This window comes from Novipirellula aureliae (genome assembly GCF_007860185.1).
Taxonomy (GTDB): Bacteria; Planctomycetota; Planctomycetia; order Pirellulales; family Pirellulaceae; genus Novipirellula_A; species Novipirellula_A aureliae.
Genome location: NZ_SJPY01000014.1, coordinates 1 through 47,747 on the forward strand (window position 1 = coordinate 1; position 47,747 = coordinate 47,747).

Genomic DNA, 47,747 nt, shown 5'->3' on the forward strand with positions numbered 1-47,747 from the left:
CATGACGCCACCCACTCGGTCGAATCCCAATGGAAGGCGTTGGTTTCCATCGGATCGACGATCGAATCATCCGCTTCATAGTCGAAGATGCGGCGTGGCGAGAATGGATCGTGAACAACAACGTTAGCGTCGTACGCATCAAGCCAAGATTCGGGATCGGACGCCGGGAAGTCGTGCGTATAGTCAACCTCGGCATCGAGTCGCACGGGGACGGTCGGGCCGACGTTGTACCGCAGTCGTCCATAGGTCGCTCCGTTTTGGGCCAAGATAAACATAACGGCCCAATCCGGGGCCGAGAACGAGCGGTCGAAGGTGTCTTCATCCGTCCCACTTGGCAGCGCAGAGCAACCAGGATGGGTGTGAATCCAGATCCGGGCAAACTGGTCCGGCGACCGTCCTTCGTCGACCTGTCGATCGAAGAAGTCGGCAACCGATTCGTCATCGAACTCGACGGTCACCGCGGTGCAGCGTTGTCGTACGAGTTCGACGTCGATGATCAACAGTGGGTCGTCGGCATCGCTGATACCGAATCCACCGACTTCGCTTGGCCCCGCATCACGCAAGCAGAGCAGCTTTGACCAGGCATACGGGCTAAACCGTAACCTCGGGCGTACTCGCCTCTGCCGACGTTTCGGCTTCTTGTTTTTCAATGCAATCATCGCAAAGGTTCTCCGAGTTAAGACAATTTTCACAAAAAGAATCGCCACAAGCCGAGCACTCGCCCAGGCAGTAGGCACAAAGGGTTTCGTCGCAGCTGCTACAAGATTTCGAGCAGTCGTCGCACAACGTTTCGCTGCATTGGCTACAACTGCTGGCACAGTCGTTACACAGTTCGCATTCACAGCGGTCGCATTGGCGCCGCGAATCACCAGAGATGACATCGCCACATTCGCTGCACTCCACGCCGTCCCAGGCGTCCAATGAGATATAGGCACTGTCGGCGTTGTAGGTTTGCAGAATTTGGCAAACGATCGCAAAGAAGTCGTACAAACGACCTTGTGCCAAGGCCATTTTGATTGCCGCCTGCCCCTCGCCCTCACACAAACGTTCGTCCATGACATGTGGATGAGTGTTACCGTCACACATTTGCGCCGGGTTTGGATCACGTGCAATGATTCGGTAGGGACAGCTTTCCGTTAAGCGCTTCAATTCAAGTCGAATCTCAAAGGCTCCCAGGTAGGTGTCTTCGAGTTCGATCGCCTGGGTTTCCACGGAAATGGTTTTCGTTTTGCGTTCGATTCGAAGTGTGTCGTATTCCACCGCCATAGCATTCAAATCAGCGATGATGTCGTGGATTGAGCTAATCGGTCCACACGTCGACGTCGTATCCAAGTCGATCGCGAACGACTCGGCCTGAAAAGCCAGAGCACGATACGCCTGAGCCAAACGCTGCTGGATCGTTCGCCGTGCCGATGGCCAACCTCGTTGATCGGCGATCCGATATAGACGCCGTAGCCGCTCAATACGCGACAAAAGTGTCGAGTCGATTGCCGCCGGTTCGGCGGGCTTTGGCGTGCGATGTAGTCGGCGGTGGACCGCCATGGCTGCACGGCATCGCTCCTGCAACTCTTTACGGGTTGGCTTTACCTTAGTTCGGCACATCGTTATGCCGCTCCTTCGATCTTGATTGGCGTGATCGAGATGCGGTCGCCCTCGCAAAGCTGCTGGTCCGCTGCCGAGGGTAATCGGTTAACTCGGATCAAATAGTTGTGTTCTTTGCCAGAGCCGACACGCTCGTTAAACAGTTCACTGACGGTCGTGTTGTCAGCGACTTCGACATAGTTGGCGAAACCGGCACCGTCGTTGTTGATAAGAAGAATCTTCATGCTATTTATCCTTAGAGTGAATGGTCGTGTGAGGGTTTGTTTGGCGACGACCACGAAAGCGAAGTCGTCGTCGGCCACGACGCGGTTGATGGTGCTGGGACCACCCGCCGCGTCGTGGAAGTTGTTTACCGATGTGGTGATGTGGCGGCTTAACCAAGCACGAATTCCGCATCGGTGTTTTCATTGCGATTTGCATCGAGTTCGTCCCAATCGATGACGTGGGGTCCGAGGTCTTCAGCTTCCGAATCGCTGATCGGCTGCGAGGGATCGGCGATTAGAAAGCCGAGTCGTTTGATGGTGGCAACCGATTCGCCGGTCGCACGGGAAACGCTACGGTAGAGGTCTGCTTGAAGCATCGATTGAATCTCCAAAGTGAAGGGAACAGAAACGAAAAAATCCCTCGTCGGATCGGCACTGTGCCGGTCCCCCGAGGGCTTAGGTGATTGGTAAAACCGAAAGCTTGGCTTAGCTGCTATCAGCAGTCAGCCAATGCGCGCCAAGCCAGTCAAGTTCGGCAGCGAGTGCCTCACTACGGTTGCCGAACGGTCCCAACTTGGGACCGTCAACGGGTGAAAGATCGGCCGTCCATTGGCCGTGATCGGTGGGTTCAACATGTGAGCCACGGCGGATCGACAGCGAGCCAAGCTGGTTCAAGTCGATCGCTTCGCTGTATACACAGCGACCCGTGCCACTGGGCAAGAAAATGATTTCCATTGCTGAGCCTACTTCGCGCGCCGGATCAGGCTGCGGCGAGGCCGATCCACCAGCAGTCCGTCGAGAGACGATTGCACACCTGACAGCTTACCGGCGATCTCTTGGCGAAATGCTGCGTCCCCGCGAAGCTGATCCGGTTTCACGCCCCTCATCACCGCACGGGCACGGTCCACCAATTGATCGAGCTCGCCACTCGAAGAAATGTTTAATCGTTGGAACCGTTCAAAGAACATGGTCAAGTTCTCGATTGCCGAATCGCGAAACACTTTTGGCTTGCCGTCGTCGCTACCGGCAATCCGCTCGGACAAGTGGTCGACCAGTTTGGACAATTCATCGAGGAATGCCCCCTCGGCCAACTGAACCGCCTCGTCGAACCGATTGCGCATTCGATCGCACTCTTGTTGATAAAGCTGCGGGTTGAGCCGACGCAGGTACTCGGGCGGCTCGACACTCGGGAAATCCCAGGCAATCTCGAATAAGCCGGACATGGTGTCGGGGTAATCCGCATCGCAATATAAGTCGCCAAGTCGCTCGCGGGCTTCATACTTCAGTTGCGAGAACTGCTGATCGAGTTCGGTGACCGCTTGCTGCAGTTCGTTATGAAACGACTGCATCGTGATCGAAATATCATCAAGTGATCCCTGCGGAACCAAACGGATTCCAGACTCGGGATACGGTAAACTGACGCCCTTAAAATAGGCGACCGCACGGCTGCGGATACTGGTCACGGCACGAAACGCTGGAGCGCCCGTGTCGATCAGTTTCTTGCCTGCGGAAATGAATTTGCCTTCTGCATGAAATGTATCAGCTGCTTGACTTTTCTGCTGAGGCGATAGCGTCTTGCGGGTGCCGAACCAAGTAAAGCTAAGCCGCATCGCGGCCATGCTGGTCCGTAGCCTTTCGGATGCGGTTTCGCTGGCTTGATCCAGCGATTCATCCAGAATACTGCTCATGGAATTTCTCCTTTGTGAGAGAGTGAGATAGGGTTTGTGAACTGAAACGCCGCGATTTGGCAGACGCGGTTTAATTGTTGGAAGGCCGTGACCGAGCAAGCCGTCGTTTGCCGTTGCTGGTCTTAGGCGAACTGGCTGTGTACACGCCTGGCCGATCTGCATCGAGACAGCGCCCCGATGCCCACTGACGCAGTGCATCGACTGATTCGGACGACGTCACCGCTACTGGCACGACGTTCTGGGCGGACTGAACAACCGGCATGTCCAACAGGGCAGCCAAGCGGCAGCAGGCCCGGATTTCAGCACCGGACCAATCGTTGTCGTCGGGTAGCCGCTGAGTCGCATCCAACTCGAACAGGGCCAAATACATTGCCCAGATGGAGTCTTTGGCTTCACGCGATGGCAAGTCGACAAAAAACACACCATCGAAGCGTTCCGAACGAGAGAATTCCGGCGGCAGTTGCCGGATATTGTTCGATGTGCAAACCACGAAAACGTCGGTTTCGTGGTCATTAAGCCAGCCAAGGAACGAGCCGAGCATCCGAGACGAAACACCGCCGTCGTTTTGGCCGCCATTACTGCTGCCCGCAAACGCTTTTTCGACTTCATCCACCATCAAAATCGCCGGAGCCATCGCGTCCGCAATCGCTAGCGCCAGGCGAGTCCGTTCTTCGGTCGATCCAACGAGCGAACCCATCAAGCAACCAACGTCAAGCTGCAAGACCGGGCGGCCGGTCTCTTTGCCAAGAGCCTTACAAAACGCACTCTTTCCGCAGCCAGGGGGCGACAACAGCATCACGCCGCGAGGCCGCCTGAGTGGATTGCTACGGCATGGCTGTAGCAGTGCCCGTTTGGTAAACCGTTTAAGCGAATCGAGTCCACCGAGCTGTGAAAAATCGTCAGTACCCCGATAGAGTTTCAGCAAACCCGATTTGGTGAGCATTTGCGATTTCTGCTGCCAAAGCGTTTCGGGTGCAAGGCAAGACTCACGGATCAGCGACAAGCTAAAAGCATTTTCGGCCTCGATACGAGTCAACCCCACGGCGGCATCAAGTACACGCTCAAGCTCCGCTGCGTCCGGTAGTTCTCCCGGTTCGACAGCGATTTCTTCAGCGATCTTTTTTAGCTGTTGGCGATCGGGCAATTCGTGATCAACCACCACCATCAATTTTTCAAGTTCGACCGGGATCTGGACGACCGGAGCCAAGACAATCAGAATCGTCCGGGACTGTTTCCCAGCGAGTACCTGCTTAGCCATCGCCTGCACGATTTCGGCCGATTGCAAGAACCGATGAAAGTTTTCCAAGATCAAGATTTTGGTCTGATCTTCGCTTCCGATCGCGTCAGCAGCACGCAGCGCCGCCAGTGGATCGGTAGCATCTTGCGGCACATCTTGACCACCGACAGCCAGTCCGCTTGCCACATTCCAACTAGCACACTGCCACTGCTCTTGTCGGCAGAGGTTCGCGATTTCGGTAATCGCCTCGTGAGGTTCGTGCGTCGTGACCCAGATACCCGTGAAGCACGCGCGCACGAGTTCATCCAATCGCTTGGTAAGCGACATCATTCTATCCTTTCATCTTGCGGTAAATAAAGACCACGCAGACCAAGCCACGTGGTATTGAAAAGAAAATCGCCGCTACTGACGCGTCGATTGTTGTTGCGAACTAGTCGCTTGATGAAACTCAGGCTTTAACGTTTCGCTTGTTGCCTTGCCCAAAGCCGATTCGACAAACCGGCTAGCCTCCCGGCATGTTTGGCCAGAAAACCCAAACGTCTCGGCACGAGTTTTTCCATCCGGTGCAACGATGATTTCGATCGTTTTCATGATGCACCTCCTGCGACGTTGACGGTCAGCTTCACGCTCCCATCGGCAAGGGGCTGCTCAACTACCGAGTGCCCTTGCCTACGAGCTTCGATCAAGGTTTTTTCAACAGCGTAGCGCTGCAAGAATGCATCAAGTCGCGATCGTTCGCCCCAGTGGCCTTCGTAATTATCGAAATCGACTTGGCCGCTGTTGCAATCACAAACCACCGGATACCGCCAACCCGAAAGTTGGACGATCCAGCCTTCTCGAAGCCCACTAAAAAGCTTAGCCGAGCCAAAGAGTGGCTCCGGTAATTGCAGTCGCGAGCAAGCAGCCCGTATCGCAACCGGATCACGCACCTGAGCTTCGATTTGCACAATATGTGACATGTGAAACCCTCCCAAAAGAGAGAAATCGGGCGGCCAAACAAGAGATTTGGCCACGGTCGATAGCAGCACGCTTCCGACCAAGTTATATGCCACGTTTTTGGGCTAGGTTAAGCACTTGGAGACGTCGTCCGGAAAACTAAAAACAAGAAATTTTCGATACCGCGATACTACAACCTTACTACCGCCTTAATCCCGCGATCAGTCATTAGAATTCGCTGCAACAACGAACATTCCATCACAAAACGGAGCAAACAAAATGGCGATCGACCTGCAGAACAGTCTTACTTTTCGGCAGCTTGCAACCCGACTGTCAAGTTGTTCAGACGCCACGCCTGTGCACCCGAGCACGGTCCATCGCTGGCGGCTGCGCGGCATCGATGGAACGCGACTGGAAGCTGTGAAGATCGGCGGCCGCTGGTACACAAGCTGGCCGGCACTCGAGTCTTTTGCTGCCACGCTAACGGCGAAAAAGAATGATCCGACGCGAGTTTCATCACAAGCGGCGGCGGATGCACAGGTGCAATTGGAAAATAGCAAATGGTAATTACAGAACGAAGCAAAATGAAAACCGAATCTGCGACTAACGATAATCGATGCCTCCATCTAGGGAAGGTTGGCTGGCGAGAATGCCTCTTAAACGATCGAAGGGTCGGACCAACCGAGCATGTGAGCGTGGCGGCCGAGCAGGCTGGAATGCTACATGGAATTATGATCGATTTGGACCTGAATATTTTTGACCCTGGTGCGTTCAACGCGAAAGCTCCGCAGTCTCCGACGGAGTTCTTCGACGATCACGTCGCTCGGTGGCTCGATAGATCCACCCTGTTGCGAAAGGCGGAAGCGAGGTGCTCAGGCAACGGGATTCACGTACTGCTCTGGCTCGATCCACCCATCCCGCTAATATCGGCGTCAGATCGAAAACTATGGGATGCGTGTATCCGTATCGTCCAGACTAGTCTGCCATCAGATCCCGACGCTCCTGGCCTAACCTCGCTCACGAGACCGATCGGCAGCATAAACGAAAAATCCAATCTCGAGGTCAAATTATTGAGAGAAGGTCAACCGGTGACGCAAGACGAGATCATTACGTTTCGCAACGAAATGATCTCCGCGCCATTCAAGACCGTTCACCGAATCTTGGCAGGAGATGAACATCAATCCCCATGCCCGATCTGCCGAAAGGATGGTACGACGCTCACAGCGATGGATCGAACAGGGATGTGTTACGGATCGTGTGGCAAGGTCAAACCAGAACGTCTGCTCGACGTATTCCTTCGGCCGAGACGCTCTGAAGGGAGGACAAAATAATGCGAAACAATACCTCGTCCCGAGGCCAGGCTCTTATGAGCCGGTTCTCTAGGGCCGTTCGAGCCGTCCAACACGCCTTGCCCACCGACACACCGATGATTCCACGGTTACAAGGTGTAACGACACAGGGGCATTTCCTGCTTCCGATCGAGAGCGTGCTCGAATCAGCCTCACAGCTGATAGTTGCAAGCGAGCGAGTCTTTTGCTTCGGCAAGGATTTGGTCTTTGAGTCGCGAGGTGGGGAGAATTTTGCTTTGGCAACCCTCGCGTGTGACGGTAGGGCCGAAGCTACGGCAGGGGGACATCTCGGAAATTTGTTTATTTGCGAAAAGAGTTCTGGTGACCCGGAAGCTCCTCCACTCGAGTTCACGCCTCCACTCACGCTAGTTACGACGATCGCGACTAACGAGCACGTTCGAAGCCAAATCCCGAGGATCGTTGTCTACGCTCGGCGACCGGTCTTCGATCCTGCCTTCGACTACTGCGGTGCAGGCTGGCATCCGGATATCCAATATCTCATCCATTCCCAACCCGTCATTCCTGATCCACTCACCATCCGAGGCGAGTCTCACCCGGAGCAGCTACCAAACTACCTCGGCCAACTCCTGCAGACTTTCTTATTTCGATCCGATGCTGATCGTATCAACGCAGTAGCCGTTCTTTTGACGGGGATTCTCGCCAACCACCTCGTGGATTGCGGGAAACCGATGGTGGCTATAGACGGGAGCCGCCCGGGTTTAGGCAAAACATACCTTGCGAGATGTATTGGTTTGATTTTAGACGGTAGCGAAAGCGGCCTCCTCGATTTCACCCGAGACGATGAGGAACTGCGCAAAAGACTATGTGCTTCGTTTCGCGATGAATATGGATCCGTCGTTACGATGGACAATGCAAAATCGGGTTCTGGAGCACCAATCAGCAGCCCGGTGTTGGAATCAATCATCACATCCCCCACGATTTCGTTCCGGATACTAAAGACGAGCACAAACTTCACACGTCGAAACGACGTCGTCTTTATCATCACCATGAATCAAACGCTGCTGAGCAGCGATCTCGTTGATCGCGCGATCCCCATTCGCTTTGATTGTGAGGGTGACCCACGACAAATCCTCCACGGACGGATGGACCCGATTCAGTTCGTGAGGGAGCATCGGACCGAAATCCTCGCGGAGCTGTTCGGCATGGTCGAGGTGTGGACATCCCATAGCCGCCCTCGGAGCAACCATGTCCATCGATTCGCAGAGTGGGCCGGCTTGATCGGTGGCATACTGCATGCAAACGGGATAAGCGGCTTTTTAGAGAACCTTTCCGAAGCAGCATCGGATTTCGACTTTGAACTCAATGATGTAGCCAGTCTGGCAGAGGCCGCCGTGAAACTCGAGTGTCACGATATGCTAGATACCGAGCTTCGGCCCTCGGGGAATGGGTTACCTGCTGGCAACGAGCTTGTTCAACGGGTATTTTTCGAGGCTCGCGTCATCACCGAAAAACTTGGACCTGACAAAAGCCCAAGGAGCAAATCGTCGTCGATCGGCGCCTTCTTGCGAAAACATATTGATCGCGAAGTCGTCATCGAGGGGGCAAACGGCCAACAAGCTAGGGCAATACTCGAGTCGATTCCGGCGCGGGCAGGGCAAACCCTATATCGGTTTCGCATCCGTGCGATTGCCCCCGAGGATAACGCCGAAGTGAGCATGCTCCACAGCGGAGGTGGAGTTATCCAATCGCAGTCCATTGCCGGTCAAGCCGCACTGCCCCCAGCTGCATCACAAAACGGGGGCAACGGTGAACTGTGGTGAACGTCGGGTGAACCGTGTTTTTCTCAAGGTTCACCATCGTAAAGCTATACCGACCAGACAGTTGTATCAACGAGGTTAACTTAATGAACCTCACCTACTTATTGTGTCTCACGTGTGCGCGTATACGTGAACTAGTCGTTCCAAAAGAAATCAGGTTAACCAAGTTAACCAGGTTAATCATTCGATACAGGATAGACAAATGAACATAGAATTTAAAAATAAAAGCTTTGCTTTTCGCCCATGGCGATCGGAGGACGGTTGCGTGCTACGCAGTCCCTTTGCGTTCGATTCTGAGACGACCTTGCTTGACGAAACTCGGCCACAGCACGTGCCGACTTTCGTCGTGGGCGCCGCGTTTGATGGAAACGCCGGCTACTTTGTGCATCATAGCCAACTCGAATCGTTTTGGAATCACCATTCCACACAAGACGTTATTTTTCACCATGCCTGCTTCGACTTGGGCGTTATCAAAAAAGCGTGCGCTAGGTTCGATCCCTACGCCGCAGTCGATGAGGATCGCGTCTGGGATACTCGCATTTTGTTTCGCCTATGGCAACTTGCAACCCTCGGCGAGACCGCCCGCGGCCGCTCGTCACTGATCAAATGTGCTGCCGCACTTCTAGGTTTGGAAATGGACAAGGAAGTCGAAGATTCCCATGGACGGCGCGTACGCACTAGCTTTGGAAAGTACCTGGGATGTCTACCGAACGAGCTCCCACCGGAGTACCTGCAGTATCTTGCCACTGATACGATCGCGACATTTCAGCTTCACGACGCTCTTCTAACTCAGATTTCTGCGTCGTTACGGGCTGCTGGCGATGCGTTTGGGTATCGGGAAAATATAGTGGCAAATACTGCATCGCGTTTTGGGCCGTTAAGCCACCACATTCAACTTCGCGGTTCCATTGTGCTCGACGCGGTTCGACGCAACGGAATGGCGATCGATCAGGCACGCGTGGAGTCACTACTAGAACAGCTCTCTGTAAGGCAGAATGAACTGCGGCTGCAACTTTTGTCCCGCGGATATTCGCCTGGCCAGCCTGGCTGCAACAAGTCGTTGCAGCGGATTTTTCGCGACATCGATACTACGAGTACGAACTTGACGCTGCCTCGGAAGGCGTCCGGGCAGTACAGCACGCGGAGCGATGACCTTTCCGGACTTGCGCACGAGGATGGTTTTCTATCGGCGCTGTTTGAGTTTCGGGAAAACGAGACGCTGATGTCAACGTTCCTCGCAAAACTCAATGCGGGCCGTGTCCATCCGTCGTTTGATGTCTTGGTCCGTAGTGGTAGGACGAGTTCTTTTGGTGCTTTGAGTGCGCAAAACCTGCCATGTGATGATGCTGTTCGCGGTTGTATTATACCTTCCGAGGGGTATGTTTTTATCGACGCGGATTATGCTGCGATCGAATTGGCCACGCTAGCGCAAGTTTGTTTGTCGCAGTTCGGTGTTTGTTCTGGGATGGCTGAGGCGATCAATGCGGGAATCGATCTTCATCGGCATGTTGCAGCAAACATGCTAACCAAAGCTCCAGAGCTTGTCACAAAAGAGGAGCGGCAGGCTGCAAAAGCGGTCAACTTTGGTCGGCCAGGTGGCTTAAGCGATAGAGGACTGCAGCGGTACGCAAAAGCAGCGTTTGGGGTTGAACTCTCCGATGCCCAGGTTGCTACCTTAACTGCGGCTTGGTTCACGGCGTTTCCGGAAATGAGGGTTTATCTCGACGATAATAAAAATGTTGGCGTAGCGATCTCGCGATTCCTTGATTTGACGCCACTGTCGTTTGCTGCCGAGACTGGTGAGGATTGGGTGTTACGAACGCATCAACATGAAATAGTTGGAATGCTAGGTTGGATGGCTCGAAAGGTATTCGCAGCGGTGGAGCCCACGAATAGCAACGGTCGGCTTTATCCGCAATCGTGGATCGACTATTTCTGGCGGACACTTGACCAGAAGAGTGACAGTTTCACGGACGCATTTGCGGCTGACATTCGGGCAAGAAATCCTTCTCGGGAATTGGCTGCCGTTGTTTGTAATTTAGCCTGCCGGAGTTCATGTGTAACCCTGACCGGTCGTTTGCGAGCCAATACCATTTATTGCCAGTCACGAAATACTTTGTTCCAAGGCCTTGCAGCGGATGGTGCCAAGCTTGCTCTTTGGACTTTGTGGAGGGCTGGTTATCGAATCGTAAACTTCATCCACGACGAGTTATTAATCGAAGTATCGGAGGATTCTGACCTGCTGGCCAATGCCGAGGCAATCCGATCGCATATGGTTGCGGGCATGCGGCAGGTTGTTCCTGACGTGAGAATAGACGTCCAATATACCTGCATGAGGCGCTGGCTAAAAACAGCCGAGCTGGTAATCCAAGATGGTCGACTGATCCCCTGGGAGGACTCCGTGCCTAGTGAGGATCCGCTCGCCCATGTGTAATCTGCTTTTGTATCGGCTTTGGTAAGTTTTGGTTTTTATTCTCCTTGCGAGGGGTTAAAAAAAAAAAACGCCTCATCAGCCGATACTTCGCCTCCAGAGCAGTGTTTAGTTCGCGTTTGGTTCTTTAGTACCGTTTTGGTTTGTAGTCGTTAACCGTGAAGGATGTGATATGAAAGCTGTGGACCTCAAAGTGCTGCGTAATAGACTGTTGCTGGCCAATCCAATTGAGCCAAGCTCTCGCTCGGTGCCGGCGTGGGTTTGCTGGTTGAGCAAAGCAGCAAACTTAAAAGGGAAGTCATCGGTTCGAGTGACGCTGATGCTACTCAAGCTTGCCCTGCGAGTTGGCCGGCACCAGAATCTTTTGATTTCAAGGTCGCTGCTTGAGTGTGAATCGATCAATCGAGTCACAGCCTATCAAGCTCTAGAAGACTTGCAGCAGGCAGGGTTGGTCGAAGTACAACGGCGACCATCGCGAGCACCGTTGGTTGCTATTGTCGGCGTTTTCGATCCGGTTGTACCAGAATCTCAAACAAGAGTTCGTGACGCTTGTAGCGACACAAAATAGTGCTTTTGCGTTTGTATTCCTGATTGGACGCATCAATGTAAATTTGATGGGTCGGGTTGGGATTTTGATTGTTTCCTTTTCGTTTAGAGGTTGAAGATTATGTGGTCTTGCAAATTTTGTAGAGATGGTTTCGTGCTTTCGAATGCTATGGTCAGGTTCCCACTTTCCGCATTAGAGATGCGGCAGTTTTACGCTTCTCTTGAGCTGATGGTAGGTGCGATCAGTCTGGGGGAATATCAGGAGGTCCTTTGCGGGAAAGGGCCTGATTCCGCTCCTCCTCAGCAGGCTAATCCCGATATTATTCTTGAGGATCCGGAAAAGCCGGGGGGATATGTCCTGCGGTTGTGGCGCAGCGATCCCATATCAAATACTTGGCAGCGATTCGAGCTCACGCTTTCCGAGGAAGATGTAAACGGTTTGCTGGCGACCAGAGGCATGCTCGAGGATCAGTTTAACGATCCGGACGACAGCGACGACGATGAAGACAACGCGAATTGGGTCGATGGTAGTGGCCGTTTCAAGGCGATGACTTTTTAAACCTTGGCCTGGTAACGATCCTACCTGACGCTTGTCAACGAGCTTCGGGCAATGTCTCCAAAACATCATCTCTTTGGTCGTTTTTGGCGGTGTTGCCCTGGGTGGACTTGCAGCTCGATGGTATAATTTGAATGTTATGATTGAACACGCTCTTGCGATGTATTCGCATGAAGAGGGTCGGGTTGGGTTGCACGCTGCCCCGTTTCGTCACGCATCGATAGTTTAATAATTTCTGGTCGTAGAAAGTTGGGATAGCAGGCAGACTGATTCGTGTTTGTGGTCACAGCTACGGAGTTTCAAAATGCTGCCATCGGAAGGCTTACGGTTAACAGACTATCGGTTGCTTGGAGAGATCTGTTATCTCAGCGACGCTTTTTCAGACTGCCCCAGTCCTGCGTACGCGGCAGCTAAGTTGCTTGCCGGACGGGATCTTGGCTTAAAGCCTATCGAGGCGATGCTTGGTTTGTCTTTTGTCGCCGGGCGTTTGGTAATCAACGTCTCGTCGCTGTCAGCGGTCGTTGCTCGGAGCAGGCACTATGCGTTTTGTATCACCCAACAAGCCGACAACGAAATCGGTCTCGAATTTACAAAAAATGGTGAGGTCGTTGGAATTTCCACGGCATCAAACGCAGACCTGATCGGTGTCTCGACACCATGCCAAAATATTAGTGGCCCTGACTCGAGGGCGTTGCTTTCGCTTGCCTTGGCTCGAGGTGTCCGAGCTTGTTGCCCGGATCTCATCGGCGTTGACTTTTGTGTCGAGGGGGAGCTGGCTCATTCCGACCGCGATGCTTGGGACGAGGATATCATTGATGTTGATTTCGAGATTTGTCGTGATTAGAAATACGGAGATAAGCTAATGCGAAATGAAGCGGATTTAGCAGATCAATCGGCCGACGAGGGAGAACCCTGGCGAGATCGACCACCCACGGAAGCAGAGACCAATCGCTTTCTTGCCGAAAGTGTTCGGGATCGAAGTGCGGCGAGCTATCTATTTGCGGTGACCCGCAGAGTTCTCGGCGAGCCGTTTTCAGCCGAGGTAATGAGAGTTTACGTCGACAGCACATTGGCCGATGCAAAAGTAAGCGATGATCCGCTTGAGCGGATGCTTTTGGAGCAAGCCGTTCTTGCAAATCATCAGCTTGGAAGGCTGTACGCCGAAGCGGCGACGGCTACGAAAGTTGAAGAAATCGAATTATACAACGCCGCAGCAACACGGCTGTTGGCTGAATTTCGGCGGCTTGCATTAGCAATCAAGCAATATCGGGAGCCTAGCCTCGCGAGAAACTTCCAATTCGTTAAGCAACAAAACGTTGCGCAAAACCAACAGATTGCGTACGTCGACGGCCAACCGTATTCTGCGGAAAAGAACAATACGACCGGCCCCAAAAAAAAGAGGGCTGACAGCGAACAAGGCAGTAACCCACTCGGGATTGAGAATGTACGAGAAAAATCAGCCTTCGCCGAATCCAAGGCGAGTCGCAGCAGGGAAGGTAAACCGGAGGAAGCGAGGGCCTTTGTCTGAGGAAGGGCGTGAGCGACTTCGCCAAGCTGCGTTAGCAAACAAACCTTGGCTCCGTGCGACAGGTCCTCGTACACCCGAAGGTAAAGAACGGTCGGCTGCAAACAGCCAGCGGCAAAAGAAAGGTGCAAAGTCGGTGCGCGAGCGACGTGCAGCAATTGCGGATATCAACGCATTACTGATGACACTGAGAGAGTGCCGAATCGCCGCAGTAGAGAAACAGCCAGGCGATATTACACGTAGCGGGTTCGGTTGAGCAAACCAAGGCGTTCGCAAACTCGCTGGGACTAAGTAAGGGCGTGACCGGCTACACCTTCCACACCGTTCCCGTCGCGATCCACGCTTGGCTATCCCCTCCGAAGGATTTTCGGCAGACAGTCACTACCATAATCCGGTGTGGAAGCGACGCGGACACAACGGCCGCGATCGTCGGGGGGATTGCTGTAGCGGGCGTCGGCAGCGAAGGGATCCCTGACGAATGGATTGTCGGAATCTGCGAATAGCCGCGGAGCAATGCGTGGATGCGAACACTCGGTGAAGCACTTGCAGACTCCATCGGAGACGACCAAACGATCAAAGCCCCGACCATCAATCCGCTAGCCGTTCTCGCTCGCAATTTGCTGTTCCTATTCGTCGTCCTCTTTCACGGTTTTCGCCGACTTGCCCCCCCCCCCCCGTACTCATGAACCCCGACCGCGAACTAATCGAAGCGAACCTTCGCCTGCACGTCGATCGACGTGCCGGGTTAATTGGTCCTCGCACTCCCAAAAATATCAAAGACCATCGAGGCAACGATCGGTTACATCGAAGGCCAGTGGTCCGAGATGGGCTATTCCGATGCCCGTGAATGCTACGACGCACTCGGTGACGAAGCTACGAATCTGATTGTCGAGCAACCGGGAACCATCCAACCCTACGGAGCCAGCCAGGCAACAGAGCAAGATGACATTCTAAACATCGGCGGATTCAGTGACGCCGTGTTCAATGTCGTCAACTCGTTTCTTTCAGACGACAAGAGCCGATTCATCCGCGAAGTCGAGTCCGTCGAACTGTAAGCCAAAACGCGAACTAAAACTAACATGCCTCTCGCAGAGCATTTGGCAGGGGGGCAGTTCTTCTTGCTTCGGATGTGTTTGGCTTACGTGATCGTTCGGGTTGGTTCAGTGGCAGAACGCCCAGCCGTTGCCGACATACTGGTTGATCCAGTGAGCCTCAGGCAGGACGGGGTCTTAGACTACAGCAGTCGTAATCTCTTGGTTGTGGTCGGTGGCGTTGTGCAAACGAATCTCAAATCATGAAGAAGGCGCGATCGTCGGAGCTTCATTTCAGCGATGGCGACTGAGAGCAACATTGAATTGCAGTAGATTAGCCATATTTCCAACACCGTGCCTGTTGTATTAGAGAAGATTCGTCCACTTCTTTTGGTGTCGACGGTTAATGAATCAGCTGTGCTTACTTTTCGCTCGACATGATCTCGGACCACGCGGAATGCCCACCACGCTAACTTGACCAGTTGGGGATAAGTCGCACGACGTAGCGATAATCGTTAAGGCACCCTCGTGAGCCGACTTTTAACGCGATATACTGTTTGCGTTCGCGGCGGTTGCTGATTTCTCGCTGCCGCATTCCAGACAATCCAATGAAAACGTGGTCTCGATGGCATCGCTTGTTCAAAATCCAACGGAAAACCCCCGTGTCGGGATGATGGCGATCGTGCGGAAACGCCGTGCCGTGATCAGCGAAGTGCGTCCGTTCGATGGCGATGATGGCGTCTTGCACCTAGTCCGATTGGAATACAAGGACAGTGAGTCGCCCGAGACCGAACAACTGCTTTGGGAACGTGAACCGCATCGCGAATTGCTCAGCCCCGCTGCGGTCCCGCTTGCCACTGATCCGCCGATGCCGCCGGACGATTTTGATGCAGTGGTGCGTGCCAGTCGCTGGTCGGCGCTGTCGCCCTATCTTGACCCTGACGGCGATGGTCCACTGGATCGGATGCCGATCTGCTCGCCTTTTCACGGTGCCGTGCAGGTCGAAGACTACCAATTGGTGCCGCTGCTGAAAGCACTTCGCATGCCACGCATCAATATGATGATCGCCGATGATGTTGGTCTGGGAAAAACGATCGAAGCTGGGCTGGTCCTCCGCGAATTGCTGATCCGTCGGCGGATTCGTCGTGTGCTTGTGCTGACGCCGGCGTCGCTGCGGGTGCAATGGCGAGATGAAATGTGGGACAAGTTCTCACTACCGATGGATGTCATCGACCGAGACGCGACGCAAAAGCTGAAACGAACCATTGGAATCGACGCGAACCCTTGGCGATCGAGTGCCCGCGCAATCACGTCTTATCATTATCTCAAACAACCCGACGTTCTTGAGCAGTTTCATAGTGCCTGCCGAGTTGGCGAAGATTCACCTCACTTGCCTTGGGATTTGTTGATCGTTGACGAGGTTCACAACCTAATGCCCTCAGCGTTGGGCGAAGACAGCGATCTTTGCAAGATGCTGCGTCTCGTTGCTCCTTACTTTGAGCATCGCTTATTCCTTACCGCGACGCCGCATAACGGACGAACGAGATCATTTTCCGGTTTGCTGGAAATGCTTGATCCCGTTCGCTTCAGCCAAACCGACGAGTTGAAGCCCGCCGAGCGAAAGCGAATCGAACAGGTTGTCGTCCGACGATTGAAACGTGATATCAACAAACGCACCGATCCACCGAAATTTTCTGACAGAGAAGAACCGCAAGCGATTCCTTTGACGTTCGCCAAGAAAGAACTTCACCTGATCACCGCGGTCGACGCCTTCCGAAATGAAGTACGTCGGATCGTATCGGAGTCACGTGGTCGTCGACGGATGTCGGGGACGTTTGCAATAGAGATTTTGGGCAAACGATTGCTCAGCGGTCCCGCAACGTTCGCGGAAAGCTGGTACCGCTGCAAACTCGGGTTGATGGAGCAAGACGAAGCCGACGATGGCGAGATGGCAGCCGCCAGCCGAAGCGTTGCCGAAGATACAGCCGACGATACTGAATCGCAACAACGCGAAGCATCGGCAACAACCGTCATCGGTGCATGGCTGAATAATTTTTCTGATGAACTCTCGGGCGAAATCGCCGCGATTGACGAAGCTGTCGAAGCTCTTGGCTTTCCTCTGCCAACATCGCCCGACGACTCGGCCGAGGCGATCGCCCGGCATCAAATCAACCCCAAGGCAGACGCTCGGTTCGATGTTCTAATCGAATTGATCGAAACTCAGCTTCATGATGAAAACGGCTGGGATGACGAAGAACGTCTGGTCGTATTCACCGAGTACAAGACCACGCTCGACTATCTGTTGCGACGAGTCCGTGAAAAATTCCCTAACCAGCAAGACAACTTTCTGTCACTGTACGGTGGAATGGACGATAAGCAGCGTGAACAAATCAAAGAACAGTTCAATGACCCTGACTCTCACGTTCGCGTTCTAATTGCCACTGATGCGGCTTCCGAAGGTTTGAACCTGCAAGAGACCGCTCGGCACTTGTTGCACTTCGATTGTCCATGGAACCCGGCCCGGATCGAGCAACGTAATGGTCGACTCGACCGCCACGGCCAAGCACGCGACGTGTTTACCTATCATTTCATCAGTCAAGAGAACGCTGATCTGCGGTTCATGTCCAAACTGATCCACAAGGTCGATCAAATGCGAGAAGACCTCGGCTCCGTCGGCGAGATACTTGATGAAGCGATGCACCGTCAAATGATCAAAGGGGAGACCGTCGATCAACAGCAGCTCGAACTCAAGCTCGAGGCCGCAAAGGGGCAAGCGGAATTTGAAGGTGACGACCGAGCATCCACAGACGAGATGGATGAAAAGCAAGCCGGCATCGACCGGCTCGAAGCCCTTGCGGCCGAACTCGATTTCGATGGTGATGCTCAATACGAATTACTGGATGTCGCGATGGGCATGGGGGCGTCACGTCCTCAGCTCGGACAACCCGACCCCAAGGGACGGTGCCGAATCCTGAATCCATCGTTGCCGATGTGGAGCGACACGATTGACCAATCCATTCGTCGAGGCAGCACCGGAGGGGTCCTCGGGGCGCTACCGTACCTCGCGTTCACGGCCGAGCCATGCTTGCAACAAATCGGCAACAGGCTTGTCTTCCGCCCTCCTGGCAATCTGCAAATGATGCACATGGGGCATCCCTTGGTTGCCAAGGCCATCGGGGCGCTCAGCCGACGACGCTACCCTGGTCCGTCAGCCGTCAGCCGCTGGACCGTCCGCGTCGGTGACGTACCCGCCGGAGCGGATGCGTTGGTACTGCTTCACTTGGAAGAGCTCGCGGTCAATGGGCTTCGTGAAACATTTCATCACTGGATTCGCACAGTCACTTTCACTGCCACCGCTGGAGAACTCTCGGCGGCGCTACCCCATGTTCCCGCTCGCGAGCTTCGTGGAGCCGCTTCGACAACGGACGAGACGCTTAAAGATAAAGCTGCTGAAATCTTTGCCGACATCGAACTCGATCTTCTTGACGCAATCGCTGAAATGAAAGCTAAACTCACCAAAGAGTTGACTGAGCAACTCGCCATCGACGGCAAGAACGCCATCGACGAAGAGAACAAGAGCTTTCAAAGTCGCCAGGGCGAGGTGTCGACGCTGATCGCCGACAACACCCTCGCAAAGATCGAGAAGGAAATCAAAGCACTCAAATTACAACGCCAGGAAGGACGCCTGTTCGACAGCGAAGACACGCTCGACGAGATCGAGCGTGATATCGCTAAAAAGAACGAAGAAGTCCAGCGTCGAACGCGGCACTACGAAGAAGTTCGCCGCCAACTTGCCAACGAGCGAGAACGCGTCGTCGGTCGACTTCTACCAAAACGCTATAGCATCGACGGCGATGCATCGGTCTTTCCGCTTGCCGTCGAGATACGGGTGGGGGCTGGGGGCTAGTGGTTGGTGGTTAGTGGTTGGTGGTTGGTAGTTGGTAGTTGGTAGTTGGTAGTTGGTTTGGGAGAAAGTTTGATGGTTCGTAGTTATCGAGAATTGGAAGTTTGGCAGAAAGGAATGGATTTGGTTGTTGCGATTTACGCCGCTACGAAAGAATTCCCGGCTGATGAACGTTTCGGACTGTGTTCGCAGGTGCAACGTGCCGCTGTCTCAGTTCCCTCAAATATTGCTGAAGGTCAATCCAGAACCTCCACGAAAGAATTTCTGCACCACTTGTCGATTGCGCGTGGTTCACTAGCTGAGATTGAAACGCAAATCGAAATCGCCGCAAGGTTAGGTTACGTCCCAACTCCTACAGACAGGCAATTAGCAACCGACGCAGCGACCGTTGGCCGATTGCTTTCAGGTTTGATCAGATCGCTGCGACGCAAATTGGAGGCTGGTGGTTAGTGATTTGGGGTTAGTGATTGGGGGTTGAAAAAAACACCCCGCACTAGCAGCCAGCCACCATTCATGCCACTGACCAACCACACGCCACCAACCACACGCCACCAACCACACGCCACCAACCACACGCCACCAACCACACGCCACCAATCACTAATCACCAATATGCCCGCCACCAATCACCAACCACCAATCACCAGCCCCCAATCACCAATCACCACCCTCGACTGGTGGAACGCACTTCGCCACGGCGGCATGCTCGTCGATCCCACTCGGCTCACCGAGCTGATCTCCGATCCACCGCCACCGCTCAGCTCGTTTGAAACCGATCGACTTCGGCGGCGCATCGTCTCGTTCGAGCAAGACGAAAACGCCGGTCGCGGGAAGTTCGTCAGCTATGTGTTCGATTCGATATGTGGTTTTGCCAGTGCAGGCACTTGGGATCGTGGCACTTCGGTCGATCCATCGCGCTGGACTCGCCGCACCATTGCCGGCGACGATGTCAAGCCAAACCACCTATGGCGTGGGCCGCACGACGCCATCCTGCCCGTCTTCGTTGATTCCGAAAAGCGAGTCGGTGTCGGGCGAGGAAAGCGTGCCGTCACCGCGGCGATCCAGTGGCTTCGAGGCGGCGATGAAAAGCTGGCCGTCGTCACCAACGGGCGTCAATGGCGACTCGTCATGGCTGGCCTCGATTACGAAGCGTTTTGCGAGTGGGAGATCGACCGCTGGCTTGAAGGCGGCCAGACTTCGGCTGAGCTGTTTGGACTTCGTTCGCTTCTAAATCCACCGATCTGGACGCCACCGGCGAGCGATGACGCTACTCCGCCAAGCAGTCCGCTGGTCGAAGCAATCGCCGACAGTCGCAAGGGACAAGCCGATTTGTCGGCCGTCCTGGGTGAACGTGTTCGACAAGCTGTCGAAATATTGATCCAGGCGCACGGGCCGGTGCTTGGTGATTGGGGGTTGGTGGCTAGGAAAGGGGTGAATGGTGATTGGGGGTTGGAGGCTGGAAAAGACCAATCACCAAACACCAGCCCCCGACCACCATCCACCACCAGCCACCAACCACCAGCCCCCAGCAACCAAGAAATCTATCGAGCAGGGGTTCGGCTGATCATGCGTCTCGTCGTGGGTCTATTCGCGGAATCTCGCGAAGGCTTGCTGCCCAAAGACAACCCGATCTTCCACGAGTGTTACTCCCTGTCGGGTTTACGTGACCAACTTGAACGGGTGTCCCCATCGCGCCGCGCTGGCAGCTACTCAGCCTACCCTCGCGTGATCTCGCTGTTTCGCTTGATTCACGACGGCAGTTCCCACGAAGCGCTCACCGTTCCCAGCTACGGCGGCAGCCTGTTCGCGCCCGGTGATGCAGACAGCAGTGACGGTGTCAGCCGAGCACTTCACGTGCTTGAACAAGGATGCTATCAGCAAGAAGTCATCAGCGATGCCAAAATCTATGCCATCCTGGATTTGCTCTCTCGAACAAAGGTCAAGATTCGCCAAGGCCGCGGCGGCACATGGGTTCCTTCGCCCGTCGACTTCTCGTCGCTCGACAGCGAATACATTGGCATTCTTTACGAAGGCTTGCTGGACTTTGAATTGCGAGTCGCCAGCGATGATGGTCCCGTCATTTTCTTGGCCGTCGGCAATCAGCCTGCGTTGCCGCTTTCGACCCTGGAAGCAATGGACGACAAGGCGCTCAAGAACCTGCTGGAGAAAATGAAAGACACGTCGTCCGGTGACGAGGAGGAAGAAGAGAGCGACGACGAATCATCCGACGAAGATTCAAACGAAACGGAGTCGGAGGGCGACGAAAACGAAAATGGAGACGAGGACTCGGACGACGACGCAGATGAAGAATCCGCTGACGACATCCGCCATACCGCCCGCACCGCCGCTGAAGCCTGGGCAAAACGAGCCATCAGCGTTGGCAAGCTTGTTCGTCCACCGCGTGCTCCCCTGACTCCTGAAAAGCAACTCGCTCACCAAGCAGCCGTCGACCGAAAAGCCAAGCAAATCATTACCAAGGTCGTCTTGCCTGGCGAACGCTATCTCGTCCGTTGGGGTGGAACGCGAAAAGGCAGTGGCACGTTCTACACACGTCCGCAACTCGCCATCCCCACCGTCCACCGAACGCTCCGGCCGTTGGCCTATGTGGTGGATGGTGGCTCGGGTGTGGTGGCTGGTGAGGTGATGGCTGGTGAAGTCCAATCACCAACCACTAACCACCAGCAACCAACAACCATCCCCAAACCACCAGAAGAAATCCTTGCCCTCAAAGTCTGCGATCCTGCTTGCGGCAGCGGTTCTTTCCCGCTCGCAGCATTGCGATTTCTCACCGATGCGCTCTACCACTCCCTCGTGCATCACGATCGTTTCACCGGCTACGACGACCGCACCGTCATCGACCTGATCCGCGATACCGACAACGAAACCACGCTGGCCGACGAAACGTTGCCGTGCCGGCCCGATGACGCCGAGTTTGAAGCTCGCACCAAGGCCGTGCTCAGGCGTTATATCGTCGAACGCTGCATCTACGGCGTTGACCTCGATCCGCTCGCCGTTGAGTTGTGTCGACTTAGCTTGTGGATCGAAACGCTCGACCGTAGGCTGCCGTTCACGTTCCTCGATCACAAGATCAAGTGCGGCAACTCGCTCGTCGGAACGTGGTTCGACCAATTCATGCACTACCCAGCGATGGCGTGGATGCGCGAGGGCGGCGACAAAAACCACTCCGGAGGTGTTCACTTCAAGAAAGAAGGCTGGACGAAGGCGATCAGCGGCAAAGTCAAAAACATCAAGAACGAATTGATCGACTACATCGACGGTGCGCTCTACATGTTCACCGACGAAGACCTCGATACCATTAAGACCGTCCATGATGAAGCTGAACAGGCATTGAACGCGATACACCGGCTAGGCATCCATGAAGCCCAGCAGCGCGCCCAGATGTACAACGAACTGCAAACTCGCCAATCCGTCATCGACGCACGATTCTCTCTCGACCTGTGGTGCTCGATGTGGTTTTGGCCGCCGGACCAGATCGACGACTGTCCCTTGCCATCCGAATTCTATGAAGGCAAATTGTCCGACGATGCCAAGCAGATCGTTCGACAGGTTGCCGACGCCCAGCGATTCTTTCACTGGGAACTTGAATTCCCCGATGCTTTCAATACACACAGTGAAGGCTTCGATGCTGTCATCGGCAACCCGCCCTGGGACATCGCCAAACCGAACAGCAAAGAGTTTTTCTCGGCGCTCGATCCGCTTTATCGGAGCTACGGAAAACAAGAAGCACTCAAAGTTCAAAAGACCCTCTTTGACGCGACTGAAACGGTCGAGCATGATTGGTTGCAATACAACGCCAGCTTTCGCGCCCAGTCGAATTGGCTCAAGAGTTCCGGCTACCCCTACGGCGATCGAGTCACAACCACCTCAGCCGGTAAACAGTCCCACGACATTCCACTCGGTGGTGGAGGCAAGGGATCGTGGGATCGGTCCGTGCATCGCTACGAAAAATGGCGTGACAACCGCGAAGCTCAGACGGGATACTCACAAGAGTTGGAAGCGACGCGAGGATTCCGACATCAAGGCGGTGGCGACATCAATCTTTACAAGATGTTTCTGGAACAAGCTCACAAGATCGCCCGCGGATCGGGCCGGTTAGGATTGATCGTACCGTCAGGCATCTATTCCGATCACGGCACACGCAACTTGCGAGAACTGTTCCTGGACCAATGCCAATGGGAATGGCTATTCGGGTTTGAGAATCGAGAAGGCATTTTTGACATTCACCGTTCGTTCAAATTCAACCCGTTAATTATCACCAAGGGTGGCCGCACCGAGTCAATCAAGACAGCGTTCATGCGTCGCGACATCGAGGATTGGGAATCAGGCGAGCGACACGCGACCGAGTATCCGCGAGAGCGAGTGATTCAGTTCTCACCACGCAGCAAAGCGATTTTGGAAATCCAATCGCGACGTGACTTGGATGTTCTCGAAAAGATTTACTCGGGCAGCGTGCTGCTGGGTGACGACGGCCCCGATGGCTGGGGAATCAAGTACGCTACTGAATTCCACATGACCAACGACAGCAAGTTGTTTCCACCGCGAACGTGGTGGGAGGAACGCGGCTACATTCCAGACGAATACAGCCGCTGGATCAAAGGCAAGTGGCAACCCCGCACCGCCAGCAGCCCCGCCCCACCAGACTGCCGGCGAACCCAAATCCCAGCTGGCATCTTCCTCAGCCGCGACGGTGAGCAATATATTTACGAAGAAGACATCGACGAAGATAAATTCACGGGGTTTGTTCGCGAAGGTACGAAGAAGAAAAATGTCGTGTTGGCTGGACCTGCAGTAACACTTCCTCTTTGCGAGGGACGAACGATAGGTCAATTCGATTTTTCAACGAAGGGCTGGGTATCTGGGAAAGGGCGATCAGCAGTATGGGACGATGTGGGCTGGAGCGACAAAAAAGTTGATCCTCAATTCTTAATGGGCCGAGCGGTATTTGAAGCAAACCTAGCCAATGACCATGCGAACGAGCTTAGAAAACACGTGGGCGATGAAGCGGCGGCAAATTTTCTTCAGCGAGTTGCTGAACCAAAAGTTTTTGATGCATGGAATGTTCCAAATCATTTTCGTCTTGCGTTCATGGACGTGTCTTCGGCAACGAATACACGAACAATGATCTCTTCCTTAATCGGTTTCACTCCAAGCGGAAATAAGACTCCGCTGTTGACAACCTCACCGCAGTACACACCTGCTCTGGCTGCTTCGCTCAATAGTTTGGCGTTCGACTACCAATTTAGGAATCGCTTAGTAGGAACAACGCTCAATTTCTTTATTGTTGCTGAAGCGGCTATACCGCGTGCCTGTCTACACAGCTCAGAGATTCATGCATTAGACACAATCACTCGACGCCTCAACTGCGCGAGCGAACTGCACGCTCATTGGTGGATTACCGGAGGATTTAGCTCTGAGGTCGCATGGCGACATCAATGGGGCGTTTCGATACACGAGCGAATGCGATTGCGATGCTTAGTTGAGGCATTGTCCGCTTCCGCGTACGAATTGAACTTGGAGGATATGAAAATCGCCTTGTTAGAAGCCGACTATCCCGAAGATCGTCTTATGCGAGACGGTTTTTCATCCTCTCTATTCCCCAAGGGACTTTGGCGAGTGGACAAAACCGTTCCACCCGAGCGTCGGCTGACAGTTCTTGGTTTCGTAGCGTTCGCTGATCTCTGCAAATGTATTGCGAAAGCAGATGGAAATCGTGTCACTGGAGTTGCCGCCTTTCTGGCCCAGAACGACGGTGAAGGTTGGCAGCTACCTGAGACGCTGCGATTATCGGATTATGGATTGGGTCATGACGATCGGGCGAAGCAGGCTCAACCGGTGCGGGAGTGTTTCGGGCCTCGGTTTTACGATTGGCAGCTCGCTCAAACCCCCGAAGAATCCTGGGCCGAATGCCACCTCCACGCCCGAAACCTCCTCGGCGAAGCGGCGTACGAACGACTGGTGGCTGGTGATTCGGGGTTGGTGGTTGGGGGTGCGGTGGATGGTGGCTCGGGGTTGGTGGTTGGGGAAGAAGCATCGGCATACCAATCACCAAGCACTAGCAAAAAGCCACCAGAAGAACCCTTCCAGCTAACGGGCGAACCTAAGAAGTCAAAGAAACGAAAATAGACCTTTTTTTGTAAGAGTAACAAAGACAATCGATGAAAATGACGCACGATCAAATCGTCTTCCGATTCTTGTTGGAATCGGTAGTTGGGGCATGTCCTGATGCGAAGGTCTATATCGCGGGCTCGGTGAATGACGATGCTGTCTGGAGCGAAGTTGCAGCTTACCTCGCCGAGACACTTGATTGCATCACCTTGTCCGATGGAGAGCCATTCCTCGATGAATTGCTTGGCTCGATCAAGCAGGATTCGGTTTCTCACTGCGTTATTATCCCACCCTTTGCTCCATGGAAGAGCCTCTCGGATAGCTTGCGGCATCAACACCACCGTCTGAACTTGGAACAGATTGTTCTCCAAGAAGCTGCGAACGGATTACCAGCGGGTGGAATGTTGACGTGTTGTCTGCCTGCGTCTTTTCTTTCAATGGAAAGTGCTAGGAAGTACCGTGATCGCTTGACGGAAATGCACGCGCCATCGCTGGTCGTATCCCTGGAAGAAAGACGCGGTGGAATTACAAGTCGCGTTCACGAAGCCTTCCGCTTTGCGTTACTGACGATCACGGCACACAAAGGTGCCCCTCAGCCGCTGAAGTTTTTTAAGCCGCCGCATGTAAGCACTGACGAGCAGCTTGAACGTGTGAAGGCAGACTTTCTTCGGCTACAACAAATCCAAGGCGGCAGCACGGAAATGGGTTACGTGGTTCGCGATGGAATCGCGGGCGGTTCCCCGTTGCTTCACAAATTGTACGATCCGAAGTTCTTGCATGACCAGAAATCGATGGAAGCGATCGGCGAGTTGAAACGGATGGACGAACTATTCGATTTCCTGCCGATCCTGCATCCATTGGTCGATAAAAAGCATTTGTTTTCTGAACGTGCTGCCGGACTCGCCGCGGTCATTGAAGGTAGACAGATCACACGTGATGGAGATGTAAAGCATGATGAGATTCGTCATTGGACAGATAAAACAGAGGGACGACTGTTGCAAGCGGGCGATATTTGTCTGCGCAAGATTGGGAATTTCGAGAGGGGTGATTTGGTGCTTTGCCAAATTTGGGAAAAGGATCTTCCCGCTGTCGCAGCCGAATCGGTCATCGCATTGAGACCAAAGGAAACGCTTGATTCTGCGGGTTGCGAGATGTTGTACTCGTTGATGCGGTCCGAGCGATTTGCCGACTTCTTGGCAGCTCGATGCGGTGGCTCTATGCATATCCATCGCTCTTGGTTCGGAGAAATGCAATTGCCGGTTCCCGATGAGGCATTGCGGTTAGCAGTTCGTGATATCAACGCGGCAATAGGCCATTTTGAGCATTGGAAGCAGCAAGCGATCCGGTCGCGGAATGTTCTATTCGAATTGTCATCGCCAAAAGAAATGCGAAACGAGATGCTGGCGGCTGGACGCGTGAGCCGATTACGAAGTGCAGCGGCGAGTGCCATCGACGATATCAGTCATCGCATTCGATCTCTATATCCCCACCCAGTTGCCATCCGATGGCGTGCGGCGGAGGTGAGCAGGCACGACTTGGAAGGCTACGTCGAGCTGTTAGAGGCTGCCGAGGTGCTGACGTTCTATTTGGCGTGCATGGCCATTGTTCAAGCCGATGTGGTCGACGGAATGAAGGTTTCTTGGGTGGGGCAGATTTCTAAACGACTCGCAAAGGGAGGTGAAAAGTCAGTGGGTACCAGCATGGGCGATTGGTTGGCGATCATACGCGAGGTGACTGAATCGAAGCAGTGGAAGAAGCGGATTGACGAAGCCCCATTTCCCGAGGCATTGACATTTATCAAAGATGATCCCGAGGCGAACGAGGCACTTCAACGTGTTAGCGACGCACGCAACGACCAAGCTCACGGACGTGGGCCCAAGGGCGCGGCGATCGGCGAAAAGTTTGATGAGGTCTATCCTGATGTGGAGTACTTATTTTCAGCGACCGAGTTCTTATCAGACTACCCGCTGCGAGTGATCGAGCAGACCAATCGCGATTCGATGCGGAAAATTACCCGATACACCTACCGCGATCTGATGGGCGATCATCCATTAACGCCGTTGCAAACCGAAGAGAGCGAAGATTCCGAATTAGAAGCTGGCAGTCTGTACTTTGTTGGCCGCAGCGGAACGCTCCATCGTATCCGCCCCTACATCACGCGGCGGGAATGCCCGGAATGCGGATGCCTATCGCTGATGTACCTCGATCGCTTCAACGCCAATACTAACGAATGCATCCTAAAAGGCCTGGACCACGCCCACACCGCCACCGACGCCAACATCACCAACGATTTCCGCTATGTTGGTTTTTTGCCGGTAGTTGAAAGCTGAGTTGGATGCGGAAGTTAACTGGCGGTTTGGCCTGCTTGCCGCGTCAGATTTAGTTAGATTTCGCAGATTCCTATTATAAACCGCAGCATCGCATAGTCATGAATGACACATTCATCGAATTTATCACGTCACAACTGACCGAATCCGTACCGAAACTGGCCAGTCTGTATGGCACTTGGGCGACGGCTCAACGGTTGAAACGAGCCGAAGACCTATTTGAAAGGCTGCGTCGTTATCGTGGTTTGACCTTTTCTGACTTTGCGACAAGCGACGCGGGGTTTCATTTGCTGGAAAAAGTTGTTGAACGAGTTAAGGCTGAACACTGCGAAGCAAAGCGAGAGCATTTTGCGAACTTGCTGGTGTCGACTTGGATCGACAACGGGCCGCACCAAGCGGTTTTTGATGAGGCCGATTTGTTTCTACGTGCGATCGATAGGTTCACCGATGTCCATCTTTACTTGTTGGCGATTCTGCATGAAGCCGATGTGAAGGCATCCATTCCGTTTCGCAAGTTACAAGAATCGGTAGAGGACGCCACGGCGGATTGTGACCGTCGCGGGATTACTTTGGTCGCCCTTAATGATCTTTGCGCGGTTTTCGCAATGGTCAACCGATCGTGGGACTTGAATCGAAAGAAAGAGAGTCGGCCAATGTTTTCTGGTTCGCTCAGCCCCGAAAACATTTCTCGCAAGTGTTACCACGCGATCACACAACGAGGCATACGTTTTGTTGATCGCGTCGTTCGTGAACCGATAGTTGCTGCAGGAGGCCACCCGTCATGACGAGTCGGCTCACCAACCCAGACTACCTGCGCAAATTAACACGCTCCGACGACCCACGCCGGTTTTCTGAGGTGAGCAACGGTACGAATTCACTGCTGCCCCAACTTGCCGAAGAATTCGAGCGGCGGATCTACCTACCATCGCCTCTGAAGATGGTTGATGGTGGTCGACGTATTCTTCATTCCGCGTCCACCTACGCGGACGTGCTCTTCTTGCGTCATAGTTGCAGGATGTTGAGGCGAAAACGCGGTGTCCGGTCATTGAACCGAAAACAAATTGCAACCCAGATCGTAAAAATCCTGGAGGCCGATGTGTCTCATCACATTTTGCGGACCGACATCAGTGACTTCTTTGGGGCGATACCGGTCTACGATGCGGTGAGTCTGGAATCGGTTCAAGCCTGCTTTCCTGCTGTCGAGTACGGCTGGTGCATGAAGATTCTGTCCGCCGATCCGTACTCGGGCAACAAATTGCCACGAGGATTGTCGATCAGCGGCGAATTGGCGGAACACTTCATGGTTGCGTTCGATCGTAGTGTGATCAGTCACGAAGGAGTCGTCTTCTACGGTCGTTTTGTCGATGACATCATCATCGTCACCGCGTCGGACGATTTGGATGAACTGAAAGAGGCTGTCAGCGGTTACTTGCCGGAATGCCTGTCCTTCAATCCGGAAAAAACGCAAACGTGCCGGTGGGGTGACAACGGTCAGGCCGCTAAAGGATTCGACTATCTCGGATTTTCATTCTGTCGCACGCAAAACATCGCGAGCAAGAAGCGTTCCGAGGTACACGTGGGAATCGCGACCAGCAAGATGCTCCGGTACAAAAAGAGAGTGAAATTGGCATTCAACGACTTCATTGAGAATAAAGATTTTCGCCTTCTACTGGATCGGATTCGATACCTAACGGGTGGCTGCTCGGTTTACAGCAGTTTCCAGCGACGACGGATCACCTTGGGACTATCTGCGTCTCATCGGGACATCACCGATGACGCGGCGTTGCAGGCATTGGATGCTTACCTTGGCAATTGGATCCGCAAAGCGCCGCTAGATGGTGCGCGGTCATGTCTGACGAAAAGCCAAAAGGCAAGTCTACGAAGGCTATCATTCACAGCGAGCTACGCCAACAACATTCGCCATCGCTTCACAGGCAAGCGTCTTTGGGAAATCCGAGGTCTTTTCAAGCATGTCTAAAATGCAATCCATCGACACTTCGGATCGGGATCGCGTGTTGCTAAGCGAGATCTTGCCTCACGAAGTTCCGCCACGATTTTCCCTCCGATCGGTTTACCGTCGGATGCGTGGACCGTCGTTGACCTCGCTCGATGACGCCCTGTTTCAACATCAAAACGACGCCAGCGGTCCGCCGGAGACGGTCCCCTACACATTCTCGCTTTCAAGGGGACGGAAAACGCCTCGCGACATTCATGTGATGCATCCGTTTCACTATCGCGAAGTGGTGAACTTTTACGAAACGTACGCAACCCAAATTCTGTCAAACTGTTTGAAGAGCCAATGGACGTTGAGATCGCCATCGGGAATTGCCCGTCGAGCGAAGGATATCGGCTACCAGAACCAGCAGCCCGGCATTCAAAGCGAATCCGAATCCGACGAAAGCCCTGTCTGCTACTTCGCCTACGGCCCGTTCAATTTGCTATACGCCTTTTACGGATCACGTGATTACGAGCGACTGGAATCGAAGTTTCGCTTTGTTCGGGCAATCGACGTGCAGTCTTGCTTTGGCAACATCTACACGCATTCGATCGCATGGGCTATTCGCGGCAAGGCAAACGCGAAACGAAGGGGCGACCGGTCCGCTTACTTCACATTTGATGCCAGATTTGACTCCTTGATGCGATCTATGAATCACGGTGAAACGCACGGTATTCTGGTCGGCCCGGAGATGTCGCGTATCTTTGCAGAGCTGATTTTGCAAACCGTTGATACTGCGGTTTTGGGTACCCTGGCGGATCGAATCGAATTCGGAAAACAATGCGAGGTTCGCCGATATTTGGATGATTTCTTTATCTTCTTCAATGAAGCCAGCATCGCCGACCAAGTTGAGCAAACCATCCGTGGGGAGTTGAAAAATTGCAAGCTCTACATCAATGACGCAAAAACGCTGGAGACCGAATCGCCTTTCATGTCGAACTTGAGTGCCCTGAAGCATGAACTAAGCCATTTGGTTGACGACCTGCACGAGTCGTTTCTTCGTGCCCGCCAGGAAAAGCGTCCGATTCCCAAGAGCGTGTGCCGAGTTGCGTTTCGGAAAATCAAAACCAAGGTGGCACAGTCAGGTTGCCACTATGAATCCTGCATCAGCTACGTGCTCTCGATCTTGCAGCGAAAAGTGACTGAAGCGAACAGCAGTCTCTGCTGCCAGTTTATCGAAGGCGGGATGGTGTCTCTTCTGAGCAAACTGCTGGAACTTGACTTTCGTTATCAGGTCGCCATCAAGGTTGCCACGATTTATCAGTTGATATCCGACAAGGTTCACGCTGATTTCGACTTGGAGCCGTCAGTGGTTGAAGATCTGAATGAACGAATTGCCGATGAAGTCACTCACTTAGCGATGAATGCGATGTCACGAGAGGCTCCGCCTTGTTTGCCCTTGTTGGTTGTACTGATCCCGATTGCAAAGTTGGATCTAGTTCATAACGTCAATCCAAGCTTGGCTGAAACCATCTGGAAACACTCACAGGTTCAGTCGCGGCCCGCCGAAGTCGACTATTTTACGGTCGTCAGTTTGCTCTATTTCTGTGGTGATCGTCGCGCCTATGTGCGGCTTGTTCGAGAGATTGTGAAAGCGGCAAAACGATTCCTTCGGGAGTCGAAGGACAAGGGATTGCGAGCTGACTGTCTCATGCTGGCCGCAGATCTTGCCTGTTGCCCACTTCTTAAAGAGGACGTGAGAAAAGTAATGCTACGTCAGGTTTTTGGTTGGGTGAATATGCCGAAAGATGTGGCCGGGGCACTACAGGAGCTCGCTGGCAAAAGCATGTTTTTCGATTGGGACACGACCGTTTCCACGACGACCTACCTACTTGAGAAGCAGATTCCTCGATGTTACGCTTAAAGCACACAGGTGGAACTCCGCTCGTGACTGGATCAAAGTTTACTCTGGTCCGACATCGAGTGCGGCCGAATGGCGAAGAGGTGAGGTCACTTGCACGTGACCGATCCTCAGCCCCTCGGGGCACACACACTTTCCACTTGGGCTCATCAGGGACTATGTGCCTGATGAGTTTTTTTATTCAGTGATCCGTAGTTCGGGCATACTGCTGGCTACAGCAATTGCCCGATTCGGATTTCAATGTAGTCGCGTCCTTCATCGGTGTTGATACAAGTCGACCGCAACCTAGCTTCGTTTTTTTCCCAGAACAGTTCGACGGCCTCTTCTTGTGAGAGACCGACACACTTCGATTTGAACGCACCAATGATGCCAGACAGTCTATTGCGAAATGCGTCGTCGCTGCTGAGGTACTCTCGTTCAAAAGCTGCTCTCAGCTCGTTGACCGAAAGTTGGTTTCCATGTTCTTTCGGCAATAGTTGAACGAACAAAGTTGACGAGCCAAAGAAGGGGTTCTCAAGTACCGACGCGACGACGGTTTGGTTCTCATTGTGATCCGCCCGAAACGCATTTGGACTGACGTTCTGCGCTTCCTGCCGCAGTTCAAACGCGGTCTCCTCGGACATTCGGAGAGTCCTCGACCATTGCCAACGAATATCGGCGCCAGAAAACGCGACAACTGAGGCATTGAGTAACCCCAGTTCCTCAGTGAGGTTGCAGACTCTCACGGCAGCGGCCAATTCAGAGACCCTGGCACGCTTTGCCAGTCGCTTCAACGCGCCAGCGACGACGGGAAGTTGCCCTGCGTCCTTACGGACTTCCGCCAATGGCAACAACAAACAGGAGGCGACATCGTTGACGCGTCTCTCTTCGTCGCTGTCCGATGACAACATGTCCTCGAACGATTCGCCAAACATAGAGGGAATGCCAAGGATCAAATGCCCGAGTTCGTGTGCGAGCGTAAACCTTCTCTGCGCTTTGGTCAGTTCGCCGTTGAGTCGGATAATGGTTCGATCATCGTAATGAAGGCACCATCCATCGCAGCCTGGGGTATCTGATGTGCGGACTTCGATGCCAAAGTCGTTGACGAGCTTTTCCGGCGCTGCTGGAAAATGTTCCGCAGCATACGACTCAACTTCATCGAGAGAAATCATCAAACGGTCTCAGCCCTTGATGCCGAGAAGGTCATTCATGTCGGCCAGCAGAACACGTTTGGCATCATCGCTGAATTGACTTAGGTCTTGATTCTTGAACTTCACTCGCAGCTTCTTGTGCAGAGCGAGCAGCCGAACAATGTGACGATCAAGTTGCGAGTCGGCTTTTACGTCTCTTAAGTTATCGACATCGTCACGTCGATACGAATCCGCCTGTCTTCGGCCACCTGATACAGGTGCGAAGTCATCGTTAGTCTGCTGTTTTCTCGGTGAATGTCTCATATTGGATAGCCCTCAGAATCGAGCCAGGAACGGGCTGCGGAGGTTGGGATTTCAAAGTCAAGGATCCCGTCTTCATCCTCCAGGATAACCTGAAATCCCCGGGCAAGATAGAAGTCATGCGTTTTTTGGTTAGGTAGAGATGTGAGCCAAACACGGCCGCCAAGGCCCAAGAGATAGCTATGCCGGACGACAGACAGCAACAAACAGTAGCCGACACCCCTAAAACAAGGAGGTTCGCAAAGCCACGGGCGATTCCGAGGAGCTGTAGCGATCCGGTCGAGATTGACGGCCCCTTCCCCCTCCTCCAGTCTGCTCAGGGAATCAATGAAATAGGTTGCCGCGCCCTGCACCTCTTGATCTGGCGTCTGAACGGCAATCGCCTGATACGCCAAGTTGGTCCTTTGCTCACCAATCACCTTAAGCCATTGCCAGTGATGGTCCTCTTCATGGGAACGTGTGGTTCGCCCGGCTTTGATCTTCCACCATTGGCCATCAATTTTACTTTTCGCTAATTTACGATTTAGCTCGACAATTTCTGCCTCAACCAGTTGTCCCGTGTTGGCATCAGTCAGGTTGACCGAGTAGGGTAGTTCGAACATGGATTGGAAAACGTCCGTGAAGGAAACCCGACAACCACCTGATCCCGGGACAAAAAAGCTAGGCTAATACTTTAGCGATTTTTAGATCAATGAAAACCACGGTTGTTTAGACCATCGATGACATCGAAAAGAATGCACGCTTTGCAATATCATTCGTCCGAGGTCGGACCTCAATTATCCTGGGGTAAAGCCAGAGATCTCAAAATCCCTTATGATAGTGCCCATTTGACTTCCAGGCCACGTCACCATCAAAGCAGTTTGCTAAAGGGCACCGATGCCACTGAATCCGATTGTCTATACCGAAAAGGTCGTTCGTAGCTTTCTTCGCTACCAATTGACCAGTTATGCTCTGGCTGATCCTCGTTTGTACGACCAAATGCGTGATCAATTGCGGCTCGAGACGGTGCGCAGGTCACCGCTGTTGCGAGGTCCCTATGTCAGTTTGTCGCGAGGATTTCGTCAGGGAGCTTCTGTCGAGCAACTGATTGAGGATGGCGTGTTTCACCCGCACATGAAACGGATCGTGCCAAAAGATTTTACCGCTGCATACGGGCACCAAGATAGAGCGTTTCGTTCCATCACTGATGGCAGTCCAACGTTGATCAGTACGGGGACAGGCTCGGGAAAGACGGAGTGTTTCTTGTATCCGATCATCAGCCGCTGTTTGCAACTGCGCGACGAGAACGCACCGGCTGGCATAGCAGCGGTGATCGTTTATCCGATGAATGCGTTGGCGGAAGACCAACTTGATCGGATGCGGGGCCTGCTTGCCGGCAGCGGCATCACATTCGGCATGTATGTCGGCAAGACGCCGGAGCATGAACGAGAGGTTCACGGCCACCGGATGGAGGTTGGAGAGAGCCGGGCGGATTACGAGTTTCGTATTCGTGAGACTCGCGAGGCAGGACAGAGCGATTCAGTTCATCCAGCCGAGGAGATCTGCTCACGTGAAAGAATGAGGACCGATGGTTCTCAACCACGTATTCTGCTGACGAACATCAAGCAGCTTGAATTACTGTTGACTCGCCAGCGTGACGTCGAGCTTTTCGAGAGCGCCCTGCTTGAATTCTTGGTGTTCGATGAAGCTCACACGTTTACTGGAATCCAAGGTGCCGAGACGGCTTGCTTGATCCGGCGACTTCGAGCGTTCTGCGGCAAAGACGCTTCGTACACGACTTGCATCGCTACCTCGGCGACAATCGTGGACGAAAGAGATCCTGATGCCGCCCGCAAGTTCGCTTCTCGCTTCTTTGGTGTCGATGCCCAGTCTGTTGCCACCGTGAACGAGGAGTATCAGAACGACGAGTGGGCTGCGCAAAGCTATCGGCCTGAGCGTCCCCGCGATTTGAACAAACTGTTGGCGGACACACTCCTAGCGGTCGAATCACTGAACCCCGAAGAACAAGTCACATCGGTCTATCGCCGACTGACGAAGCGAGAGATCAATGGTGAACATTGGCAGGAAGCATTGTTTGACGATTTGCGACAGAATGAGATCGCAAAACAGATCCGAACTTCGCTGCTAGGGCCACGCGAATTGTCGACGCTGTTGAGCGAGCTGAAGACGACGGTTGGCCGAACGGTTGGCGAGGAAGAACTGTTGTGCTATCTAACGCTCGGCGCAGCGTCTTTGAAGGATGGCCGGCCACTAATGCGTCCGGTCGTGCATGGATTTTTGCGTGGCATCACGGGCGGCGTGGTTTCGTTTGAAACCGGCAATGAGCCGTCTCTGTCGCTCAGCAGTGCTGAGGAATTGGAACGAGGCGACAGTGCTGAGAAGTGGTGGCGTCCCCGATTGTTTTCTTGCAATACATGTGGTCAGCACTATTTGACGACCCACCTGAAGGATTTTTCTTACACCGGTGCGACCCCGGGCGGCGGCGAGATGGGCGAGGACGAAGACCACTTTTGGGCACCGCAGGAAGCAAAGCACGGTGGGACTCGCGTTGTGTTGTTGGATACGATTGTCAACCAAGATGGCCAAGACCTCGCCAATCATGCTCGGGCAACGGCACTCTATTTCTGTCGCCAGTGCGGTGCTGCTCATCCGAATTCGAAGTCGCGGTGCCAATCATGCGGTACGATGTCGGAGATGGTTCGGCTTTACGCGGTCAAGAGCAAGGATACTCATCCCGGATATCTAACGAGTTGTTTTTCTTGTAGGGCGTTGGGCAGCGCCAACGGACGGCGATACCGCGAACCGATTCGCGAGGTGCGGGCGACTTCGGTTGCCGATGTCCACGTGCTTGCTCAAGACATGGTTCAGCATGCGGAACGCAAACGTTTGTTGTTGTTTGCGGACAATCGACAAGATGCGGCTTTTCAAGCCGGATGGATGAAGGACCATGCGCGCCGGTTCCGACTTCGCGGTTTGATGGCCGAAGCCATCGCTGGTGGTGCGGTTTCAATCGGCGATATTGCGTTAAAGATGAGTGACCATCTGGATCAGGATGACTCATACTCGCGAGCTTTGATTCCCGAGGTATGGCGAGTCGCACCAAAAGAAGGCAGCGGGGGATCGCACGCGGATGAGCGGGCCTATTTTCTTCGCATTCAAATGTTGCGTGAAATCACGATGGCATCGAACCAACGCAAAGGTCTTGAGCCGTGGGGCCGGATTACAGTGAACTACGATGGGCTGAATACGTCGGATGCCTTCATCCAGTCGTGGGCAAATCGGCTCGCCATGCCTGCGGAAGAACTGAAGGTCGGTGTCGAAACGTTGCTCGATTCGCTGCGGCGGCGACGTTTGCTACGAGATTCACAGCGAGAAATTTTCTCTCGGTATTGGCACGACGGTGATCGGGAAATCCAACGTGGATATCTTCCACTTCTGCCAGGTCCGAAAGGTATGAAGCTGGAGCTAGGAAACGGTGATGAGCGTGAACGCGTCACGGCTTGGATGTCTGAGCGAAACAATTTGATCCGTTCAATCGTTCGTAAATGGGGCGTTCCAGCAGAGGATGTTGGTGATTTTATTGAGGAGTTATGGGCGTATTGCACCGACCCAAGCAAGGCGTTACTGGTTCCGGTCACATTACGAAGCAACAAGGGACGTGCTTTGCCACGATGCAGTGGTGTCTACCAGATTGATTCGGACAAGATCCGCATTGCTGAAAACCACGGCTACTACTGCTGCAATCGTTGTCGCCGCCGAGTCACACGTAGGACTCCCAATAGTCTTTGCTTGGCGTGGCAGTGTGATGGCACGTTGGAATTTGTCGGCGAAGATCCTGACAACTATGATTTGCAGGTTCTAGATGAGCGTTATGCGATGCTTCGTCCGGAAGAGCATACGGCGATGGTTCCTCAAGACCATCGAGAGAAGATTGAAAACTGGTTCAAAGGAAGTGGCGATCACGTCAATACTCTGGTCTGTACGCCAACGCTTGAGTTAGGAGTGGACATCGGTGCTCTTGATTCGGTTTTGCTTCGCAATGTTCCGCCGTTGCCGTCGAACTATTGGCAACGAGCCGGGCGTGCCGGTCGTCGTCACCGCATGGCAGTGACCATCACATACTGTCGCCCAGCGTCGCATGATCGGTCGTACTTTAACGAGCCAATGCGGATGCTTGGCGGTCGAGTGGATCCGCCTGCGTTCAACTTGCGAAACGAGGTTTTGGTCGCCAAACAGGTAGCTGCAACGGTGATCACACGTCTAAACCAACTGAGCAGACCAGCGTCGGGTTTGGCAGAGCCTGAGCGTGAGCGAATCCTTGATACTCTGAAAGAGACGTTACCATCGCGAATAACGCACTACTTGTTTACTCCGTCAGGCCAGTTACGCAGCGAAGCTTTCAATGTCCAGCCACTAGCTGATTTGATTGCCCATCATCGAGTTGATTTGTTGCAGTACGTCGGCAGAGCTTTTCGTGATGGATGGCCGACCGAGGACTCTGATGTGACGACGGCCGAAGAAATTTCGCGGCACATCGACGAGGTAGGAAACAATCTTGAGAATGTCATCAGCAGACTACGAAAGCGTTTGCAGTGGGCGATCCGTGAGATTCGCCGCTTGAATCGCGTTCGTGACGACGAAGGAACGCTTAGCTACGACGACGAGGCACACTTCAAGCGATGCGACCGGCTCGTCAAACAGCTCAAGGGAATGGGACGTCGCCGACGCGGCGATGCCGATGGTGTCGACGATACAGTTACGTTTAGTGTTCTTTCCCAAGAAGGCTTCCTCCCCGGATATGGCTTGGATGGCGGGTCGATCGTTGGAATGGCGGAAGTCCCGCGTTGGCAAATGGGCGCGATGGATTTCAATCTTCCACGTGCTGCGTCCATGGCTCTTCGAGAGTATGTGCCTGGCAACTTGATCTACGCTAACGGGCATCGTTTTGTGGCGAGGCGTTTTCACCGTGAAGCCGATATGGATGAAGTTGAAACGCCTGTATTCGCTGTGAACGTTGATCGTGAAGCGATTATCGAAAGCGACCGAAGCAGTGCTGCGGGCAGTCTCACCGACATCGAGCTTGTGGCGATCCCAGTCTGTGATGTGGACCTGGTTCACATGTCACAGATATCTGATGAGGAAGAGAATCGTTTTCAGTTGTCGGTTGCCACGTACGGTCGCGAACAAGGTCGGCACAACGGAGGCACTGCCTATGGATGGGGAGGCAGCCCACTGCATTTCCGTCGAGGTGTTCACTTCCGCATGGTAAACGTGGGGGCGTCTTCTCTGGTTGATCGAACGCCACCTGAAATGGGCTACCCAGTCTGTCAGATCTGTGGCCAGAGCGTATCTCCGCTTTCGTCGGTCCGGCAAATCCAGAACTTCCGAGAAAAACACACCGAGTGGTGCGGCCAGGAACCAGTAAACGTTGGCTTCTACGCCGATGTTGTCGCGGACTCCATTACAATGGTGAACGTCAAGGATCAGTCGACGGCTTACACAATCCTTGAGTCGATCCGTCAAGCCGCTGCGTCGGTTCTTGACATGCACTTGGACGATTTACAGGTGCTTGTCGTGGGGCATGTTGACCGGGATGAAGTGGACGCGAGTTTATGGGATCCAATGCCCGGCGGCTCGGGGCTTCTGGCTCAACTGCTTGAAAATTTCCCGCGGATCATATCAACGGCCGCCGAATTGCTGGCTGGGTGCCCCTCGGATTGTGGCAGTTCATGCAACGATTGTCTTCAGACATTTCGCAATGCGTACTATCACCGCTATCTGGATCGACACGCGGGACTTGAGTTTTTTGAGCGAGCTGGAAACGGCCTTGCCGAAGAACACCTGATCCCCGCACTTCAGCCTTCGCCCGAAAATGATCCGATATCACCAGCGGGCGAAGTGAATGACGCTGAAGCGAAGCTGAAGCATCTGCTGTCCATCGCAGGATTTGCAAGCGGATCATTCCAGCAACAAATTCGTTTTAAGTACGAGTTTCGTCCAAGTCCCAATCTGAGCAGCACAACACCCGACGTGTTTTTTGATCCAGATCCCGATGATCCGGATGAAATGGGCATCTGCATCTATCTCGATGGCATGAGTGATCACATCCATGGCAATGCAAAGACTGCGGCAAAGGATAGCGAGATACGCTCTTGGCTTCGCAGCAAGGGATACAACGTTCTCGAAATCACGCGAGTTGATCTGGATGATAGCGGTGCTATGCGTCGCTATTTCAAAAAGCTGGGACGCTTGTTGGTCGGAAAAGAATTTGCTAAATCGCTGGATGAAAACGAGGCGTTCGTAGCGGCGTTGGCCCAATCCGGCACCGCACGGCCGTTGCCCACGACTCCAGTGCAACGGCAATCGCAGACTGCAACGGAATCTGAAGCTAGAGATTCTGGGGGGAAGCCGAAACTGTCTGCTGAATACGAAGAAGTGCTCGATCTTGTCGGCAGAGATATCGGAAAGCTGGTTCTCCGACTCGCAAAGGAAGGCATTGCTGCACCCGAGCCTGGTCATCCATTGGACGACGAAGACGGCGTTACGATTGCGGAGAGTGAGCTGGCTTGGCCTGAAAAATCGGTGGCCTACTTTCGCAAGGGTGAAAACGAATCTGCTGATCAATTTGTAGCGAGGTCGTGGGTGACAATCATGGAAGATGAGTTGGAGAGTGATCTAGCTGCGATCAAGGGAGCCTTGTCTTCATGAGTGGCCCGCAGTTGGCGATCAGCAATGAATTCATGGAGGCCCTCGCACGCCTTCCGAAATCTCAGCGGAAGAAGGTCCAGGAGTTTGCGAAGAAGTTTCGCGCAGATCCAAAGTCGTCAGCGATCAACTACGAAAAGATCCACAACATGGATGATGATCGTGTTCGCACCGTGCGAATTGATCAAAAGTATCGAGCGGTTGTTCTCCACCCGGACCAAGGTAACACGTACGTGTTGGTCTGGGTCGACAATCATGACGAAGCCATGGACTGGGCGCGAAACCGGACATTCGAGGTTCATCCTGAAACGCAGTCTTTGCAGATCCTGAATGTCGAACAGGTTCAGAAAAGCCTTGCGGAGGCCGGATCACGCGAGATCGGCAGTGAAAAGCTGTTTTCGCATGACGATGAAACGCTTCTTTCGTTTGGAGTTCCGCCGGTTTTAATTCCTGCCGTTCGGCACCTCGAATCGAAGGAACAGCTATCCCAGCTTCAGACGGTATTGCCAGAGGAGTCGTACGAATCGCTAGTGTGGCTGGCAGAAGGGGAATCAGTCGAAGAGGTCAGACGAGCTGTAGGAATGCCCATTTCGCTTCGTGATGAGGTTCCAGCTGGAACCGATCGAGGAGAATCATCGAGCGAAGACCAGGCGATCGCGAAGGGACAGTCGGGGCGACGTTTTCATCGAGTGAGCAGTGATGACGAACTTGATCGCGTGCTTGCGGCACCACTCGAACGCTGGCGTGTTTTTCTACACCCACATCAACGTCAACTGACAGAGCGATCCTTCGCGGGGCCTGCTCTTGTTCTCGGTGGCGCGGGTACCGGAAAGACGATTGTCGCAATGCACAGAGCTCGACAACTGGCGCTCAAGTTGCAGAATAACCACAAAGTGCTTTTCACCACATTTACTAAGAACCTAGCTGAAAACGTTAGGTATGTGCTTAAGACACTTTGCGGCGACGAGTTTAACCAAATTGACGTGCAGCATATTCACGACCACGCGATGTCTTGGTTAAGACCTTCAGGCCAGTTTTCGGTAGGGTCAGACGACGATCTGGCACTTGCTTGGGATATGGTTGCAGTCGACAACCCTACTAATTTTGAAACGGACGTATTGCGAGAAGAGTGGTTTTACTCGCACGCAATCAAGGGAGTCACTAGTCGAGAAGAGTACTTTCGGCTTTCGCGAATCGGTCGCACGCCACTATTGTCTCGTCGCGATCGCGCCGCAGTTTGGAAGTCTTTTGAACTGTTCGAGGAATCCCTTCGTCTCGCAGGAAAAACCCACTGGATTGGGATTGTGTCAAAAGCAGCCGAGTATGCCAGGAAGGTCCCCTCTCCGATCTATCGTCATGTTATTGTCGATGAAGGACAGGACTTCACCGCGAGCGATTGGCGTTTTATCCGATCATTGGTTCGCCCCAGCCAAGATGACGTGTTCATCGTGGCGGACCCGCGACAGCGCATCTATAACGAGCCAACCTTGCTGGCCGATGGTGGAATAGCAATTGACGATCGGATTCACCGCTTGCAAATCAACTACCGCACCACGGAGCAGATCCGCAATTGGGCAACAGATCGAAGCGGTGGTGGCGACATGAGCGATCTTTGCGACTCATCGTGGTCCGAAATTGCAACACACTCACTGTTTAGCGGACCTGATCCTGAGCTCATCGAAAGCAAAGATCTGGAATCTGAATCTGTTGCGATTGCGCAATTGATTGAGTCGCTTAAAACCGATTTCCCTCTTGAAGAGATTGCGGTGGTCGTGCGTGCAAACTGGCAGCTAAAAAAACTTAAGGCAGCGTTAACTCGACAGCAGGTTGAGCATTCCGTGCTAGGGCAAAACACGAGCGACACTCAAGGTGTGCGATTGGCAACCATGCATCGGGTCAAGGGTCTAGAGTTTCGATGCGTCATAGTTGCTGGGCTCGCCGCTGACGTCTTCCCAACCAAGTATCGAGGTAGGGAAGACGATGAACGTGCTAAGAAACAACATGTGATCACAGAAAAAAACCTACTGTATGTTGCTTCATCAAGAGCAAGAGATCGACTCTACGTCTCTACCGTAGCTGGTTTTGCAAAATCCACGTTTTTCAAAACCACCAAAACCTAAGCATTTATTGAACTCACATTATGCGAATTTAGAAAGCAAATACACTAAGAACGAGTGCGAGATACGAAACTATCTAGTCGTGGGCGGCAATTTAGGCCTGTTGACTGCGGAATATATGAACTGGAACGCCACAAGATGCTCGATGTGAACGAGTTTTTTTCGAAATAACAACTCGCGACGCAACGAAACCGTCAGCCGCAGGGCGTTAGCAAACCTGGTTTTTCTAAACAAGTACATCTCACCTAGAGTAATTCAATGTCAAATTCCCAAATCGAGTATTGGCTTTTCAATACAGACGAAACAGAACCCGAAGGCGAAGGAAAGCACGCGATCATGCTGCAGCAACAGGTCGTTGCCGCTTGGGGGCACTGCAAAGGCTTGGGGGCTGAAGTGACGCTAAACCGTCCCAATCCGGGTGACATCGTATTCTACTTCCGCGCTAGGTTCGGAATCATTGCAATGGCGGTCGCAACTGACCAATTCGCTGTTCCAGGCAAATCCGTGTTCGGGGAGCACGGCGAGTACAGTCGTCCCGTTGAAAACCTCCAGGTTTTATCAGAAGCCAAGCCCGTCAGCGTTGCCGAGATCAAGTCAAACACGAGTTACCAAATCCCCTTCCGCCAAATCATGGGGCGAATACTGAATGATTCTGCGGTTGAATATTTAAAAGGACGGTTTCAGCGGATCAGATCGAAACCCCCGCGACCTCACAAGAAGCCCGAAACAAAACCGGGTGCGTTCGTTCAGATGGATTCGGAAGTACGCAAAGAAGTTGAAAGAACTGCCGTGCGAGTAGTTACAAAGATCTACAGGAAAGCGAAATGGCACGTGAAGTCGGTTGAACGTGAAAACGTTGGATACGATCTTCGATGTACAAAAGGGGATTTGTTGGATTGTGTCGAAGTGAAGGGTACGTCAGGCGTCGACGAGCGATTCATCATCACTGTAAATGAATTGAATAAAGCGAAAACAGACCCGCAGTTCGTTTTGTACATCGTTACTAACGTCCTCAAGAAACCCGTGCCACACAAGTACTCAGGCAAACAACTTATCAACAAATTCGATATCCAACCCATTCAGTTCCGAGCGTCACGGAAACGATAGCATAGAGACAGAAAGGCCTATACGTACGTCAGAGTAAGGGCAAAAGAACCCTTCCCCATGAAAACTCACCCACCTACAACGCCGCCGGTCATTAGCCAACGTTTTTCATACGCAACCAATGTAGTGAACACAGAACCTTGCGATAAAACGTTTCGGCTAGAAAACCAACAAGAGAACATCCAATGAAAAAGCGTTACATCTTTGCTGATATTGACCACAAAATTGCAAAGGTTGGAATTTACCTCCTCACGAAAATATTTTACAGCGATCTTGTTTCTGGAAATCACAAGACAATCGTTGCGTCGTTGGGTTCGCTATTGTCTGAAATGCCCGAAAACGTACACGACTACTTCAATGCATCGGTTACTTTGACCGGTCCACGTCGCAAATATGCAGACAATGAGCTCTACCATTTCTGGACCGTCAGTTCCCATGACGGCGAGATAACCTTTGTCGCATCAGGGCATTTCTATTGCCAGTCTACTGGAGGTGACTCATTTACAAGTTTTTGTTAGATGGCCAATCCCGGTCAAGTTACTCACTGCCGAGACTTCTCCAAACGTATCCGTGAAGTTTACGGTGCTGAGTCAGTTTGGGAAGAGATAATGTCAATCGATCTATCTCAGCCAGGCTACACGGTCAGCGTGGAGATGGAGAACGATCCCGTCTGTGATGATGAAGGAGATGATGATGACTAGCAAGGTTGCCGAAACTGAGTACGCAAACGCTCGCGACGATTAGACGCGGCAAATGGACTCGGTGCGAGGGTACTGTGGGAGCTTCAACGTCGATTATAGTTGGATATCTATGGAGTCAATTTCAAGATATTCTGTCGATGTAGGAACGTGGTAAGAACCTCGAGGATAGTTGCGGATTCACAATGCCACCGATTGAAAAGAGATGTAGTTATGGAAGTTAGTCCGGAAAAGCAAAACATCAACACGCTTTTTTCCACAACCAGTTATCACATTGACTTTTACCAACGTGAGTACAAATGGAAAGGAGATGAGGTTGCACGTTTGATCGAAGACATTTTTTATCATTTTGGGCAATCGTATGAAAAGCATCCCGACCTCGATCCGAACCAAGGGAACGTTGTCGATAAGTTCTCTTGGTACTACCTGAACACTTACATCACCAACAAGACGAATAACAGGATCTTCGTGGTCGATGGCCAGCAACGACTCACGACCCTAACGCTGATGCTGATCGCGTTGTATCGTTTGTGCGAAAATGAAACCATAGACTCTCCTGACCTTCGCGAGTGGCTAAAGTCGAAGATTGCTGGCGTTGGCATTGGCGGAAAAAAAGAATTCTGGATGGCCAATAGCAAACGCGAACCGCTGATGCAGGCGCTCTTTGACGGAAAAAGTCCCAAAGAGAATCTGATCGAAGATGGAGTTACCGCCAGACACATCATCGAAAACTACGCACTCATTGATAAGGAGCTTACTGTTCGTCTCCCAACCAAGCACATATTCGAAACCTTCGTCTACTACTTTCTTTGCAATGTAGTGATCATCAACCTTGAGGTTGCTCAGACGGACGTTCCTATGATCTTTGAGGTAATCAACGATCGAGGCGTTCGTCTCCAATCCTACGAGATCTTGAAGGGAAAGCTACTAGGACAAATCGACAAGGATGAGGTCGATCACTACGCCGACATCTGGGATAGTTCACTGTGCAACCTAGAATCTAACGCAGAAGATGAGGTCGATACGTTCTTTCGCACATTTCTTCGTGCCAAGTTTGCTGACACGCGAAAAAAGGGGCAAGTTTTTGACGGCCCGTATCACCGCGTCATTTTTGAAGAGCCGTGCGATGATGAACTGCATCTAAACCACGACGCACAAGCGGTGAAACACTTTTTGAAGGGGCCTCTTAGCTATTACTCATCTCTTTTCCATAAGTTGCGGAAACTGGGTGTGGATCCAGATTCCGAGATTCCCGAGTGTTATTTCATCTCGCAGTTGAACCGCATGGATGGTCATCTCATGCTCTGTCTCGCGGCCTGCGCTGTCGACGACCCGGACGAAGACGGGAAAATCCTTGCAATCTCTCGCGCGTTTGATCGGGCATACGTGATGCTTCAGCTCAATCGGGCTTACGACAGCAACCAGCTCCAGGAGCTACTCTATACGCTCAACCCAATGTTGAAGAACTGCCCCGTCGAAGAAATCGAGCAAAGAATCAATTCCCAAGTGCTTAAAGACATCCAGGAACGACGTGGCACGGACACCAAGAGTCTTCTGTCATACCAGCAGTTTCGCCAAGTCGGCTACGGCGATTTCAATACTCGTTTCATGAGGTATTTTCTAACTCGAATCGAGTTATGGATCGCCGACAATCTAAACTGTCAGTTGCACGACACACTGTACAACTATGTCTGCGGAACAGGTAAAAGTAACGCATATCACGTCGAACACATTCTTTCCCGTAACGATGAGAGCCGAAGTCAGTTCATAGTAGACGGCGAGTTCGATGAGGCGATGTTCGAGAACGAACGAAACCGATTCGGAGGCTTGCTGCTTCTGAAGGGGCAGGACAATATTTCTTCTGGTAACGAATTGTATATCGATAAATTGCGAACCTACACCGGCAGTGCTCCCTATCTTGCACAAACGCTTGTTGCGGATTTTTACAAGTCGAATTCGGCAATGGTGCAACTGAAACAGAACACTGCACTTGAATTCCTTGCAGCATCTATGTTTACACGAGAAGTGCTCGAGAATCGATCTACACTCCTATACAAGATTGCGACAATAACATGGCAGATCGACGACCAAAGTTGAACCGATTCCACCAGCATCCATGAAGACTAATCCATCGGCAACTTAGAGCTGTCGTCCGGTTGATTCAAAGGCATCTTATGAATTCAGTACTCGAAGATCTTGCCCCATGCACTGAAAAGCGCTCGGCGCATCGCCCTGGACCATTTGGACCTGCCAAAGTGCTTCTGCCGACCGACCAGCAGCCAATATTGCTTCCCTCGCGAACGCTTGCCGGCGACGGAATCGAACGAATGCTCGACAATCGGTTCTCGCAAATTCCTGTCACCGACGACAACCAACGAATCATCGGTGTCTTTACCTGGAAGTCATTCAGCACACGCGTCGCTGATCTCGCATCAACGAAAATTAAGCCGACGGAGTTGCCTATACGCGACCTTTACCAACGAGAACAGTTAGGAAATGGCCAGTCGCCCTTGGCAATGGAGACCATCAAATGACTTTTCTAAGCGATTCGCTTGTCGATGGCGAGTACTGTCGACGTTTGAAAACTGATTTGCAGAACGCAGTGATTTGCCGATTTCTGGTTGCATACGTCTCCGACGCAGGTCTGAATTCGATTGGTCGAAACGATCTCATGAAGGCATTGGACAACCAATTGTCTTTTGGTATTAGTTCGATGAGTTGCTCTTGCGGGTACAGTCCACTGTTGAAGTTGCAATCTGAGTTGGGTGACGAAAACATTCGACTTAAGTACTTCATGGACCCTTCAGTTTGTGGTACCGATGAACCTTCGGGTTTGGTTTTGATGCATTCCAAGCTTGTTTACCTGAAAACAACGATCGATGGCGAGCCAAGATCCGTTGTTTATCTTGGTTCACATAATTGGACGCGCAGAGCTTTGGGATCCGGTGGGCCAAGAAATGCAGAAGCGTCGTATCGATTCGAGATGGCGTTCGATGCGGATCATCTGGAGGGACGCGGGCAAGATGTTGCAAGTCAGGCAAACCGGCATTTGCGCGCGGCCGACGATAACGAATGTTGTCTCCCGGCAACGGCGTCCAACGAAAGAACATTCAAAGAGTGGGACCAAGCGGTTTGCAAGAACCGCCCGTCATCATCGCTGGACGAAGTGCTGTTGATTCTTGCAGTTCGGCCGCCGAGTTCAGGACGGTTGCGATCGCTCGATGAGTTGCAGGGCCAAGGGCTCTATATGCAATGTTTGGAGGAAGTGGAAGGTACACAAGTTTGGGATGCACCCGATCAAACGATTGTGATGGTTTGGGATTCAGCCGAGGCGCTTTCCCAGGGCCGTCAGCCAACTTTGCTGCTATGTAGCAAGAACACTCGCAACGCCGGCCCAAATTCAGACCGACATGGAACCAATCAGTCGGCGAATCCCATCGCGGGATTCGCTGGGGTGTTATTCGACCAACAGCAGGGAACTCGACATCTAAATTCAGTCAATTCGACTCGCTCAGTCTCAACGCTATGGTCAGGTTCCGAGGCAGAAGTCTTTGATTTGCAGTTCCCGACAACGAGCAACAATTGCAAGGACTTCGATGGAAACTTGAACCCGAAGTACCAGTTTCTACTTGAGGTCGAGACAGTAGTGCATTCTGCAGAAGAGGCAACTCCCGATGCAGCATTCGTTTGGGAGTGTCACTGGGCGCTTGAAAAGGGACCACCTATGGGCGCCTGTGGTCCCTTTTGAAATTGGTGGTTTGGATTTGGTTAGTTTACCTGATCTATTCTTTTTCTTCGGCTGCGGAGCCGGGGGGCGCTTTGGTCCCTTTTGATTTTTTTTCACTGTTTTTCAGACGATAGCTCCGCCCTGTAATCTTCATGATCTCGGCCGATTGCAAGAAGCGATCTAAGATCGCACTGGCACTCGGAACATCGCCAATCAACTTGCCCCAGTCCTCTAGTGGACGATTCGTTGTCATGATCGTGCTGCGAACTTCATGACGACGCATGATGATTTCAAATAGATATTCACCGCTGCGTTTGGGCAGCTGCTTCATCCCCATGTCATCGATGATCAACAGATCCGGCTTCAAGTAACGAGCCAGTACCTTTTCTTCACCACCCATCGCCTCGTCATGCAAGAAGTCTCGAACAACGTCGAAGATGCTGCGATAGTAAACGATTGCACCTGAGCGAATGACGGCATGACCAACGGCCTGCGCAAGGTGGCTCTTTCCGGTCCCCGGTGGGCCACACAACAGAACGTCTTTCGCACTTCGCAAGAAGTGTCCACTGGCCAACTCAAACACCTTTGCACGATCGATACTGCGATTAAACGAAAAGTCAAAATCCTCGAGTCGACGCACATCCCGAAAGCTTGCACGTCGCACCCCGCGATCGATCTTTCGGTCATTGCGAACCAACGTCTCATCGGCCAACACCAACTCCAAGAACTCCTGGTGTGTTAGTCCGCTTGCTCTCGCTTCTTGTAACCGAACTTCAAGCGTTTCGGCCATGCCGCCGAGACGAAGTTCTCTTAACATTCGTGATAATGATTCATTCATTAGTCCATTTCCTCCTTGAAAGGTTCAATTGA

General features: G+C 52.8%; 37 protein-coding genes and 1 pseudogene. 25 read left to right on the forward strand and 13 right to left on the reverse strand.

The window, feature by feature from the left end; all coding sequences use genetic code 11:
* The 9 genes from Q31b_RS26990 to Q31b_RS27030 all read right to left on the reverse strand — a co-directional run.
* Positions 1–659 (reverse strand): Mov34/MPN/PAD-1 family protein (locus Q31b_RS26990; protein ID WP_146602786.1); only part of this gene is annotated, 659 nt, incomplete at its 3' end.
* A complete protein-coding gene (locus tag Q31b_RS26995; RefSeq protein WP_146602787.1) occupies positions 592–1,602 on the reverse strand; it encodes a hypothetical protein in 1,011 nt (336 codons plus the stop codon). The genes Q31b_RS26995 and Q31b_RS26990, both read right to left, overlap by 68 nt.
* 2 nt (positions 1,603–1,604) lie before the next feature.
* Positions 1,605–1,826: a molybdopterin converting factor gene (locus tag Q31b_RS27000; protein ID WP_146602788.1), complete on the reverse strand. Its 222-nt coding sequence runs from the start codon at positions 1,824–1,826 to the stop codon at positions 1,605–1,607.
* A gap of 149 nt (positions 1,827–1,975) precedes the next feature.
* A complete protein-coding gene (locus tag Q31b_RS27005) occupies positions 1,976–2,182 on the reverse strand; it encodes a hypothetical protein (RefSeq protein ID WP_146602789.1) in 207 nt (68 codons plus the stop codon).
* A gap of 109 nt (positions 2,183–2,291) precedes the next feature.
* A complete protein-coding gene (locus Q31b_RS27010) occupies positions 2,292–2,540 on the reverse strand; it encodes a hypothetical protein (protein ID WP_146602790.1) in 249 nt (82 codons plus the stop codon).
* 8 nt (positions 2,541–2,548) lie between these two features.
* A complete protein-coding gene (locus tag Q31b_RS27015) occupies positions 2,549–3,493 on the reverse strand; it encodes a hypothetical protein (RefSeq protein ID WP_146602791.1) in 945 nt (314 codons plus the stop codon).
* 70 nt (positions 3,494–3,563) lie between these two features.
* The gene (locus Q31b_RS27020; protein ID WP_146602820.1) at positions 3,564–5,057 is read right to left on the reverse strand and encodes an AAA family ATPase; all 1,494 of its coding nucleotides are present in this window, start codon (positions 5,055–5,057) and stop codon (positions 3,564–3,566) included.
* Between the two features lie 75 nt (positions 5,058–5,132).
* Positions 5,133–5,321 (reverse strand): DUF2997 domain-containing protein, encoded by a 189-nt coding sequence (locus Q31b_RS27025; RefSeq protein ID WP_146602792.1) that lies wholly within the window; start codon positions 5,319–5,321, stop codon positions 5,133–5,135.
* Positions 5,318–5,689: a DUF1257 domain-containing protein gene (locus Q31b_RS27030; RefSeq protein WP_146602793.1), complete on the reverse strand. Its 372-nt coding sequence runs from the start codon at positions 5,687–5,689 to the stop codon at positions 5,318–5,320. Before Q31b_RS27030 ends, Q31b_RS27025 begins: the two co-directional genes overlap by 4 nt.
* Before the next feature lie 256 nt (positions 5,690–5,945).
* Here Q31b_RS27030 and Q31b_RS27035 point away from each other — a divergent pair, with 256 nt between their 5' ends.
* From Q31b_RS27035 to drt3b, 18 genes and pseudogenes are all read left to right on the forward strand, one after another.
* Positions 5,946–6,233, forward strand: a complete 288-nt coding sequence (locus Q31b_RS27035; protein ID WP_146602794.1) for a DUF1580 domain-containing protein — start codon at positions 5,946–5,948, stop codon at positions 6,231–6,233.
* 17 nt (positions 6,234–6,250) lie between these two features.
* Positions 6,251–6,997, forward strand: a complete 747-nt coding sequence (locus tag Q31b_RS27040; RefSeq protein ID WP_146602795.1) for a hypothetical protein — start codon at positions 6,251–6,253, stop codon at positions 6,995–6,997.
* Positions 6,997–8,796, forward strand: coding sequence for a hypothetical protein (locus Q31b_RS27045; RefSeq protein WP_146602796.1), 1,800 nt, complete (start codon positions 6,997–6,999; stop codon positions 8,794–8,796). Before Q31b_RS27040 ends, Q31b_RS27045 begins: the two co-directional genes overlap by 1 nt.
* 199 nt (positions 8,797–8,995) lie before the next feature.
* On the forward strand, positions 8,996–11,227 hold the full coding sequence (locus Q31b_RS27050) for a DNA polymerase (RefSeq protein ID WP_146602797.1): 2,232 nt from the start codon (positions 8,996–8,998) through the stop codon (positions 11,225–11,227).
* Between the two features lie 169 nt (positions 11,228–11,396).
* A complete protein-coding gene (locus Q31b_RS27055; protein ID WP_146602798.1) occupies positions 11,397–11,792 on the forward strand; it encodes a hypothetical protein in 396 nt (131 codons plus the stop codon).
* A gap of 132 nt (positions 11,793–11,924) precedes the next feature.
* Positions 11,925–12,329 carry a hypothetical protein gene (locus Q31b_RS27060; RefSeq protein ID WP_146602799.1) on the forward strand — a complete coding sequence of 135 codons (405 nt, stop codon included), beginning with the start codon at positions 11,925–11,927 and terminating at the stop codon, positions 12,327–12,329.
* A gap of 301 nt (positions 12,330–12,630) precedes the next feature.
* Positions 12,631–13,170 (forward strand): hypothetical protein, encoded by a 540-nt coding sequence (locus tag Q31b_RS27065; protein WP_146602800.1) that lies wholly within the window; start codon positions 12,631–12,633, stop codon positions 13,168–13,170.
* Positions 13,171–13,188: 18 nt separating this feature from the next.
* Positions 13,189–13,854, forward strand: coding sequence for a hypothetical protein (locus Q31b_RS27070; RefSeq protein ID WP_146602801.1), 666 nt, complete (start codon positions 13,189–13,191; stop codon positions 13,852–13,854).
* Complete coding sequence (locus tag Q31b_RS27075; protein ID WP_146602802.1) at positions 13,847–14,107, forward strand: hypothetical protein; 261 nt, start codon at positions 13,847–13,849, stop codon at positions 14,105–14,107. Before Q31b_RS27070 ends, Q31b_RS27075 begins: the two co-directional genes overlap by 8 nt.
* Positions 14,106–14,537: pseudogene (locus tag Q31b_RS27080) on the forward strand (ADP-ribosylglycohydrolase family protein); the annotation flags it as partial. The gene Q31b_RS27075 and the pseudogene Q31b_RS27080, both read left to right, overlap by 2 nt.
* A gap of 63 nt (positions 14,538–14,600) precedes the next feature.
* The gene (locus Q31b_RS29245) at positions 14,601–14,906 is read left to right on the forward strand and encodes a hypothetical protein (RefSeq protein WP_231617893.1); all 306 of its coding nucleotides are present in this window, start codon (positions 14,601–14,603) and stop codon (positions 14,904–14,906) included.
* 601 nt (positions 14,907–15,507) lie between these two features.
* Positions 15,508–18,789, forward strand: coding sequence for a DISARM system SNF2-like helicase DrmD (drmD, locus tag Q31b_RS27090; RefSeq protein ID WP_146602803.1), 3,282 nt, complete (start codon positions 15,508–15,510; stop codon positions 18,787–18,789).
* 72 nt (positions 18,790–18,861) lie between these two features.
* A complete protein-coding gene (locus Q31b_RS27095) occupies positions 18,862–19,236 on the forward strand; it encodes a four helix bundle protein (RefSeq protein ID WP_146602804.1) in 375 nt (124 codons plus the stop codon).
* Between the two features lie 162 nt (positions 19,237–19,398).
* Complete coding sequence (locus Q31b_RS27105; RefSeq protein WP_197172477.1) at positions 19,399–24,930, forward strand: Eco57I restriction-modification methylase domain-containing protein; 5,532 nt, start codon at positions 19,399–19,401, stop codon at positions 24,928–24,930.
* A 32-nt stretch (positions 24,931–24,962) separates the two neighbouring features.
* Entirely contained in the window at positions 24,963–27,242 is a 2,280-nt protein-coding gene (locus Q31b_RS27110) for a hypothetical protein (protein ID WP_197172480.1), read from the forward strand.
* A 98-nt stretch (positions 27,243–27,340) separates the two neighbouring features.
* A complete protein-coding gene (locus tag Q31b_RS27115; RefSeq protein ID WP_146602807.1) occupies positions 27,341–28,024 on the forward strand; it encodes a hypothetical protein in 684 nt (227 codons plus the stop codon).
* Positions 28,021–29,217, forward strand: coding sequence for an antiviral reverse transcriptase Drt3a (gene drt3a / locus Q31b_RS27120; protein ID WP_146602808.1), 1,197 nt, complete (start codon positions 28,021–28,023; stop codon positions 29,215–29,217). The genes Q31b_RS27115 and drt3a overlap by 4 nt, the downstream gene beginning before the upstream one ends.
* Before the next feature lies 1 nt (position 29,218).
* Positions 29,219–31,099, forward strand: a complete 1,881-nt coding sequence (gene drt3b / locus Q31b_RS27125; protein WP_197172482.1) for an antiviral reverse transcriptase Drt3b — start codon at positions 29,219–29,221, stop codon at positions 31,097–31,099.
* 209 nt (positions 31,100–31,308) lie between these two features.
* On the opposite strand, the gene Q31b_RS27130 is transcribed toward drt3b, so the two are convergent.
* The 3 genes from Q31b_RS27130 to Q31b_RS27140 are packed head-to-tail and all read right to left on the reverse strand — an operon-like array spanning position 31,309 to position 33,128.
* Positions 31,309–32,247: an ImmA/IrrE family metallo-endopeptidase gene (locus tag Q31b_RS27130; protein ID WP_146602810.1), complete on the reverse strand. Its 939-nt coding sequence runs from the start codon at positions 32,245–32,247 to the stop codon at positions 31,309–31,311.
* A 9-nt stretch (positions 32,248–32,256) separates the two neighbouring features.
* Positions 32,257–32,529 (reverse strand): hypothetical protein, encoded by a 273-nt coding sequence (locus Q31b_RS27135; protein WP_146602811.1) that lies wholly within the window; start codon positions 32,527–32,529, stop codon positions 32,257–32,259.
* Positions 32,526–33,128, reverse strand: coding sequence for a hypothetical protein (locus tag Q31b_RS27140; protein WP_146602812.1), 603 nt, complete (start codon positions 33,126–33,128; stop codon positions 32,526–32,528). The genes Q31b_RS27135 and Q31b_RS27140 overlap by 4 nt, the downstream gene beginning before the upstream one ends.
* A gap of 274 nt (positions 33,129–33,402) precedes the next feature.
* On the opposite strand from Q31b_RS27140, the gene Q31b_RS27145 reads away from it, so the two are divergent.
* The 7 genes from Q31b_RS27145 to Q31b_RS27175 all read left to right on the forward strand — a co-directional run bounded on the left by Q31b_RS27145 (position 33,403) and on the right by Q31b_RS27175 (position 46,898).
* On the forward strand, positions 33,403–39,234 hold the full coding sequence (locus Q31b_RS27145) for a DEAD/DEAH box helicase (protein ID WP_146602813.1): 5,832 nt from the start codon (positions 33,403–33,405) through the stop codon (positions 39,232–39,234).
* A complete protein-coding gene (locus tag Q31b_RS27150; RefSeq protein WP_146602814.1) occupies positions 39,231–41,351 on the forward strand; it encodes a 3'-5' exonuclease in 2,121 nt (706 codons plus the stop codon). The genes Q31b_RS27145 and Q31b_RS27150 overlap by 4 nt, the downstream gene beginning before the upstream one ends.
* A 255-nt stretch (positions 41,352–41,606) precedes the next feature.
* Positions 41,607–42,455 carry a DUF3883 domain-containing protein gene (locus Q31b_RS27155; protein WP_146602815.1) on the forward strand — a complete coding sequence of 283 codons (849 nt, stop codon included), beginning with the start codon at positions 41,607–41,609 and terminating at the stop codon, positions 42,453–42,455.
* Between the two features lie 182 nt (positions 42,456–42,637).
* On the forward strand, positions 42,638–42,970 hold the full coding sequence (locus tag Q31b_RS27160) for a hypothetical protein (protein ID WP_146602816.1): 333 nt from the start codon (positions 42,638–42,640) through the stop codon (positions 42,968–42,970).
* Between the two features lie 393 nt (positions 42,971–43,363).
* Positions 43,364–45,247, forward strand: coding sequence for a DUF262 domain-containing protein (locus Q31b_RS27165; protein WP_146602817.1), 1,884 nt, complete (start codon positions 43,364–43,366; stop codon positions 45,245–45,247).
* Positions 45,248–45,405: 158 nt separating this feature from the next.
* Complete coding sequence (locus Q31b_RS27170; protein ID WP_197172486.1) at positions 45,406–45,684, forward strand: CBS domain-containing protein; 279 nt, start codon at positions 45,406–45,408, stop codon at positions 45,682–45,684.
* Complete coding sequence (locus tag Q31b_RS27175) at positions 45,681–46,898, forward strand: hypothetical protein (protein ID WP_146602819.1); 1,218 nt, start codon at positions 45,681–45,683, stop codon at positions 46,896–46,898. Before Q31b_RS27170 ends, Q31b_RS27175 begins: the two co-directional genes overlap by 4 nt.
* 34 nt (positions 46,899–46,932) lie before the next feature.
* Here the strand turns inward: Q31b_RS27175 and istB are convergent, their stop codons facing one another.
* Positions 46,933–47,715, reverse strand: a complete 783-nt coding sequence (istB, locus tag Q31b_RS27180) for an IS21-like element helper ATPase IstB (protein ID WP_231617894.1) — start codon at positions 47,713–47,715, stop codon at positions 46,933–46,935.
* Between the last annotated feature and the right edge of the window lie 32 nt (positions 47,716–47,747).

Coding starts and splice junctions, on each gene's coding strand:
- Q31b_RS26995 (WP_146602787.1), bottom strand. CDS start 1,602: ATGTGCCGAACTAAGGTAAAGCCAACCCGTAAAGAGTTGCAGGAGCGA.
- Q31b_RS27000 (WP_146602788.1), bottom strand. CDS start 1,826: ATGAAGATTCTTCTTATCAACAACGACGGTGCCGGTTTCGCCAACTAT.
- Q31b_RS27005 (WP_146602789.1), bottom strand. CDS start 2,182: ATGCTTCAAGCAGACCTCTACCGTAGCGTTTCCCGTGCGACCGGCGAA.
- Q31b_RS27010 (WP_146602790.1), bottom strand. CDS start 2,540: ATGGAAATCATTTTCTTGCCCAGTGGCACGGGTCGCTGTGTATACAGC.
- Q31b_RS27015 (WP_146602791.1), bottom strand. CDS start 3,493: ATGAGCAGTATTCTGGATGAATCGCTGGATCAAGCCAGCGAAACCGCA.
- Q31b_RS27020 (WP_146602820.1), bottom strand. CDS start 5,057: ATGTCGCTTACCAAGCGATTGGATGAACTCGTGCGCGCGTGCTTCACG.
- Q31b_RS27025 (WP_146602792.1), bottom strand. CDS start 5,321: ATGAAAACGATCGAAATCATCGTTGCACCGGATGGAAAAACTCGTGCC.
- Q31b_RS27030 (WP_146602793.1), bottom strand. CDS start 5,689: ATGTCACATATTGTGCAAATCGAAGCTCAGGTGCGTGATCCGGTTGCG.
- Q31b_RS27035 (WP_146602794.1), top strand. CDS start 5,946: ATGGCGATCGACCTGCAGAACAGTCTTACTTTTCGGCAGCTTGCAACC.
- Q31b_RS27040 (WP_146602795.1), top strand. CDS start 6,251: ATGAAAACCGAATCTGCGACTAACGATAATCGATGCCTCCATCTAGGG.
- Q31b_RS27045 (WP_146602796.1), top strand. CDS start 6,997: ATGCGAAACAATACCTCGTCCCGAGGCCAGGCTCTTATGAGCCGGTTC.
- Q31b_RS27050 (WP_146602797.1), top strand. CDS start 8,996: ATGAACATAGAATTTAAAAATAAAAGCTTTGCTTTTCGCCCATGGCGA.
- Q31b_RS27055 (WP_146602798.1), top strand. CDS start 11,397: ATGAAAGCTGTGGACCTCAAAGTGCTGCGTAATAGACTGTTGCTGGCC.
- Q31b_RS27065 (WP_146602800.1), top strand. CDS start 12,631: ATGCTGCCATCGGAAGGCTTACGGTTAACAGACTATCGGTTGCTTGGA.
- Q31b_RS27070 (WP_146602801.1), top strand. CDS start 13,189: ATGCGAAATGAAGCGGATTTAGCAGATCAATCGGCCGACGAGGGAGAA.
- drmD (WP_146602803.1), top strand. CDS start 15,508: ATGGCATCGCTTGTTCAAAATCCAACGGAAAACCCCCGTGTCGGGATG.
- Q31b_RS27095 (WP_146602804.1), top strand. CDS start 18,862: ATGGTTCGTAGTTATCGAGAATTGGAAGTTTGGCAGAAAGGAATGGAT.
- Q31b_RS27105 (WP_197172477.1), top strand. CDS start 19,399: ATGCCCGCCACCAATCACCAACCACCAATCACCAGCCCCCAATCACCA.
- Q31b_RS27110 (WP_197172480.1), top strand. CDS start 24,963: ATGAAAATGACGCACGATCAAATCGTCTTCCGATTCTTGTTGGAATCG.
- Q31b_RS27115 (WP_146602807.1), top strand. CDS start 27,341: ATGAATGACACATTCATCGAATTTATCACGTCACAACTGACCGAATCC.
- drt3a (WP_146602808.1), top strand. CDS start 28,021: ATGACGAGTCGGCTCACCAACCCAGACTACCTGCGCAAATTAACACGC.
- drt3b (WP_197172482.1), top strand. CDS start 29,219: ATGCAATCCATCGACACTTCGGATCGGGATCGCGTGTTGCTAAGCGAG.
- Q31b_RS27130 (WP_146602810.1), bottom strand. CDS start 32,247: ATGATTTCTCTCGATGAAGTTGAGTCGTATGCTGCGGAACATTTTCCA.
- Q31b_RS27135 (WP_146602811.1), bottom strand. CDS start 32,529: ATGAGACATTCACCGAGAAAACAGCAGACTAACGATGACTTCGCACCT.
- Q31b_RS27140 (WP_146602812.1), bottom strand. CDS start 33,128: ATGTTCGAACTACCCTACTCGGTCAACCTGACTGATGCCAACACGGGA.
- Q31b_RS27145 (WP_146602813.1), top strand. CDS start 33,403: ATGCCACTGAATCCGATTGTCTATACCGAAAAGGTCGTTCGTAGCTTT.
- Q31b_RS27150 (WP_146602814.1), top strand. CDS start 39,231: ATGAGTGGCCCGCAGTTGGCGATCAGCAATGAATTCATGGAGGCCCTC.
- Q31b_RS27155 (WP_146602815.1), top strand. CDS start 41,607: ATGTCAAATTCCCAAATCGAGTATTGGCTTTTCAATACAGACGAAACA.
- Q31b_RS27160 (WP_146602816.1), top strand. CDS start 42,638: ATGAAAAAGCGTTACATCTTTGCTGATATTGACCACAAAATTGCAAAG.
- Q31b_RS27165 (WP_146602817.1), top strand. CDS start 43,364: ATGGAAGTTAGTCCGGAAAAGCAAAACATCAACACGCTTTTTTCCACA.
- Q31b_RS27175 (WP_146602819.1), top strand. CDS start 45,681: ATGACTTTTCTAAGCGATTCGCTTGTCGATGGCGAGTACTGTCGACGT.
- istB (WP_231617894.1), bottom strand. CDS start 47,715: ATGAATGAATCATTATCACGAATGTTAAGAGAACTTCGTCTCGGCGGC.